Origin of the sequence: Pseudomonas sp. NFACC43, assembly GCF_900119645.1 — a bacterium.
Taxonomy (GTDB): Bacteria; Pseudomonadota; Gammaproteobacteria; order Pseudomonadales; family Pseudomonadaceae; genus Aquipseudomonas.
On sequence record NZ_FPKK01000004.1, the window covers coordinates 172,126 to 228,640 of the forward strand.

Genomic DNA, 56,515 nt, shown 5'->3' on the forward strand with positions numbered 1-56,515 from the left:
GAACTTAAAGCGACACCAAGAACAAACAGTCAAAATAGCGCGTCGTTAATCGAGGCAAATCCGGAGACATCCCGGCGATTGCTTTCGACTTTTTCAAACCAATTAATTGCAGCCGAGAACGCTCAAGGCGATGTACCTAAACCGCTCGTAACTCAGTCACTAGCCGCCCTAGCACAACGATTCCAATCTGAAGTTCCGATAGCCGTAAGTGAAGGAGCTAAGGGCACGGGTAAAACACTGGCCGCACGCTACTTTATTTCTCAACGCTACTGGAATAAAGCAGTGGAGGAATTAGTTAACAAAACCGGTGCTGTTAGCTCCCTTCTCGTACCTATCTGCGCGTCGATTCAGTCGAGTGCTAAATTTCAAGAGGAGGTCGATAGCGCTCGCGAAAATGCAGCTAGGGAACTTGGCTTTGGTACTCCGATGAACTCGTACCAAACCACATCCTGGCTTAAAAATGAATTCAACAAAGACCATAGCGAACAAGACTGGGTTGGAATTTGGTTAGATATTATTGCATGGAGCTCCGGCTACAAAGTAAATACGTTAGATATAGGAAATGATTTTTTAGAGCATTTACGCGCAACAGGAAAAACGTTTATCGCTGTTTTTGAGGGATTGGAAGAGCTCTACGCTTCCGCAAGCGATATAGGCGTAGATAAGGCAATGAGAGCAATTTTGGTCTCTCTCCCACAACGACTGAGATCTGAAGCAAGACGTCCCTTGGGCGCACTAATTTTCGCTCGAAGGGACACCGTAGAGGGAGCAGTAAAGCAAAATCTCGACCAGTTCCGACGAGAATACTCACCTTTCGCCTTAACATGGACAGAGGACGATGTACTTGAACTCGCAGCTTGGCTAGCGACACAATCTGGCGCACTTCCCGAACTTTGGTCGAATGACTTTAATCAGATCAGCTCACCTGAAAAAGCTAATCGACTAGAAAAACTCTGGGGTAGTAAACTCGGCCCCGACGATATTCCAGGCAAACGGACAAGAGAAGCATATACCGCCACTTGGATAATTGCAGTTTTGTCTGATTTAAGGGGCAGATTGGTCCCAAGAGATCTCGTCAGATTCCTTGCCAATGCCGCTAGCCAATCACCAGAAGATGATGAAATTTCGACATATGCTGGACGCCTTCTATCACCCCGGGTCCTAAAAAATGCTGTTGAACCTACAAGTAACGCTAAAGTTAAGGAAGCAGAAGAAGAAATATCGGAACTAAAGCCAATTTTCGGAAAGTTCCGCACCAAGGCTGATGAAATTGCCGCACCGCTTACCACCGAGTCTCTGGCAGAAATAGGCATTGGAGATGCCGAAATCCTAATTCTAACTCGCCACGGCATCGTATACGGAGATACGGCGCCATATGAAGTCCCAGAACTTTATAGACGAGGCTTAGGTCTTCGCCATACTGGCGCTCGTCGCAGTGTAGTGAACCTCTACAGAAAGGCGCGCAAAACTTAAGCAGAGCAAGGGAGACAAATTTATTTTCACTCAAAGAAATAGATTCGTCTCCTCTAACTCCTTCGGAAATCTCATCGACAGCCCCTTCCTGTTAGTAGATTAACAAAAAGCAAGGGGACGCATAGGTATGGTATGCCCAGTAGGAAGCCCCCGATCCTTGGGAGCCCAGAACAACTACATCTTAAACTCCACTACCTCGTTCAGACCGCTAACTAGCAATACTAGCGAAATGACCGGCACGTACTGAGAAGGACCATCCTTCAAAAGAAGGGAAATCTCTTTCGAAATATTTGCTTTCGCAGCACCAGCTTTATCGTAAAACACATCGAGATCGATAGTCCCTGTGAACGTCGTCTCAACATTCGCATGCTTTTTCCAAGCATTTTGGATATTGAGGATTTTGTCTCGAACATGATCCGCCCAATTTTTTGAACGATCATTTTCGTAGGAGGAATCCTTTTCCTTACGCGAAACCGTATAGCCAAGCATGAACAGCTTAGAAGTCATAGATAAATTATCAGATTATTTAATTAATTTCCCAGCGTGCTACGTTACGTTGTTCCTGCGCCCCATGCCCAATCGCCGCCAACTACAATGAAGATCTCAGAGGTCAAAAGCCGCGCTCGGAAAGCAGCTTGTACTGAATTGCGGACATCGTTTCTTACAGTAGCCGCGCTGGTACCATTAAAGAATCCCATCGTCGATGTCGTAGGAATGACCACATGCTGCCCCTCATCTGCCTTGACCACCTTTGCAAGGCCGATACGCTGCAGATCCATATATGCGTTCTCATAATCCTTCGCCGACGCGCTCTTCAAATCAAATGTGCAATAAACCAAATAGCTCATAGGACAAAACTCCTGGAAACTCACATTCAGTAAAAATGGGGGCCAGCCTATGAAGCAGCCGGCTCACCCAAGAGCCAGAAACTTGAGTTCTCGCCTCAACCTACTGGGTATGGCATACCGAGGAGCACGTCCGACAACCGTTCGACTGCGGATACGTGTTGCGAGCCAGGCGTACAGCAGTCACACAGGTGCTGTGCTGGCCAAGATCAAGGCGGTTTTGGGGGGACGGCAAGAAAATGCACGTACTGGTATGCACCTCATGGTCACCGTTGTGTTGTGCATTGCGGTTAACGAAATACTGAGCCATTTTCACGCCCCCCGCTCTTTGTTCGATTGGGCGAGTACCGAGGCCGCTAGGGTCTTGGTGGTAGCGCTGTACTTGTTGCTGTCCAAGACTTGGCTGGCCTTGGTCTCCATATCGGCCCCGGTTTGCTTACCAGTCGAGGCTTGAGCCATAGCTGACCCTGCCAGTTCCTTTTGAATGGTCGAGGAACTGTCATTACGGAGGATTTTGGAGGCCAGACTGGCCACTGAAGTCGACGTTTGTTTAGTATTTTTCGGCACGATTAGGTGCTCCTGTATCTACATGAGATTGAGTAGGCAGGAGCAACCCTTGAGCGAAAACCGAACTGGATGGTTGACACCAAAAGTCGGATTTTTCTCTAATGCGCTCCCCACCAATGTACGCATTGGTTCAGGGAAGGCGGGTATGCGTACTCGGCGACCAAACTTCGTACGCATATCCGCTGTCTTTTCTGAATTCGCTGCTAACCCGCAAAAACACAACATATTGTGTCGCTGACGAGATGAGATACAAGATAATGGGGGCGCTTTGACATTACAAGATGACAAAGCTGTGGATAACTTGTGCGTAAAGTATTGATTGGATCCATTTTCACCCTGTATGGATGGCCAGGCCTTCTAAACCGCGGGCGGGCACTCTACAGACTAGAAACAATTCGAAACACTTCCCCTTATAATGACCATATTTACCTTTGAAAGAGTCGCTCTCGGCATTTGAAATCGACGATTTTATGGCGCCATTTCTTTGCGTTTGCAGCTTTGACGTTGCTCGTTTTGGACCACTTTTCTGCGACTCACGCAGCAGCAAGAAAGCTTGCTTTTGCTTGCTCAACCAAGGGATATCCGACAACTGTTCCTTTGTCATATTCAAAGCTGATCTATGTCTGCGGTAATACGAGATGGGACATAGTAAGCATGCCACGGGGTGGCGGCCGAGCTGCTGTAACAGCTGCCGCACATAGCGGTCTCAACAATCCCATCTTGCCCTACCAACGGAGTCACTACTCGTTTACGCACCGGAGCCCCAAACGCAGCTTAAACGTGGTCAGCCCCCTACCCTTTTCTTGTAATAAATTCTTTTTTGCTCAGGACTCCGGCGACTTTTCTGGCGTGGAACCCATAGCGTTGGGTAACGTAGCTCTACCTCCCTCACCTCAAGGAAGACTCGTGTTCTGGAAAAGAGATAACAAAGTTCTAGTAGAGATTCTGAATCCAATCAGCATCAATTCTCCGTCTATCAGCCCTCAACAGATCGATGCTAAGGCCACATCAATCGTGAAAGAGATTGATAAGGATCTGGCGTTCAAGCTCCTTACCTACTTCGCGATAATCCTGCAGGCGGGTTTGCTTGCGTATGGCTATCTCGAACTGAGCGCCTACTACGAGCAGTTTGGTATCAGCACGACTGAGCTGGAGCTCGGCACCCCAACCATATTGACATATGGATACAGCTATGCCTTTTCCAGCATCATGGGATTGGTTTACCTGATCCCTTTCATTGGTGTGCTCATACTAGGATTGCTGTTTATATCCGTGGCGTTGACGTTCGTTTATTTACTGATGAATCGGGTCAGCAAGAAAGGAGAAATCCTTGAAAAAGGGACATGGGGAGGGATGCTTCTGCTCCTAGTATTTATAGCCCCGGTCCTCGGAGTCCATCACGGGGTAGAGAGAGCACGAGAAAATATCAAAGCGGACTCTGGTATCGACACTAGCAACGGCATCAGTAGGGTTCACAGCATAATCACAGACAAGGGTGAAAAAATCACCGGTCAACTCGTGGTTGCTGACACAAAGAGCTCATTCCTCCTCGTTAAAGACACTCTCTACAAAATTGATAACAAGTCCAACCGAGTGATGAGGCAAACTTTGCTAAAGGCTAAAGATAAAAAAGAGCCCACGGATGCGCGTTGATTCGGAGGTACTGCACCCGTCAAAGCGATTACACATCAGAATAAAAAACCTCTGAAGGCCTTGAGGATACTGGATCACTACAGGCTCCCTCGCTAAAAAGGTCTTGCTAGGCAAGACCCTTTTTTCATCTAGGTAGCGCGTGATATTGCTGCCTACCTCACCTCAACAATATCCAAAGCCCGATTCGCCAATAATTCACTCACCTCAATCACCTGCAAAATCCCCAACGCAACCCGCCGTCTCGAACCATCTAGATCAAACGCCAAATCACTGATCATGGCATTCGCCGAAGCCAGATTCTCACTGAGATTCGCAAGCAAACACTCAGAATCAACCCCCGGATCAATCCGAAAAATAGAGTCGGACTTGTCAGACGTTTCGCCCTTAGGCTTGGGTTTCAAGTAGTAATCCAACGCACGGGTAGCCGCGTCGTCGAGCTTTTTGTTGCGGGCAGACTGGGCACGGGATGTGGGTTCGTCTGAAGCTGTAACTGGAGGATTCGGTGTAACTTTGACCATGGTCTTAACTCTCTGGTTGAGGCCACGACCCGTTCGCTGCTAAACGAATTGGGAGGCAGCTGTACGCAGGTTAGCAGACCGACGAGTTAAGAAATCGGCGCGTCCGAGGACGCCCTGCGCACAGCCACCATCAAGTGCAGGAATGGGGATTCCTGTCTGATGGACGCGTTGTGCGACTTAACTCGGCGAGCTGCTAAACCCGATCACTGACCATCAGTGACAGGTCCAAAACTACCGACGCAACCCCAGACGCACAAGCCGGCGGATTCTGGCGTAGTTGTAGGCAAAGGCGCAAGGCGCTGTGGCTTGGCGGGCCTTCGTCGTTGGTGTCTGTCGGTCTTTACTGACAGATGCCATTCGACTGGTCCGGGCAGATGCTCGATGCCGTTCAATGAGGCTGTCGGAAGATTTGTGACGAGGCGTTCATAGGAAGAGGGCTGCTGCGCAGCCCAGCGGGAGCAAGCTCCCTCGCCACGGTGGTTTGCTTCCTGAATTGCGTTGTGAGTGGAGCCACTAGTCGCCCTCGCCCTTCTCCCCCGATTCATCGCTGTGCACCACCACCAACAACTGTGCCTGAACATCCCCCACCGAACGCAGGCGGTGGGGTTTCTGCGCATTGAAATGCAAGGCATCACCACGGTTCAGCAGCACGCGTTCGTTCATGAAATCCACCTCCACCTGGCCCTCATGCACGAACAGAAACTCCTCCCCCGTATGCTCCTTGAACGCGTGATGCGCCGTGAATTCAGCCGCCGGATAGAGGATGAAGGGCAGCAGGCTGCGCTCGGACACTTGATGGGCCAATACCGCGTATTCGGAGCTGCCGCTGCTCGCCGCCAGGGATTGGCGGTCTTCGCTGCGCACCAGGCTGTAGCTGTCGAGGGAGACGCTTTCTTCGGAGAACAGCTCCTCGACTTTCACGCTCAGGGCCTTGGCGAGCTTGAGCGCCGTGGCGATGGAGGGCGTGCTCAAGCCCCGCTCCACCTTGGACAGGTAGCTCTTGGTCATCCCGGTTTTTTCGGCCAGGACGTCCAGTGTCATGCCGAGTTTTTTCCTGAGCAATTTCAAGCGAATGGACATAGGTAACCAACATTTCCAGAGAAACGGACAATCTGCGATTGCAAATGACACTTTGTGTCATATAGTCTATTTAGTGTCATTAGCACCTTCCTTTCACAGCTTCCATGACGCGGATCAAGAACGGTCAAAGCACGAATCAGGAGAACGGATATGAGCAAGACACTGGCGACGCCCAAGGACCAGTTGGTCCAGCATGCTGTTAACCAGATGCAAAAAACACTGCCGGATAATACGTGGACTGTACGACAAAAGCTGGCCCTGACCTGCCGCATCCTGTTCGAGAACGGCCACGACTCAGGGCTGGCAGGGCAGATTACCGCGCGCGGGCCGCAACCTGGCACCTATTACACCCAGCAATTGGGCCTGGGCTTCGATGAAATCACCGCTGGCAACCTGTTGCTGGTCAATGAAGACCTCGAGGTGCTGGAGGGCCATGGAATGCCCAACCCGGCCAACCGCTTTCATACCTGGGTCTACCGCGCCCGCCCGGATGTGAATTGCATCATTCACACCCACCCGACCCACATCGCCGCGTTGTCGATGCTGGAGGTGCCGCTGCAGATTTCCCACATGGACCTCTGCCCGCTGTACGACGACTGCGCCTTCCTGGAGGGCTGGCCGGGGGTGCCGGTGGGCAACGAGGAAGGCGAATTGATCGCCGGTGCCCTGGGTGACAAGCGCGCCATCCTGCTTTCCCACCACGGCCAGTTGTCCACCGGTGCCACCGTGGAAGAAGCCTGCAACATCGCCCAACTGATCGAACGCGCCGCGAAGCTGCAATTGCTGGCCATGGCCGCCGGCGAGGTGAAACCGATCCTGCCTCACCTGGGCCGCGAAGCCCACGACTGGATCGCCCGCCCCAAGCGCCACGCGGCCGCCTTCAACTACTACGCCCGGCAGACCCTGCGTCAACACGCCGACTGCCTGAACTGAACCCACCAGGAGCGAAGCCATGTCTACCCCCAACATCCACGGCATCATCGGCTACACCATCACGCCCTTCTCCACCGACGGCCAGGGCTTGGACCTGGACGCACTGGGCCGGTCCATCGACCGTCTGATCGACAGCGGCGTGCATGCCATCGCGCCCCTGGGCAGCACCGGCGAAGGCGCCTACCTGAGCGACGCCGAGTGGGACCAGGTCAGCGAGTTCAGCATTGCCCGCGTCGCCGGCCGAGTGCCGACCGTGGTCAGCGTGTCTGACCTGACCACCGCCAAGGCGGTACGCCGCGCGCGGTTTGCCCAGGCGAAGGGCGCCGATGTGGTGATGGTGTTGCCGGCCTCGTACTGGAAACTGAGCGAGGCGGAAATCCTCGCGCACTACCAGGCCGTCGGCGCCAGCATCGACCTGCCCATCATGCTCTACAACAACCCCGCCACCAGCGGCATCGACATGTCGGTGGAGCTGATCCTGCGGATTTTCAACGCGGTGGATAACGTCACCATGGTCAAGGAAAGCACTGGCGACATTCAGCGCATGCACAAGCTGCAGTTGCTGGGCGAAGGCCAGGTGCCGTTCTACAACGGTTGCAACCCCTTGGCGCTGGAAGCCTTCGCGGCCGGGGCCAAGGGTTGGTGCACCGCCGCGCCGAACCTGATCCCGCAGCTCAATCTCGACCTGTACGACGCTGTTTTGACCAACGACCTGAGCCGGGCCCGGGCGTTGTTCTATCGTCAATTGCCACTGCTGGACTTCATCCTCAAGGGCGGGTTGCCCGCCACCATCAAGGCCGGTTTGCGAACTCTTGGCCTGGAGGTCGGCGATCCGCGTCTGCCGGTTTTTCCATTGGATGAGGCGCGTAACCAGCAACTGCAGGCGATGTTGAAACAACTGCTCTGATTCGCTCTGACTTCGCGACGGACAGGTGGCGCCCCAACCTGTCCGCTCGCTCCATTGGCTGTCACCGGGAGAACACCATGACCCTCAAAGTCTATGACACTCATGTACGCACCCAGGACGGGCGCTACCTGCATTTCGATGTGCTGATCGACCGTAACGACCAGGCATTCGCCCAAGCCTGCGCGCGACGTTTCCTCGCCGAACAGGGCATCGAAGACCAGGACATCATCTTGAACGACTGCCGCTTCTGCCATGTCGAGCCGGGCAACCCCGCGGTAGACGAGGCCATCGCCCGGCAAGGTTTCTTCGTCCTCAAGCTGCAAGGTTGCGAGGCCTGACATGAGCACCTATCGACCGCTGGACTGCGACCTGCATGACTACCTGGAAATTGCCTGCCTGTACGGCTACACGCTGGAGATCGAACTGACTGACGGCCAACGCCTGACAGCGCGTGCGATCACCACGCGTACCGCCCCCACGCGAGAGGAATTTCTCGAGGTGGAAACTGCCGATGGGCACCAGGAGATTCGCCTCGATCGGTTGCTGGCGATTACGCCGCAGGATCGCAGCGCTCGGTTTGGTCGGGTTGTGCTGGCGAGTGGGTGACGGGGCCACTCGCTGTACAGATGATGCAGGGAGCGGGCCTGGCGATGGTCAGCCGGCTCCGCCCTTCGATCAACACGCTCCCTTCCCGCAAAAAAATTTTCGAATCGTCCCTTCCCGCAAAGCTGCCATCCGCTCCAGCAAAGTCCTCCGCTTATTGCCGCCTCGATAATGCCTTCTTCACTCTCTGGCGTTACAACCGAGCACCGTGTACCTCCCATGAACCTACGCACCTTCGTTCGTCGCTACTGCCTCGACTCCAGGCTCGTCACGAATGCCCTGATCCGCCTGCACAAGGCACTGTCTGCCCTGGTGAGTTCTCTGGCGCAGCAGGGTTTCGATTCCCAGAGATGGCCAGCGACCCGTGATGAAGAGGCTCCGGACCGGCGCATTGGCTCCATCTGCCCGGAGCTGGCCGCGACGGTGTTCAGCCACGGGCGGGAGGGGGTCGCCCTTGTCGATCCGTACGGTCGGGTCATCGACGTGAACGAGGCTTTCACGCGCCTGACCGGCTACGGGCAAGACGAGGTCAGGGGCCGGGAGTTGAACGCTCATCGCATGGTGCGTCGGCTCGCGGCGTTTTATGCGCCGATGAAGAATGCGCTGGATTTCCATGGGCATTGGTCGGGTGAAATCCAAAGCAGCCATAAGGACGGTCGGGAGATGACGTCGCGCATCAGCATCAGTGCCGTGCATGACCGTCACGGGAATGTTCAGCACTATGTGGCGCTGCTCAGCGATATGACGCAGGTGAAGCAACGCCTTCAGTTACTGGAGCGCGATGCCCGTTATGACGCGCTCACGCAGTTGCCCAATCGGTTGCTGTTGGCCGAGCGGATGCGTCAGGCGTTGGGCAAGGCGCGGATTCACCAGCACCAGGTGGCCATCGCGTTCATTGATCTGGATGGGTTCAAGGCGCTCAACGACAGTTATGGGCATGACTGGGGTGATCGGGTATTGCAGATTGTCGCGGCGCGGATCAATGCGACGCTGCGGGAGGGCGATACGTTGGCGCGGCTCGGTGGCGATGAATTCGTGGCGGGGCTGGTGGGTTTGCAAGAGGTGGAGGACAGCGAGCCTTTGCTCAAACGGATGCTGGCGGCGGCCAATGCGCCCATCTTGATCGGTGCGCAAACAGTGGAGATTGCCGCGAGTATCGGCGTGGCGTTCTTTCCTGAGCATGGGCAGGAAGTCGATGCGTTGATCAGCAAGGCGGACCAGGCCATGTACCTGTCGAAAAAAGCCGGGGGCAATCGCCTGGCGTTTTGTCCGACCCGCTTCATTTCGGTCAATAGCGAAGCCTGACGGTGGTGCCCAGGGTTCGTTCGCTGCCGGTCATGGCGCCGTAGTCACCCGCGCCCAGCAGCGAGTACACGGCAGTGATGTAGTGGCGGTCGAACAGGTTGCGTGCCCAGCCTTCCACTTCCCAGGCACGGTCCTGGCTGCGCAGGCCCAGGCGCAGGTTGGTGAGGCCGTAGCTGGGCTGATAACTGCCTTCGCCCCCTTCGAGGGTGCCGTAGTAGCCGGTGCGAAAGCTGTAGTCGACGCCGCTGTAGACCTCCAGCCCGTACGGCAACGGATGGCGATGGTCCAGGCCGCTGCTGAGGTTCCATTCCGGCGCGTTGTAGAGGCGATCGCCGCTGAGGTCGCAAGTCCATTGGCCCGAGGCCGGCGGGCACGGGGCGTTGGGAAAACTGCGGTAGCGCGCATCGCTCCAGGCCAGGCCAAGGCGCCCGGTGAGCCAGGGAGCCAGTTGCCAGGCCGAATCCAGCTCGACACCGCGCAGGCGGACCTTGCCGACGTTGATCAGATTGTCCCTCAACGGTGGCGCGAGCACGGAGGTCGGCGGGCTGTAGGTGAGCGCCTGGTAGTTGTCGACATCGGTCTGGTAGAACGCCAGGTCGAGCATCGCCCGCTCATCCCACAAGCGTGTCTTGATGCCCAGTTCCAGGGACGTGGCGCGCTCCGGTTCGAAGGTGGGCTCGGCGAACGGGCCGACCACGTCGAAGTTGATGCCGCCGGCCTTGTAGCCGCGAGACCAGCTGACATAGCCCATCACCGCATCGCTGAAGCGATAGCTGGCGCTGAGCAGGCCGGAGAGGTTGTCCTCTTCGATCGAGTCCTCACGGTAGTAACTGCCCCCCAGGGCGATGTCGCGCAGCAACTGGCCGCCGGCCTGGAACGTCGGCGGCAAACCGTCCAGCGAAGCGAGGTTGCTGACGTCGCGGGACACCCAACCGTCCTTGCGCTCCTGGCTGTAGCGCAGGCCGCCGGTGAGCTCGAGAGGGTCGACGGGGCGCCAGGAAACCTGGCCGAAAATTGCCCGGCTGTCGCCCTTCTGCTCGCCGTCGTAATGCTGCCGGGCACCTTCCAGCAACTGCGCCGGCACCTGGCTCGGATCGGTGAAGATGATGCCATAGAGTTTCTGCAACAGCGCCAGTTGGTCGCCCACGAACCAGGGTGCGGCATCCTTGCCGAACGCCACGTCGATCTCGCGGTCGAGCTGCTGGCGCAAGTAATAGAGCCCAGCGACATAGTCGACGGACGAGCCGGCCGTGCCGGACAGTCGCCATTCCTGGCTGAACTGCCGATGCCCCAGCTGCGCCTTGGACTGCGCCACCGCCAACGCGGTGCTGTCGCCGTCCCGCGTGGCGCGGTAGTCCCAGTCACGATAAGCCGTGATGCTGGTCAAGCGCATCGCCTCGTCCAGGTCCCAGTTCAGCTCAAGGGAAACACCGTCCTGCAGGGTTTGCGGACGCCCCGGCGCGTCAATGCGCACCTCGCGCCGGTAAGGGTCGGGCTCCGCCAGCGGATAGCCGAGGAACCGGGCGCGCTTGCGGGTCTGTGGGCTGTAGTGATTGACCAGCAGCACGTTGCCGGCCTCGTTCTGCTCGGCATAGTCGGCGATCAGACGCGCGCTGAAGGCCTCGGTGGGCGTCCATAGCAATTGCCCGCGCAGGCCTTGGCTGTCGGCGTCGCCGAGGCGGGCGCCGTCTTCGAGGTTTTCCACCTGCCCATCCACCGAGCGTTCGAAGACGTTGAGCCGCCCGGCCAACACCTCGTCGCGCAGCGCTCCGGAAATCGTCCCGCGGTATTCGCCCAGGCCATGCTCGCCGTGGCTGGCTTCCAGGCTGGCCTCGGATTGGAACGTCGGTGGGCGGGTGACGATGTTCAGCGCCCCCGCCGTGGTGTTCTTGCCGAACAAAGTACCTTGGGGCCCACGCAGCACTTCGATGCGCTCGATGTCCATCAGCTCGGTGAAGGCCATGCCCTGGCGCGCCAGGTAGACGCCATCGACATAGGTGCCGACGCTGCCCTCCAGACCGTCGTTATAGGCGGTCGCGCCAAACCCGCGCAGGCCGAAGCCGGCATAACGCGCATCGTGCCCGGACACCACCAGCCCGGGCACCCGTTGCTGGATGTCCTGGAGGGTGTGCAGGCCGGCTTCGTCCAGTTGCTCGCCATAGAGGACATTAATGGGGATCGGCACGTCCTGCGGGTTTTCCTCTCGGCGCCGAGCGGTCACCGTGGTTTCGTCGAGCACCAGTGAGCTGGGCGACGCGGGGGTGGATGGCTGCGCTGGCCCGGCGTTGACCGATGCCCAGGGCAATGCCGCCAAGCTGCCGAGCAAGAGCAGCCTGCAACGCGGACCCGGCACGCTATCGCTCCCAGGCCATGGCGCGAGGCACCGTGTCCAAGCCCGCCAGTGTCTTGACCCACGCCAGCAACTCGCGGCTGTCGGCGGGCTTGAGCAGGACCGCATCGAAGACCAGATCCGGCGGATAGCCCTGCGGCCTGCGCGCAGGCACCGCCGAGTAGAGCATCACTGGCAGACCGCGCCAATGCTCACGTACCCGTTGCAGCAGTTCCCAGCCATCCATGCCAGGCATCATCTGGTCGCTGATCAACAGATCGACCGGCTGCTGCGCCAGGCAGGCCAAGGCGTCCTCGCCGTTGGCCGCGATGCTCACGTCGAAACCGTAGCCGGCCAGCAGGTCATACAGCCATTCGCTGTTCTGCTCGATATCGTCCACCAGCAGGACCTGCTTGCCCTGGCCATCCAGCGGCGCGGCATTGTTATCGACGATGCCGTTTTCAAGCTCGTCTTCCTGGGCGCATTTCAACTGCAAACGAAAGCTGAAGCGGCTGCCGCCCTGCCCCGTGGCCTGGGGTTGCAAACGGCTGCCCATGCGCTCCAGCAGTTGGGTGACGATGGACAGGCCCAGCCCGCTGCCTTCGAAGCGTTGCGCATTGCGGCCGCGGCGAAACGGTTGCAGCAGCTGTTCGAATTCCTGTGGATCGATGCCGATACCGCTGTCGATCACGCTGAACGTCAGCTCGACAGTCTCCGGGCCGGCTCCTGGACAAGCATTCACTTCAAAGCGGATCTGGCCGTCACGGGTGAATTTCGCCGCGTTCGCCAGCAGGTTCATGAGGATCTGCCGGAGGCGTTTGAAATCGGCCTCCACCAGCGCCGGCAGGTCATCCGCCAGGACGGCTTCAAAGGTATTGCCCTGCCGCGCGGCGAGGAAGGCCGCCTCATCGGCGACCTCCCTGAGGAACCCGTACAGATAGCCGGGCGCGAGAGTCAGTTGCATCTGCTCCAGCTCGCCGCGGGAGAACTCGAGCATCTCGTCGATCAGCTCCAGTTGCTGGCGGGCATTGCGCTCGATGCTGGCCGGGTATTCCCGGTTGGGCCCGCCGTGCAACAGCCGTGCGTAGTCGATGATGCGCACCAGCGGCGAACGCAGGTCGTGGCTGATGCGGGCCATCAACGCACTGCGGGCCGCCAGGGATTCGCGCAACTGGGCAGTGCGTAGCGCCACGGTGCTTTCCAGGCGCTCATGCTCGGCCTGGCGCTGTTGTTCGAGGCTCGACAGCGCATGCTTCTCCCGGTGACGGCTGCGGCTGACTTCCATGATCAGCGTGCACACCAGCAACGCCACGCCCGGCAGAGTCGAGGACAGGCTGTTCTTGCTTTGCGGCGATTGCCAGGGCAACTGTTCCTGGGGGAAGAAATACCGCATCAGCAATTGCGAAAACAGCAGTGCCGGAACCAGCCACGCCATCCAGCTGTAGCTGAGCCGCCTGCGCCAGGCCATGAACAACGTGGCCAGGAGCACGCCGTAGAAACTCAACAGGGAGGCCTGGATCATCTGCGCCCCCTGGATCGGATCGACCTTCAGCCACCAGACCCGGCCAAGGGCACATCCCAGCAGCGGTACCCAATAACTCCAGCCAATGAAGGCGGGCAGCCGGGCCACCTGCAGCAGCACGCGCATGTAGGCGAGGAACAGCACGAAGGAGATCACGCTGGCGCAGGTCAGCAGTTCCCGCGTCCAGCCCAGCGCCGAGGGCCAGTAGACGAGGTAGCCGTTCAAGATACAGGTCAGCAGGATATAGCTCAGGACCGCGCCCGCATTCACGCTCAGCAACCGGGAACGCAGGATCCAGCCCACGATGAGGCCGAACGGGACCACCAGCAGGACGATGCCCAGGGTGAGGCCGTCGCTCAGGTACGTCTGCTGCTGACTGCGCAGCAATGCCGGTTCGGACCATAGCTGCGGCTCCAGCAGCATCTGGAAGTGGCTGGTGACCCGGATCAACAACGTGGTGCCCTGCCCTGCCGCCAGCGACACCGCAAACGCCGGCTGACGCGCCGCTGGTTGGGGCCATTCGGCCAACGGATGGGCACTGCCGGCATGGGCTTCGCGCCAGCGCCCCTCTGAAGGCTGGTAGACACGGATGTCTTCCAGGCGCGGCGCTCCGATCACCAACAGGCGCGAACAGGCCGTATCGTTCGGATTGGTCAGTTGCACTTTGAGCCAGAACGCCGAGCGGCTATAGCCTTGCGCCGGCCAATCCGGAGTCGCGATGCTGAATCGCGTTTCGGGCAACCGGGCAATTTCATCCACGCTCAACCTGGCCTGCTCGTCCTCGAAAACCTGCATCAAGGGCATCAGGTCCAGGCGTTCACCCTGGCAGAAGCCCATGGGTGCCGCACGCAAACGGTCGGCGCACAACAACGCCAGCGCCAGCAGCACAAACCGTAGAAGCCGCATCAGGTGCGCCCGGCCGACTCTGTATCAGCGATGCCCAGGGTCTGCTGGCGAAACTGGCTGGGGGTCATGCCGATTCGCTGGCGGAAGGCCGTGGTGAAGTTGCAGGCATTGCGAAACCCCACCAGTTCGGCGACGTCTTGCACACTCATGGCGCTTTCGCCGAGCAACTCCTGGCCGCGACGCAGCCGCGCATCGCGAATATAGGCGAACACGGTCAGGCCCAGATGCTCGCGAAAAATCCGTGAAAGGCGTTTCTCATGGGTGCCGACCTTGTGCGCCAGTTGCACCAGGGAAGGGATGTCGTCGAGGTGATTTTCGATCAGCCGCATCGCCGCGCGCAGGACGATCTCGTCACCCTCGGGCTCCGGCTCCGCCGGGCTGTGCTGGTTGGTCGGCGGTGCGCGCCAGGTCAATTGCAGGTGGATCCTGATACGCGCCAGCACTTCCTCGGGGGCGCAGGATTTGGGAATGTAATCGACCCCGCCGACGGTCAGCCCCTCCAGGCGCTCGACGGTGCTGTTGGCCGAAGACAGGAAAAGAATGGGGGTCTGGCGGGTCGCCGGTGCCTCGCGCAACAGCCTGCACAGGCTGAAACCATCCATCTGCGGCATGTGCACATCCAGCACGATCAGGTCCGGACGCAACGCCAAGGCTCGCTGGTAGCCCTGGTGGGCGTCGCTGGCCAGGGATATGCGCCAGGGTTGCGCCTTGAGCAGGACGAGGGTTGCCCGGAGGTCCTCGGGCTCATCGTCGATAAGCAGGATATGCGGCAGCGGCCCGGATGACACAGCCGCATCCCCAGCCGCCCGCCTTTCATATCGTCCGTCGTCCATACGCTGCGTTCTCTTATCGTGCCTTTGCCAGGCCTGTGCCGAAAAAGCAGAGGCATCGCAAAGGCAATCGATGGATCGGTAAAAATCGTTATACCGATAGCGGCAGGTCAGGTGAAGACTTGAAGGCGTAGCGCAGGGACGACATTGTTTCCTCAAGGTCGTTTGCATGAAAAAAGGCCTTGCCGGGCAAGACCTTTTTTATGCAAACGACATCCGTGGCGAACATCGGACAGGACATGGCGGGAGGCGTCGAAGATTTGTTGTCGAAACGCAGCCCAGCAATATAGCATCGAGCCATCATTCGAAAGGACGCCTGGACCATGCACGGATCGCTACACGACTCCACAACCCCAACCGCTCCGGCGGTCCCATCGTGAGCGCCCTGGACTCCAGCACCATCGGGCAGTTGAGCACGTTCCTGATCATCTCGCTGTCCTTGCTCGCCCTCCTTGGAATCGCAAAGGCCTTGAGCAAAGCCAATCGGAAAACAAATCCCGACTCTCAGGTTTTCCTCTACGGCACCCTTGCGGTTTCATTGCTGATCATCGTCTCGGCAACGCTGATCTGGGACAAGAGTAATCTTCCCGCATGGCTCCAAGGTATCGGCAGTATCTACGCGATCATTGTGGCGATACTCGTCTCCCGGCACGAAAGTAGAAACTCCGAAGCGCGAAGCCGACAGGAGAGAGCCGACGACCACAGACGCGAAGCCCAGCGGCTGATCGAGGAGAAAGTAGAGGCCACCCGAGCCATCTACCAGATGGTGCTTCGGGCGTTCATGTGTTTTAGCTACGTACGTGAAAACGCCTATGACAAAAGCCTGACGTGCAAGGATATCGGCCCCCGCAAGGGGAAGCCGGAGCTCAAGATCAATGCCGGAAAAAAATGGATTTCGCTCGGGTTCAAGGCATCCGACATCCGGGTACAGCTCCGACAGCTTGAAGCGTTCACGCAGCAATTGGAAAAGATATCGCCCTTCGATCACAGAGACGCTGTCCTGGCCTTGCTGACGTCTGAGTTCTGTGCCTCGATCAAGGTATTGTTTGCCGATCTAGCGACGGGCTGGAACATCAAAAGCACGCTTGCGCCCCCCGATGCCAATGCCGATACAACGATCAAGTATCCACCTTGCGAAAGAAACGCCACCTACACCGAAACCGAGAAGCTCATTGGGCTGAGCGAGTTTCTCGCCCACGGCATATTCCACCTGTATTTGGACGAGCCGGAATGCAATCGCATCGAGGAGGTTTTTCTCCAGTGGGAGAAACGGGCAGATGAGATTTTTGCCAGCGGCGGTTCCACCACAGCCTGATGCAGAGGCCAATGAGCTATAGGCTCAACATCCCCCGGAACCCTCTCGCCGCGTAATACGACTGGACACCGTTGTGGTAGATGAACACCCGCCCATAACGGCAGTCCCCGAATATCGCCCCACCCAGCGCACGTACTTCGGGGGGCGTCGCCAGCCAACTGGAGGTTTTCAAATCAAACGCCTCCAGCGCCTGGAGTTCGCGGTACTGCTCCTCGGTCAATAGCGCCACGCCCATCTCGGTCGCCATGTCCAGGGCATTGCCCTGGGGCTTGTTTTCCTTGCGCGCATCCAGGGCCGCGCGATCGTAGCAGAGGCTTCGACGGCCGGTGGGAGTCTCCCTGGCGCAGTCGCAGAAGGTCACGCGCCCGGTGTGCGGGTCGTGGCCAATGACGTCGGGCTCGCCTCCGGTGGCTTCCATGGCGTGGAGGGTTTTCAACGCGGCGCGGTTGCCTTCGAGACGGGCCAGGACGTCGGACCATTGAAGGCCAGGGTGGCGCTGGGGATTGCGTTCGAAGCGGGTCTTCAGGGTGTCGAGAAGGTCATTGTGTTCTTGTTTTTTCATGAGGCTAAAGTCCCAGGCTCTGTATGAGAAGCCTAGTGCGATGTTTGAGAAGCACCACACTAGAACAAGGCGCCACTGAACACCGGGGCATTATGGAACCGCGTATGGCCTGCCACTGCGTTCGTATACTGCTCGACCAGGTCGTATTCCCCCAGGTCCACCATTTCGATCGAATTGGGCACGGTGACCGACTTGGTCATGGGCTGGATGACCAGGCCCTTGACCACGGGTGGGCCCGGATTGATCAAGGCGTCGAGAATTTTCCTGACCATGGTGGTCTTGGCGAACACATCCGTGGTGGACGTGCTGGCCAGATTCCCGTTTGTGCCCAGCAGGCCGATCAGGCAGTAGAAAACCCAGCAGGGCGACATCTGCCAGCCGTACTGGGCTTCGTTCAGGGATGCATCCACGCTGCCTTTGCACTCGACGATGATGTACTCCTCAACCACGCCGCTGAGCAGATTGCGCTTGACCCAGATCTGGTCGATGCCGTTATTGCGCCCCGATGAAGCCTTGCCGATCTTCATCTGGTACTCATTGCCGAGCACGGTGATCAGAAGCTTGGCGGCGGCATATTCGCCGCGGGTTTCACTGGCGAAATGGATGGCTTTGGAGTTTTCCAGGTTCTGGAAGTGGTTCTGGATCCGGTCGCCTGACTTGCGGTCATGCACCGAGAACTTATGGGAAATGCCTCCGTAGGCTTGCAACCAGTTGTACACCTTCGCCTGTGCGGCAGGATCCATGCCCAGCAGGTTCCAATAGTTCAGCGCGGTCGGGTCGGGCACAGGCTGGAACAGCGCGGCCCGGCGCTCGATGACCTGCTGGGCGGCAAAGGTCGAGACGGGATTGGTCGTTCCGAATACCTGCTCGACATCGGGGTGGTAATAACTGCTCTTGGTGAATTGCTTGTCCCGTGCGACCGCTTCCTTGATCTTCACGGCGTCCAGGGTGTCCAGCAGGACCAGCTGATCGGCCCTGTGGGGGTTGTTGTAGTCCGACGTGAGGCCATGCCGGTTGGTGATCTGGTTCAGTACGTGCCGCCACTCCTGGCCCAGGCTGTCCACTTTCGTGATACCCAGGCTGCCGATGGGCGTGAACGGATAGCTGCCTGTCGTCAGGGTCAGGGGCTTGGAATCGAACTCGGTATCGGAAGTGAAGAACAAGGTGGTTTTCTTGCCATCGCGCTTTTCCTTGGGCGCCAACTCCATGATCTTCACGTTCAATGGCTCGGTCAGGCTCGTGTAGTCATTCAATTGATTCATCGGTATCCCTCCCCGTCATCCCGGCGCGAATAATTCACTCTAGGCGGCGGAATTCGGGACGTCCAGGGATCGGAAAACAGTCCTTCAGGGGTGCGGCATTGCCTTGGAGGACCTATGTTGACGCGTGTCCCTTTGACAGGCCGCCCGTCATGATCCAATGCAAACGCGCCTATGATGCCCCGGCTCCCGAGGACGGCAAACGCGTGCTGGTGGACCGCCTGTGGCCACGCAACTGCCGCAAGGATGAACTGCACCTCGATGAGTGGCTTGCGGACGTCGCGCCCACCCATCAATTGCGCAGGGCGTTCAAGGCTGGGGACCTTTCCTTTGCCCAGTTCAAGGCGGCGTATCGCCAGGAACTGAATGCCCGGCCGCAGCATTGGTGGGCGCTGGTGGACATCGCCCGCAGCGGCAATCTCACGCTGGTCCATGCCGCCAGGTCCACAGTGGAAAACAACGCCGTGGTGCTGGCCGAATGGCTGGAGGATGAGTTGGAGAAACGGGCAGAAATGAGCTCGCCGGCCTGTTATCTATTGGAGTTTCCCGGAGACTGAGACGCCCAGGCAGGGCGGCTGGGCTGGCGTCTTCGCGGGCGAGCCCGCTCCCACCGGGACGGATCCGGGAGAGTAGTTTTTTCAGCCCAGGAGATGCTTGGAGATCAACCTGGATATCTCAACGATGCCGGTCTTGCCGGTGAATTCGAATTTCACCTTGCCCAGGGATGAAAAGTAGATCTCAAGCTCCGAGTCCAGGTCGAAGGTGCCGGACGTTTCGATCGAGTAGGCGACGATGTTCTTGTAAGGCAGGGAAGTGAAGTCTTTCTTGCTGCCGGTAATGCCTTGCACGTTCACCGCGATGATGCGTTTGTTGGTGAACACCACGCCGTCGCGCATGGACTTGTAGGCGTCGATGACCTGTTCGCCTTCCAGCAGCAGGGCCGTGACGCGTTCGGCGTATTCGTCGTTCTGCTTGAGCTTGAAGAAGCCTTTGTTATTGAAGTCGATCATGGGTTCGATCCTTGTGGGGTTGGAAAGCGTTCCAGGCTTCCTGGGCCGGTGCTGGCTGGATTCTGCTTCAGTCGACATCCGGATCACAAGGACATGCGTTTTTTCTCCTAGACTTGCCGTTGTCCCGGCTGCGGAATGAGCCCGGGCCGTCCATGAACGCAGAGGGAACCTGGCAATGCTCAATGTTTTTTGGAAAACACTCGTCTTTGGCCTGGCTGTCGGTCTGTTGGGCACGGCCATGGCGGCTGACCCCATTGTGATCAAGTTTTCCCATGTGGTGGCCGAGCAGACGCCCAAGGGCCAGGGCGCGCTGATGTTCAAGAAACTGGTGGAAGAACGCTTGCCGGGCAGGGTGAAAGTCGAGGTGTACCCCAATTCCACGCTGTACGGCGATGACAAGGAAATGGAGGCGTTGCTCCTGGGGGAGGTGCAGATCATCGCCCGGTCCCTGGCCAAGTTCGAGCAGTACACCAAGTCGGTGCAGCTGTTCGACTTGCCATTCCTGTTTGACGACATCGCCGCCGTGGACCGTTTCCAGCAGAGCCCTGAAGGCCAGAAGCTGCTCAAGTCCATGGAAAAGAAGAACGTTACCGGCCTGGCCTATTGGCACAACGGCATGAAGCAGTTGTCGGCCAACAGGCCCCTGCGGGTGCCCGAGGATGCACGGGGACTGACGTTCCGGATACAGACCTCCGCCGTACTGGACGAACAGTTCAAGGCGGTAGGCGCCAAGGCCCAGCCGATGATTTTTTCGGTGGTGTACCAGGGGTTGCGTACCGGTCTGGTCAACGGCACGGAAAACACCTATTCGAACTTCTACAACCAGAAGCTCAATGAAGTGCAGAAGTACGTCACCGAGTCCAACCATGGCATCCTCGACTACATGTTGATCACCACTTCGGACTTCTGGAACGGCCTGCCGCCGGATATCCGCAGCGAACTGGACAGGATCGTGGTGGAGTCCACCGCTCATGCGAACAAGGAAGCGGAACGGTTCAACCAGCAGGACAGGCAGCAGGTCCTGGATGCCAAGACCACCGAGATCATCACCCTCACCCCACAGGAGCGCAGCGCCTGGCGTGACAGGATGAAGCCGGTGTGGACGAAGTTCGAAAAAGAGATCGGAGCGGACTTGATCAAGGCGGCCGAGGCGTCCAACACCACTCAGTGACGCGACCGGGCCACGACAGCGTCCTTGGGCGAGCCATCTGAAGAGAGGTTCCGCGCTCGGCGTGGGCAGGCCTCCCATGAGGCTTGGCGGCACCTGCCGCAAGCGGAACGCGGAGCATACCTGGCAGTGGTCCCACGCGGCGCGTGGGCACGGTGGAGTCCGCGACATTTGCGCCAGGCTGGCCTCTCCCCAGTTTTGAGGCCCATTGCGTTATGATCCCCGCCTCCACCCGAACCTGAGCTCTACCCGCGAATGCTGCCGTCCAGTCCCGACACGTCCCCTGCCCTGCCTCCTGTCCTGGTCGGCCCGCTGCTGCGGCGGTTGGAACCCACGCGGCTGGTGATGTGGCTGGTGGGAACACGTCCGTTGGCATTGACGCTGCGTGTGGATGGCCTGGGCGACCTTGCGCTGGATGCATCGCGCTGCACGGTGGTGCCGGTGGGACAGCAAGCGTTCGTGCACCTGATCGATGTGCGCCTCCAAGCCCCCCTGCCCCAGGACGTGGCGATCGAATACGACCTGCTGGTGGATGGATCGCCCATCGCCGAATGGGCGCCGCATCTGCTGTACGGCCAGGCGCAATGCCCGAGTTTCGTGCTGCATTCGCGCATCGGGCAGCTGGTCCATGGCTCGTGCCGCAAACCGCATCATTACGCCAACGACGGCTTGCTGTGTGTCGACCGACTGTTGGAGCAGGCCCCGGAACAGCGGCCGGCGCTGTTGATGATGAGCGGCGACCAGGTCTACGCCGATGACGTCGCCGGGCCGATGTTGCGGGCCATTCATGCGCTGATCGAGCGCCTGGGACTGTTCGAGGAATGCCTGGACGGCGCGGTGGTGGAAGACAGCGCCAAGCTCTATCGACACCCGGCCAGCTATTATCATCGCGCCGATCTGCTGCCGGCGCTGGAGAGCAACGAAACCCTGCGCGAGCGCTTCTTCGGCGGCGCGCGCAAGCCGATCTTCACCAGCAGCAGCGCCGATAATCACCTGGTGACGTTCGCCGAAGTCATGGCGATGTATCTGCTGGTCTGGTCACCGGTGCCATGGACCCTGGTCGACCCGCAGCCACCGGAGCTGACCGCCGAACGGCGCCAGCGCTACGACCTGGAACAGCAACGCATCGATGGCTTCAAGGCCGGACTGGGCGGTGTGGCACGGGTGTTCGCACACCTGTCGTGCCTGATGATCTTCGACGATCACGACATCACCGACGACTGGAACCTGTCCGCACAATGGGAGGAAACGGCCTACGGCCATCCGTTCTCCAAGCGCATCATCGGCAACGCGCTGATCGCCTACCTGCTCTGCCAGGGCTGGGGCAACAACCCGGACGCGTTCGAGGAGGTGATCCGGCACACCGTGGCCCTGGGCGAGACCGCCCGGGACCGCTACCTCGACAGCGAGCCCCAGGACAAACTGATCGACAGGCTGCTGGGTTTCCAGCAGTGGCATTACGTGCTGCCCAGCAGCCCGGCCCTGGTGGTCCTCGACACCCGCACCCGCCGCTGGCGCAGCGAGCGCAACCTCAGGCACCCCTCGGGCTTGCTGGATTGGGAGGCCCTGAGCGAACTGCAGCAGGAGTTGCTGGACCATCCCTCGGCCATCATCGTCTCGCCGGCACCGATCTTCGGGGTGAAGCTGATCGAAACCGTGCAGCGGGTGTTCAGCTGGTGCGGCTATCCGCTGCTGGTGGACGCCGAGAACTGGATGGCCCATCGCGGGGCGGCCCAGGTGATCCTGAATATTTTCCGACACTCACGCACACCCGGTAACTACGTGGTGCTGTCGGGGGATGTGCATTATTCCTTCGTCTATGAAGTGCTGATTCCGCACCGCAAGGGCGGCCCGCGGATCTGGCAGGTCACCAGCAGCGGCATCAAGAATGAATTTCCGCCGAGGCTGCTGGAATGGTTCGACCGCCTGAACCGCTGGCTCTACTCGCCTCGCTCGCCCCTGAACTGGTTCACCCAGCGCCGACGCATGCGCATCATTCCCCACACCCCGGAACATGCCGAGGCCGGGGAGCGCTTGTGGAACTCGGCGGGGATTGGCCAGGTGTTCTTCAACGAACAGGGGCAACCGGCCCGGATCTACCAGCACAACGCCAACGGCGCACCGCCGACGCGGATGCTGACACCACAATCGCCTCCGGACTGAGGCTGGAAAGCGTCGCCTCCCGGTCCGCGTCGGCATCGGTGCCGTCGACAAATCCGCTTTCGCGGGCAAGACCGCGCCCACAGGTTGGGTGATGAGCACAGCTCGGGACCGGATGGAAACGAGGCCATGAAAAAAACGGGGGGCCATGTTTGCATGGCCCCCCGTTTTCATCCACTGCCGGCAATCAAGGGTATTGCTGGTAAGTCTGCCCCTGCTGTTGCGGAGCCTGGTACTGCTGGCCAGGGATCGCCTTGAGGTTCACCTCGACGCGACGGTTCTGGGCACGGCCGTTGACGTCGGCGTTGCTGGCGACCGGGTTGTCCGGGCCGGCGCCACGAGCACTCAGGTTGGCACTGCTCACCCCTTGGGAAGTGAGGTAGGTGGCGACGCTTTGCGCACGACGCTGGGACAGGTCCATGTTGTGCTGGCGGCTACCGGTGCTGTCGGTATAGCCCACGATCTCGATCTGGTTCTGGTTGAACTCCTTGAGGGAGTTGGCCAGGTTATTCAGCGGCTGGTAGAAGCTGGGCGCGATGTTGGCCGAATCGGTGGCGAAGGTGATGTTGCCCGGCATGATCAACTTGATCTGGTCACCCTGGCGCTGCACTTCCACGCCGGTATTGGCCATGCTGGCCCGCAGTTTCTTTTCCTGCTGGTCGGCGTAGTACCCGTAGCCGGCGGCGGAAGCACCCACGACTGCGGCGCCGATCAGCGCCCCTTTGCCACGGTTATCGTGACCGATGGCTGCACCGGCCAAGGCACCGGCCAGGGCGCCGAGGCCGCCGTACTTGGCCGTCTTGCTCATCCCTGAGGACTCAGTGGAAGCCTGGCCCTGGTTGTCATAAGGATTAGGCGACGCGCAGCCGGACAACAGGGCCACGGCGGTAGCGACAACGATCAAGCGACGCGAGGTGAACATGGGGACAAGCTCCTGGTTTTTCAGTCTGATGTGCCAGGGCATGGGCAATCGACTCTGGCTGGCGTTGGAACGCGGCAAAGGTTGAAAATTCCGTGCAGTGGCGAAGGTTTACCAAGAACTTACAAATCGAAACGGCCCCCCTTCAAGCCTTGGCCACGCGACGGCGATGGCAATCGCCCGCCTCGAGTTTCCTGCCATCGAGCGAACGAACCTCGAGCAACGCCACCGGCTCGTCCCGCTCATTGTCCAGCAGCACCGAGTACGTTTCCCCGGCCTTGAACAAATGTCGCTCACCCCACTGGCGCAGGGAAACCACGATGGGGAATACCTCGCGCCCCTTTTGCGTCAGTACATATTCCTTGTAGGCGCTGCCATCGGAGGCAGGCCTCGTCTCCAGCACCCCCACCTCCACCAGCGCCTTGAGGCGCGAAGCGAGGATGTTCTTCGCCAGCCCGAGGTTCTTCTGGAATTCACTGAACCTGCGCACGTCGTCGAATGCGTCGCGAACGATCAGCAGCGACCAGCGATCCCCAATGACCTCCAGCGCCCGGGCCACCGGACACTCATGGCTGCCTGACCCTGTCTGCTGCGTCATCTGAATCACTCCCGCCGGAAAAACTGGTTGCAGATTAAAACCTGAACAGTTAGAAATCAAACAAGTGGTTTCAAATCAAAACCTGAATCTGCCAAGGAAGCACCATGACGTCACATGATTCCACCTTCCCCCAGTCGGACCGGACAACCGCTCCCGGGCTCACCCGGGGGCTGACGCTGCTGTTCTCCCTGGCCTGCGCCCTGGCCGTGGCGAATGTCTACTTCGTCCAGCCGTTGCTCGACTCCATCACCCAGGACCTGCGGATCGCCCCTGGCTTGGCCGGCACCGTGGTGACCGCTACCCAGGCCGGCTACGCCGTGGGCCTGGTGTTCATCGTTGCCTTGGGGGACCGGGTCAACCGCAAGCACTTGATGGTCTGCCAGACGCTGCTATCGGCCGTGGCGCTCGCTGTCGCCGGCTGCGCCAGGCAATGGCCGGTGCTGTTGGGTGCGATGGTCATGGTGGGGATGCTGGCGGTGCTGGTCCAGGTCATCGTCGCCTATGTCGCCGCCCTTGCCTCGCCGCAACAGCGCGGCCGGGCCGTGGGGTCGGTCACCAGCGGCGTGGTGGTGGGCATTCTGCTGGCCCGTCTGGTGTCGGGGGGCATTGCCGACCTGGCGGGATGGCGCACGGCGTATTTCGTTTCGGCGGGACTGATGCTGACCCTGTGCGTCGTGCTCGCCAGGGCGGTCCCGGCGATCAGCACACCCAGGCCCGACATGTCCTATGTGAGGTTGATCGGCTCGTTGTTCGCACTGTTCGTCACGGAACGCACCCTGCGGACCCGGGGCCTGCTGGCCTTGTTGATCTTCGCCGCATTCAGTGTGTTATGGACCGCGATGGTGTTGCCTCTCAGCGCCGCGCCGCTGTCGTTGTCCCATACCCAGATCGGCCTGTTCGGCCTGGCCGGCGTGGCCGGTGCCCTGGCCGCCTCGAACGCCGGACGCTGGGCCGACCGGGGACTGAGCCGACGCACCACGGGCATTGCCCTGGCCTTGCTGACGCTGTCGTGGCTGCCCACGGCCTTCCTCCAGGTGTCATGGCTGGCATTGATTGCCGGGGTGATCATGCTGGATTTCGCCGTTCAGGCCGTGCACGTGACCAACCAGAGCCTCATCTTCGCCGCCCGCCCCGATGCACAGAGTCGCCTGGTGGGCGCGTACATGTGCTTCTACTCCCTCGGCAGCGCAGTGGGCGCCAGCGCCGCGACCCAGGTCTATGCCCGGTGGGGCTGGGGCGCGGTCTGCCTGTTGGGCGCGCTGATCAGTGCGGCGGCCCTCGCCTGGTGGGCCTGGACTGACCTCAGGCCTGCGCGAGCACCCGGCTCACGCCCCTGACGATCATTTCCACTTCCCGCTCGTCGACCGTCAACGGCGGCAGCAGGCGGATGACCTTGCCCCGGGTGACGTTGATCAGCAGGCCGTGGTCCCGGGCGGCGCAGAGGGCCAGGTCGCGGACCGGCTGCTTGAGTTCGATGCCGATCATCAGGCCCCGACCGCGAATCGCCAGCACGTTCGGGTTGTCCGCCAGTTCCGCCCGCAACCGGGTCAGCAACCGATCGCCCTGGACGCCGGCATTGTCCACCAGGCCTTGCTCTTCGATGATATCCAGCACCGTGCAACCAACCCGACAGGCCAGGGGGTTGCCACCAAAGGTACTGCCATGGCTGCCGGGGGTGAACAGTTCGGCCGCCTTGCCCCGGGCCAGGCAGGCTCCGATGGGCACTCCATTGCCCAGGCCCTTGGCGAGGGTCATGACGTCCGGCACGATGCCCTCGTGCTGGAACGCGAACCACTGGCCGGTACGGCCGATGCCCGTCTGGATCTCATCGAGCATCAACAACCAGGCCCGGCGGCTGCACAACTGCCGCAACGCCTTGAGGTAGCCCGGCGGCGCGAGCTGCACACCGCTTTCGCCCTGGATCGGCTCCACCAGTATCGCGACGATGCGTTCGCCGTGGGCTTGCTGGAGTGTTTCCAGGGCCTGTAGATCACCGAACGGCACCTTGATGAAATCCCCCGGCAAGCGGTTGAAACCCAACCGTACCGCCGGCCCATCGCTGGCGGACAGCGTGCCTAGCGTGCGCCCATGGAAAGCGTTCTCCATGACCACCACCAGCGGCTGCTCGATGCCTTTGTGCCAGCCATACAGGCGCGCCAGTTTCAACGCGGTTTCGTTGGCCTCGGCCCCCGAGTTGTTGAAAAACACCCGCTCCAGGCCGGAGAGCTGCGTGAGCCTGAGCGCCAGCCGCTGCTGCCAGTCGATGCTGTACAGGTTGGAGGTGTGCAGCAGCAGGCCGGCCTGCTCGCTGATGGCAGCCACCAGCCGGGGATGGGAGTGCCCGACATTGGTCACCGCCACGCCGGCCACGGCGTCGAGGTACTCGCGACCGTCCTGGTCCCACAGGCGCGTACCCAACCCGTGGGAAAAATTCAGCGCCAGGGGTTGGTAGGTGCTCATCAGGCAGTCGGCAGTCATGACATCGGGCTCCATCAGGGTGATTTTTTCCAGTATGGTTAGCCACCCTCGATGGATAAATGCCGCTTTACTTCATTCATTTAAAAGCAGGAATTGATAATGGACCTGTTCCAGGCCATGAACGTCTACGTCAAGGTGGTGGAGGCCGGCAGCCTGACCGCCGCGGCCCAGGCGTGCGAGATGTCCACTACCATGGTGGGCAATCACCTTCGCGCACTGGAGCAACGTCTCGGTGTGCGGCTGATCAATCGTACGACCCGTCGCCAGCGACTGACCGAATTCGGCTCGACCTACTATCAGCGTTGCCTGGAAGTGCTGGGGCTGGTGGCCGATTCCGAGCGCCTGGCCGAGCAGACCCAAGGCGAGCCCACCGGCACCCTGCGCATCACGGCGCCGCTGACCTTCGGCACCGAACGCCTCGCCCCGGCGCTGGCGCAGTTCAGCCAGCGCTGCCCCCAGGTCAAGCTGGACGTGGTACTGACCAACCAGCGCCTGGACCTGCTCGACCATGGCTTCGACGTCGCCATTCGCCTGGGCCTGCCGGATCCCAAGCTGATCGCCCGACCGTTGATGGACTACACCCTGACCATCTGCGCCTCCAGGGCCTACCTGGCACGCCGTGGCACCCCGCGACAACCGGCCGACCTGCAACAGCACGACTGCCTGTCCTTCGCCTACTCCGCCGGGGACGAGTGGCGCTTCGCCCAGGACCACTGGCCCATCAACGGTCCGGAGGGGGAAATCAAGGTGCCGGTCAACGGACCGATGCTGATCAACAGCTCCTCGGGCCTGCACCGCGCCGCCCTGGCCGGCATGGGCGTGGTGATGCTGCCCGATGCGCTGGTGGAACAGGACTTGAAGGACGGACATCTGGTGGCTCTGCTGCAGGACTACCAACTGCCCCATCGGCCGATGAACCTGATTTACGCCCAGGACCGCTACCGCTTGCCCAAGCTGCGCAGTTTCGTGGAGTTTGCGTTGGAGAAATGGGCAAGATCTGCTGACGAGACGAAAAGTAGCCTTTAAAGGCTACTATTGAAGAAGTAGCCTTTAAAGGCTACGTTACGGCATCCCATGACAGGATTAAGTGCAATGAAGCTAGAGGCGGTCTTGACCGGCGACCTGATCCACTCGCAAAGCGCAGGGGATACGCTCGCCTACATCTCTGGCTTGAAAGCCGTGCTCAAGCAATTGGAAAAACGCTACAAGGCAAAAGCGGAAACCTTTCGCGGCGACGGTTTCCAGCTTTCGCTGGATCGGCCCGAACAGGCTCTTCACTGCGCCATTGCTCTGCGGGCAGCCCTGGTTGCAGCCAGCCCCGAAGGAGAGCGCTGGGATGCGCGGATCGCCGTAGGCATCGGTTCCGCGCAGCAATCGCAGACCTACCGCGAAGCCTTCGTCTTGTCCGGCCAAGGACTCGACAATATGAAGAAAAACACCCTGGCGATATTCAGCAACCATCAGGCATTCCAGGAACGTACAGAACTGCTGACAGAGTTCGTCGCCGCCATCCTTGAGCAGTGGACGGCTGTCGAAGCTCAAACCTATGCCATTCACCTGATCGAAGCCACCGACCAACAGAGCATTGCCGACGCCCTGGGTAAATCCCGCATCACCGTCAACAAAGCGTTGCAACGTGCCCAGGCACGTTTGCTGGATAAATACCTGGCGTATATCAGCCGGCTGATCGGAGAGCTGTCCGATGGTTGATGCATCGGCCTTGCTGGTCATCCTGTTGTTGGTACACGTACTACTGGGTTTCTGGATACCGCGCTACAGCAGCTTCCAACCGCCCCACCGCTTTAGCCAAAAGGTCATCATCAACCTGTTGATTGCAGGCCTCTATTTCGTCGCGTTTACCTTGGTGATGATCCTGTTGCGCGATGATGACGCCTTCGCCTGGAAGGCCGGGCTGCTCATGGCGATTGCCAGATTCCTGACCCTTATCCTGACTCCGAATTCACCCAAATCACCGACCCTGGCTTTGCTGTCCAGGGAAGCCGTCCTGATAATCAGCCTGGTTGCGGTCTGGCTGGTTTGCGAGAACAACATTGCCAAGCTCCAGGTTTCCCTGGCCAAGCTGCTCACCCTGCCAGTGCTTGCTGTCGGACTTGCCTATGTCACCATGCTGCGTCCCGCTTCCGCCTTGATAAGCACGATACTCAGCCCGTGGATCAAGGAGATCGACAAAAGCGGCTCCCTGGCAAACGCCGGGACATTGATCGGTTATCTGGAACGGCTGCTGATTCTGACGTTTGTATTGCTCGAACAATGGGAGGCGGTCGGTTTCCTCCTGACGGCGAAAAGCATTCTGCGCTTCAATGAAATCCAGAACGCCAAGGTTCGTTCCCTGAGTGAGTACGTATTGCTGGGAACCCTGCTGAGCTTCAGCCTGAGCATCGCAGTGGGACTGCTCGTGACGTACATCCTGAAAACGCATTGAACATTTGTAGCCTTCTGAGGCTACTTTGGGCGATGTAGCCTCAGAAGGCTACATTGCAAAAGTTTGCAGCATTGAGGCAAGTGCAACGGTCATAGATTGACCCTTGCAACCCGAGGCTCCGCCCTTGCCGACTGCTTTTCCCTCTCGCTCATGCCTTTACCTGGGCTGCGCCGGCTGGTCGCTGCCCCGGGAGCAATGGCCAGAATTCCCCGAGGACGGTACGCATTTGCAGCGCTACAGCGCCCGCTTCCCGGCCGTGGAGATCAACAGTTCGTTCTACCGGCCGCACCGCCCCGCCACCTATGCCAAATGGGCGGACAGTGTCGCGGCGCACTTCCGGTTCTCGGTCAAGGTGCCCAAACAGATCACCCATGAACGGCGACTGCACGATTGCGAAGGGCTGCTGGATGAGTTTCTCGGGCAGTGTTCGCAGTTGGGAGAAAAGCTGGGCTGCCTGTTGATCCAGCTACCACCGTCCCTGGCATTCGAAGCTTCGGTGGCCCGCGCGTTCTTCACTGCCCTGCGCGACCGTTACCAGGGCTTGGCGGTGCTCGAACCCCGGCACCCGAGCTGGCTCGCGGCGCATGTCAGCACGCTGCTGTATGAGCAATGCATCGGCCGCGTCGCCGCCGACCCATCGCCTTTGCCCGATTGCGATCGGCCCGGTGGCTGGCCTGGCGTCCGCTATTACCGGCTGCATGGCTCGCCGCGAATCTATTACTCCGGTTATGAACAGACCTGGCTGGAGCAGCTTGCCCGGCAATTGAAGCACGAGCCCGACACACCGACCTGGTGCATTTTCGACAACACCGCCGCCGGCGCCGCGGTGCCCGATGCATTGCGACTGCAAGCGCTCATGGAGTGTTGAACTCCACCCGGGGTAACAAAAAACGACCTGCCGCCGGTTCAACCGTGACAACATCGCCCGCCTCCAATAGATTAGGCGGCCGAAAAAAGCCGTATGCCTTTCTCGCCTCATCCCGCTAACAGAAGTAGTGAAATTTCAATGTCCGATTCCAACACCGCTGAATCCGTAGTCACCCTGTCGTCCAAAGCGGAATACGAAAACTCCATCAATCTTTCACAGCATCTGCCCCAGGCCAAAAGCATCAGCGAGATGGTGCTGGACGCCTTCCAGTCGAATCGCGAAAGCGACCAGATCCGCGAACTGCGCAGCGCCATCCGCCAGGCTCACGATGCATTCGACGATGACAAGGCCTATGAACTGATGGGTCAGCTCAAGCAGCTCAAGGACGCCGAAGCCGCCGATTTCGCCGCCCTGGAAGACTTGAGCAGTCGCTTCCCCATCAGCCGCATCCTTTCCAGCTACAAGGACGATCCGGCCTTCCAGGAACTGGTCTACGGCCTGGCCCTGAAGGTGCTGAACCAGACTCACCAGGCCATCAGCAATCCGGGTGGCGGCAAAGGCAAGGCCTCGCGGGCCAAGAAGGAAGCGGAAGTGTTCGTCATCAGCAAGGACGGCATCAGCGTCACCCTGCCCTTGCGCACCCCACGCTCCAAGCCGAACGTCGACCGCGAAGCCTACGAGTTCCTGGGCTTCAGCTTCGTCGGCGAGGGCGACGACGCCGAGCTGGAAAACGAAACCTTCCTGGACAGCGACGGCACCGAACAACCGGCCACCCGCAAGAGCATCGTCACTGCCCTGCAGCAGCAAAAGGCATTCGACGGCTACAGCATCACCCAGCAATAAATCTCACTGTGGGAGCGAGCTTGCTCGCGATGAGGCCGTCACCTTCAACACTCATGAAAGCTGAGCCACCGCTATCGCGAGCGGCTCGCGCCCACAGGAACATCGACCGCCCGCAACGCCCATGAAAAAAGCCCCGCGCTTCTCTCGAAGGCGGGGCTTTTCGTATAGCGCCTGAAGCTTAAGGTGCGTAAGTGAGCAGCAGCTCGCTCGGCACTTTGAAGTCCAGGGACATCATGACGCTCAGGGCGGTGATGGTGAAGATCGAGAACACGAACAGCTTGCGTGCCCAGACCGTGTCATCCACCGCCTTGTAGCCGGTCCAGGCCATGTACAGCCAGTACATGCCCATGGCAGCGGCGACGGCGAGGTAGCTCATGCCGGCGTAGCCGCTGAAGGTCAGCATCAGGGTCGCCACCAGGAACGCCAGGATGTAGAGCAGGATATGCTTCTTGGCCACGCGGATGCCGCGCTTGACCGGCAGCACCGGAATCGACGCTGCCAGGTAGTCATTGAAGCGGAAGATCGCGATGGCATAGGAATGCGGCATCTGCCACAGGCTGAACATCACCAGCAGCGTCAGCGCAGCCATGTCGAAGCTGTTGCTGACCGCCACATAGCCGATCACCGGCGGCATCGCCCCCGACAGACTGCCCACCAGCGTGCCGTGCACCGACTTGCGCTTGAGGTACAGGCTGTAGAGGCCGACGTAGATGACGAAACCGATCACCGCGAACAGCGCCGCCAACGGGTTGGCCACCCAATACAGCAACGCCACCCCGGCCACGCCCAGCACCGTGGCGAACGCCTGGGCCAGTTGCACCGGGATCAGCCCCTGGACCAGGGCACGGTTCTTGGTGCGCTCCATCTTGATGTCGATGTCACGGTCGATGCAGTTGTTGAACACGCAACCGGACGCTACCACCAGGGAGGTGCCGATCATCGCCGCCAGGAAGATGGCCAGATCGACATGCCCCTTGGAGGCCAGGAAAAAACCGCCTGCCACAGAAAGCACGTTACCGAAAATGATCCCCGGCTTGGTGATTTGGATAAAGTGCTTCAGGGACATCCGGAATTTCCTCAGTGCGCCATCATGTTGGTGTGGATGCTGAACATGATCCACAACGACAGGCCAACCAGCAGGACGATCACCAGCGCGGCGAAGATGAACGCAATCACGTTGTTACGCTGGGCGGCGGAACGATCCAGATGGAGGAAGTACACCAGGTGCACCAGGACCTGGACCACGGCGAAGATCAGGATGATCCACAGGGTCAGGCTCTTGGGCAGCGACGGGTACATCACCAGGCCGAACGGGATGACGGTCAGGATCACCGACAGGATGAAACCGATGGCATAGGACTTGACGCTGCCGTGGCCGGCGTCGTGGCCATCATGGGAATGTGCGTTAGCCATTTACAGGGTCCCCATCAGATAAACAACGGTGAATACGCAGATCCACACCACGTCCAGGAAGTGCCAGAACAGGCTCAGGCAGCTCAGGCGGGTCTTGTTGGTGGCGGTCAGGCCATTCTTCTGGACCTGGTACATCATGATCGCCATCCAGATCAGACCGCTGGTCACGTGCAGGCCGTGGGTACCGACCAGGGTGAAGAACCCGGAGAGGAAGCCGCTGCGGCTAGGACCGAAGCCTTCGGAGATCAACACGTGGAACTCGTTGATCTCCATGCCGATAAAGCCCGCACCGAACAGGAAGGTCATGCCCAGCCAGCCCAGTACCTGGTTTTTCTTGCCCTTGTACAACGCCAGCATGGCGAAGCCGTAGGTAATCGAGCTGAACAGCAGCAGAGCGGTCTCGCCCAGTACGTAGGGCAGCTCGAAGATGTCGTGGCCCGACGGGCCACCGGCGACGTTGTTCACCAGCACCGCGTAGGCCGCGAAGATCGACGCGAACAGAATGCAGTCGGTCATCAGGTAGAGCCAGAAACCGAATACGGTCATCTCGCCCGAGTCATGGTGATGGTCATCATGCCCATGGTCATGACCATGGGCGTGTCCAACATTGGTCACTAAGTTCGACATGGTTTAAGCCTGTTCCAACGAGGTTTCAACACGGGTGGCGGTGGCTGGGACTTTCCCGGCCGCTACCAGACGTTTGTGCTGCTCGGCTTCGATGCGCTCGATGACATCCACCGGCACCATGTAGCCCTGATCGTCACGGGCGGCATGGATGGCGAAATACACCACGGTGCCGACCAGGCTGGCGATGGCCAGCCACCAGATGTGCCAGATCATCGCGAAACCGAACACGGTCAACAGGCCGCCCATGACCACGCCGGTGGCGGTGTTGTTCGGCATGTGGATCGGCGAGTACTTGGCCGGAACCTGGTACGCGGTACCGTTTTCCTTGGCTTCGGTGAACGGGTCGATGGTGTCGGCTTTCGGCAGCACGGCAAAGTTGTAGAACGGGGGTGGCGAAGAAGTCGACCACTCCAGGGTATGGGCATTCCACGGGTCGCCGTGTTCGCACATGTTTTCCGGCTTGTTGCGGTCACGCACGCTGACGTACAGCTGGATCAGCTGGCAGGCGATACCGACGGCGATCAACACCGCACCGAACATTGCGACGTACAGGTACGGCACCCACTCAGGGTTGGTGGTGGTGTTCAGGCGACGGGTCATGCCCATGAAGCCCAGTGCATAGAGCGGCATGAACGCGACGAAGAAGCCGGTGATCCAGAACCAGAACGCGCCCTTGCCCCAGCCTTCGTGCAGCTTGAAGCCGAACGCTTTCGGGAAGTAGAAGGCGAAGCCGGCGATGTAGCCGAACACCGCGCCGCCGATGATCACGTTGTGGAAGTGCGCGATCACGAACAGGCTGTTGTGCAGGACGAAGTCAGCACCCGGGATGGCCAGCAGTACGCCGGTCATGCCGCCGATGGCGAAGGTCACCATGAAGCCCAGGGTCCACATTACATGGCTGGTGAAACGCAGGCGGCCCTGATAGATGGTGAACAGCCAGTTGAACAGCTTCACCCCGGTCGGGATGGAGATCAGCATGGTCGCCAGGCCGAAGAAGGCGTTGACGCTGGCACCCGACCCCATGGTGAAGAAGTGGTGCAGCCAGACCATGAAGCCCAGTACCGAGATCGCGCCCGAAGCGTAGATCATCGAGTGGTGGCCGAACAGTTTCTTGCCGGAGAAGGTCGAGATGACTTCGGAGAAGATACCGAACGCCGGCAGGATCAGGATGTACACCTCAGGGTGACCCCAGGCCCAGAACAGGTTCACGTACATCATCGGATTTCCACCCAGTTCATTGGTGAAAATGTGGAAATCCATGTAACGGTCAAGCGTCAGCAGTGCCAGGGTAGCGGTCAGGATCGGGAAGGAAGCGACGATCAGGACGTTGGCCCAGGTGCAGGTCCAGGTGAAGATCGGCATGTCCATCAGCTTCATGCCTGGAGTACGCATCTTCAGCACGGTGGCCAGGAAGTTGACCCCCGTGAGCGTTGTCCCCAATCCGGATAGCTGTAGCGCCCAGATGTAGTAGTCCACCCCCACGCCCGGACTGTACTGCAGCCCCGACAACGGCGGATAGGCAACCCAACCGGTCTTGGCGAATTCGCCGACGCCCAGGGAAACGTTGATCAGCACAACGCCGGACACCAGCAGCCAGAAGCTCAGGGAGTTCAGGAACGGGAAGGCAACGTCGCGCGCGCCGATCTGCAGCGGCACGGCCAGGTTCATCAGGCCGGTGAAGAACGGCATCGCCATGAAGATGATCATGATCACACCGTGGGCGGTGAAGATCTGGTCATAGTGTTCAGGCGGCAGGTAGCCAGGCGAACCCTCGGTGGCCATGGCCAGCTGGGTACGCATCATGATGGCGTCGGCAAAGCCGCGCAGCAGCATGACCATGGCGACGATGATGTACATCACGCCGATTTTCTTGTGGTCGACCGAGGTCAGCCACTCGGTCCACAGGTAGGTCCACTTCTTGAAGTAAGTGATCCCGGCGAACAGCGCCAGACCACCGAGCGCGATGATGGCGAGGGTCACCATGACAATCGGCTCGTGGAATGGGATCGCTTCCCAACTTAATTTACCTAACATCGTTTACTCCTCTGCCCCGGCAGCTGAATGCGAACTCATGTCCATCCCTTCCATGTTGTGCGCCACTTCCTTCTCTTTCTTCTCGTGGTGCATTGGCTTGCCCGGGTTCATCCCTTCATATTTATCGATGATGGTCTGGAACAGGTTCGGCGTGACCGACGAGTAGAGTTCGACTGGGTTGTTCTGGCTCGGTTTGGAAAGGGCTTCGTATTCAGCTTTTTCAAGCTGTTTAGGTGCCTTCTTCACATCGTTGACCCAGGCGTCGAATTCTTCCTGGGTCGTGGCGATTGCTTTGAACTTCATGCCGGTGAAACCCGCGCCGCTGTAGTTGGCCGAGATACCTTCGAGTTCAGTGTTCTGGTTGGCGATCAGGTGCAGCTTGGTCTGCATGCCGGCCATCGCATAGATCTGGCCGCCCAGGCCCGGGATGAAGAACGAGTTCATCACGGTGTCGGAAGTGACCTTGAAGTTGATCGGCGTGTGGGCCGGGAAGACGATCTTGTTGACTGTGGCGATGCCCTGTTCCGGATAGATGAACAGCCACTTCCAGTCCATCGAAACCACTTCGATGGTGACCGGCTTGACGTCGGAATCCAGCGGACGATAAGGGTCCAGGGCATGGGTCGACTTGTAGGTGATGTAGCCCAGGGCAATGATGATCAGGACCGGAATGGTCCATACGGCCACTTCGATCTTGGTGGAGTGCGACCACTTCGGCGTGTACACGGCCTTGGTGTTGGAGGCGCGGTACTTCCAGGCGAACAGGAACGTCATGACGATGACCGGCACGACGACCAGCAACATCAGCAGCGTGGCGGTGATGATCAGGTTTCGTTCATCCAGGCCGACCTGGCCCTTGGGATCGAGCAGGGTCATGTTGCAGCCTCCCAGCAACAACGTGCCGAGCAGCGGCAACAAGCCTAGTAATCGGGGGTACCTGTTTTTACTCATCTCACGACCTCTAAAGCAGCTTGCGCAATGCAGTTGGGTTTTGATCGCCAACACTTCACCCTGCCAAGGGTTGGCATTTTCTTGGATTTGAATAAGGGCTGCCCGTCGAGCGTCAGACGCTGTTCGACACATCCTGGGTCAGCAGTGAGTTCTTATTCGAATTCGTCGGTAAAAGGCCTTGTTACAGCCCAATTCCATTTGGTGCGGGTAGTTGGAAGGCACCGACACCTGGGATCGCATGGGGCGCTGGCGCCCTTCGACCACCTCTCGCGCTCAAGCCTGAGCCGGGCCGGATATTCGGTGCGGGCGATTGTAGTGAGCTGAAGCGCTGTAGACCATGTCTCATCCCGAAATAATTTTTATCCGAACCGGCAACAATCTATGGCGGATTCTGCAACAGACACCCATGTTATCGAAAACAGTTCTCAACAAGAACCCCAAAAAACGTAGGTCTACTAAGCCCGATTTAGACAGGCCGCAAGGGGTTCACAGACTTTTCAGGCCACGCAAGCGCCCAGTTTTCGGGGCCTTTGCCCCATGGCGCGATATTGTTAAAAATGCCTGCCCTACACAGGGAAGCGATGGCGAAAGCAGGGCACTCGAGGCCTTTTTTTGTTACAGGACAAGGCGACTATTGGCGTCGTGGAAGACGTGTCAGAGGCAGGATGTGTGACAACGTGTCGCAGATTGTCGCAGAGCATTCTTGTCCGGGATCAAGGCCATCGCCGTGGACGACTGAAACGAAAAACGCCCCGGCTCTTCGGATGAAAAACCGGGGCGTTTGCGTCAGCCATTCAGCGAAGCGATTTGCGATTGCGCGACACCAGCAGCGGCACCAGCACCACGATCAGCACGAAGGCCACCAGGGCCCATTGCGCCAGGGACAAGCCCAGGATCGGCGGATAGGGCGTGGAGCAGAAACCGTCGACCTGGAACCCCAGCGGGAAGATCTTCGCCAGCGGCAGGTCGTCGACGATCGGCTGCAGCACATCGACTCCGCAGCTCACCGCCGGAAAGAACTGGGTATAGACGTGATGCCCCGCCACTCCCGCACCGGCCAGGGCGCAAAGCACCACGATGCCTTCAAGGATTGTCAGGCTGCGACGTGTGCGCATGGCCGCGCCGATGAAGGCGAAGATCGCGATCAGCAACAGCGCGTAGCGCTGCAGGATACACAGCGGGCACGGTGCTTCGCCGAGGGCCACCTGCATGTACAGCGCGCCGCCGATCAGCGCCAGGCAGATCAGGCCCAACAGCACCAGATAGCGCCGCTCGCGGCCCAACCGCATCATTTCCTCACTCATTGGGTTTCCCTTTGTCATACATGGATCGACGCACAGCCTTGCGAACTCGGCGCGCTGTCGGATGGCCGAAGTCTACACGCTGGCCATGACAGTGAACGAGCGGTTGTCGTCGACTTTCAAGGGAATAGACAGGAAGAACGTTAAGCGCCGATTAATTGCCTGGAAGCAGGCCTGCCGGTGGGCGTCGAGCTGATCGTCGTGATCGCAAGCAGGCTCGTCCCCACACGTTGGTTCGTGTTGTTCACGAAGTCGCGTCCAACACGAATCTTCCTGTGGGAACGAGCCTGTTCACAAAGCGCGCAACCCGGTTTCCCGGGCCGGCCGATGACTTATTCCAGGGCCGCAGCCGGTCCGAAGAACTCGTAACGGCTCTGTCCGGCCGGCACACCCAGGTTCTTGAGGTGGCGCTTGACCGCCGCCATGAAGCCCTTGGGTCCGAGGAAGTAGGCGTCCAGATCCCGCTGTTCCGGCAACCACCTGGCCAGTTGTTCCTGGCTCAACAAGCCCACGTTGTCAGCCGCCGGGCTCGAACCGTCGTCTTCGTCATAGCAATAGAACCGCTTGAGTTGCAGGTGCCGACGGGCAAGGTCGTCGATCCAGTCGCGGAAAGCATGGACACGACCGTTGCGCGCACAGTGGATGAAATGCACCGGCCGTTCGGTTTGCAGCGCCGCCTGCAGCATCGCCAGGGTCGGCGTGATGCCGACGCCGCCGCTGATCAGCACCAGGGGCTTGTCGCTGGCGGTCAGGTAGAAATCCCCGGACGGCGGGAACAGCTGGATGCGGCTGCCGACAGGGAAGTCGTCGTGCAGGTAGTTCGACACCCGCCCACCGGCCTCGCGCTTGACACTGATCCGATACTGGCCGTTGTCGGCCAGGGCCGACAGCGAATAGTTGCGCCGTACCTCTTCACCGTCCAGCACCAGCTTCATACCGATGTACTGGCCCGGCTCGGCCACCAGGATCGGCCCCTTGTCCACGGGCTCGAAGTAGAACGAGGTGATCTCATCACTCTCCTGCACCCTGGCCGCCAGTATGAATTCACGCTCGCCCCGCCAGCCGCCCGGTGCCGCGGCTTTCTGGTCGTACATGCCGGCTTCGGCACCGATCAGGATATCGGCCAGCTGGTTATAGGCCGCGCCCCACGCGGCAATCACCTCGGGAGTGGCGATTTCCTCGCCCAGCACCTCGGCAATGGCCCGCAACAGACAGGCGCCAACGATCGGGTAATGCTCTGGCAGGATCTGCAAGGCCACATGCTTGTTGACGATTTTCGCCACCAGGTCACCCAACTGGTCGAGCTGGTCGATGTGCCGCGCATACATCAATACGCCATTGGCCAGGGCGCGGGGCTGGTCGCCGCTGGCCTGGTGAGCCTGGTTGAACAGGGGACGCACCTGGGGATATTCGGACAGCATCATGCGGTAGAAATGGGTAATGAGCGCTTCACCACCGCTTTCCAGCAATGGAACAGTGGAACGGATGATGGCGCGTTCTTCTTGGCTGAGCATTGGGTGACTCCATGCAAGGACTTGATAACAACTGCCTTGTCCTATCAGATTTCATGCCATGATTAATTTCGTTATTTTTCAATAACTTAAAATCAGAATAGTCATAAAGACACAAGACTCGATATAGTCTTTGGGACTACATGGAGTCTTTATGACCGCAACCTCTCTGCTGACAGCCTTGTTGCCACTGGTGGCGGACCTGTCCCGGGAACTGCCTGAAGGCGAGCGCTATCGCCGCCTGCTGGGAGCCCTGCGCGCCTTGTTGCCCTGCGACGCAGCCGCACTGTTGCGCCTGGACGGAGACTGCCTGGTGCCCCTGGCGGTGGACGGCTTGAGCACCGACACCTTGGGCCGACGCTTCCGGGTCAGCGAGCACCCGCGCTTCGAAGCGCTGCTGGCCAATCCGCACCCGACCCGGTTCGCCACCGACAGTGACCTGCCCGATCCGTACGACGGGCTGGTCGAAGGCCTCGACGATCATCTGGAAGTCCACGATTGCATGGGCTGTCCGCTGTTCGTCGATGAACGACCGTGGGGACTGCTGACCCTCGACTCACTGGATCCGGGCCGCTTCGAGCCGATCGACCTGAGCGCCTTGCAGGCCTTCGCCAGCCTCGCCGCCGCCACGGTCAGCGCGGCCGAACGCATCGAGCGCCTGGCCTTGAAAGCCGAAGACGAACACCGCCGCGCCGAGGTCTATCGCCAGGCCAGCGGCCATCAGCACCGGGACATGGTCGGCCAGAGCAAGGCCCATAAACGCCTGGTGGAAGAAATCAACCTGGTGGGCAGCAGCGACCTGACGGTACTGATCACCGGCGAAACCGGCGTCGGCAAGGAACTGGTCGCCCAGGCCATCCATGCCGCCTCGAAGCGCGCCGAGCAGCCGATGATCAGCCTCAACTGCGCCGCCCTGCCGGACACCCTGGTGGAAAGCGAACTCTTCGGTCACGTGCGCGGCGCCTTCACCGGGGCCACCGGTGATCGGCGTGGCAAGTTCGAACTGGCCGACGGTGGCACGCTGTTCCTCGATGAAGTGGGCGAGCTGTCCCTCACCGTCCAGGCCAAGCTGCTGCGAGTGCTGCAGAGCGGCCAGTTGCAGCGCCTGGGCTCGGACAAGGAACACCGGGTCGATGTGCGCCTGATCGCCGCCACCAACCGTGACCTCGCCGAGGAGGTGCGCAACGGTCGCTATCGGGCCGACTTCTATCATCGCCTGAGCGTCTACCCCCTGCAGGTACCGGCCCTGCGCGATCGCGGTCGCGATGTGCTGTTGCTCAGCGGCTTTTTCCTGGAGCAGAACCGTTCGCGCATGGGCCTTGGCAGCCTGCGCCTGAGCAGCGACGCCCAAGCCGCGCTGTTGGCCTATGACTGGCCAGGTAACGTGCGCGAACTGGAACACCTGATCGGTCGCAGCGCCCTCAAAGCCCTGGGCCGCTGCCCGGTGCGGCCGAAAATCCTCAGCCTCGGCGCCCAGGACCTGGATTTGCCCCAGACCGGCGAACCGCTTTCAGCCTCGGCCACGGCCAGCCCGACGCCCGCCACGGAACCGGCCACCGGAGATCTGCGCGAAGCGGTGGACGATTTCCAGCGCCGGTTGATCACCGCCAGCCTGGAGCGCCACCGGCACAACTGGGCCAGCGCCGCCCGGGAACTGGGCCTGGACCGCGCGAACCTGGGGCGGATGGCCCGGCGACTGGGGCTCAAGTAGCTCCCCTTCCCCCTGCTCGGACCCAGAACAAGAGTGGGCACCTTGTGGCCAGGGGATTTATTCCCTGGCCACAGATCAATCCCGCGTCACAGGATAAGCGTGCGCAGGCCGCTGACTTGAAATTGGCTGACGACAGCTTTCGTCCTAAAGCCTGCCCCCAACAAGTCGATAACCCAATATCAAAAGCTGTTTTGGCGATCTTCATGCTCGCCCCACCTTTTTACACAGAAGGTTTTTATGTCTTCCAACAAAGCCCGCGCAGATTCACTTTCGCTTCTGCTGTTTACCTTGCGCAGCGGCAAGCTGATGGCAATCAACCTGCTCAAGGTCAGTGAAATCATCCCCTGCCCGCCACTGACCAAACTGCCGGAGTCGCACCCCCATGTAAAAGGCATCGCGACCCTGCGTGGCACATCGCTGTCGGTGATTGACCTGAGCCGCGCCATTGGCGAGCGCCCCCTGGAAGATCCCGATGGCGGCTGCCTGATCGTCACCGATGTCAGCCGGTCCAAGCAGGGCCTGCATGTGCAGGCAGTGAGCAAGATCGTGCATTGCCTGACCACCGATATCAAACCGCCGCCCTACGGCTCCGGCGGCGTGCGGGCGTTCATCACCGGCGTGACGTCGGTGGACGGCACACTGGTGCAAGTACTGGATATCGAAAAAGTCATCCATGGCATCGCCCCGGCGCAGATCGAGACGGCGCCCACCGAATTGAGCATGGAAGACGCCGAGGTATTGGGTAACGCGCGGATCCTGGTGGTGGATGACAGCCAGGTCGCCCTGCAACAATCGGTGCACACCCTGCGTAACCTGGGCCTGCAATGCCACACCGCCCGCAGCGCCAAGGAAGCCATCGAGTGCCTGTTGGAACTGCAGGGCACCGCACAGGAAATCAACCTGATCGTCTCGGACATCGAGATGTCGGAAATGGACGGCTACGCCCTCACCCGGACCTTGCGCGAAACCCCGGACTTCGCCCATCTCTACGTGCTGCTGCACACCTCCCTCGACAGCGCCATGAACAGCGAGAAAGCCCGGCTGGCCGGTGCCAACGGCGTGCTCACCAAGTTCTCTTCGCCGGAACTGACCAAGTGCCTGATCACGGCGGCCAAAGCCGTTGCCGAACAAGGACGCTGAGGACAAAGACGTCGTTACCCGCTGATGGGCACCGCCTGTGGCGTGCCCCCGGACGGCCCCCCAGTCACGCCTGGAATCACGTCGCCGTGTCACGCGCTCGCCGTTGTGGGCTTATAGTGCAGGCTCCCCTGGCGCTCTGGAGTCGAACATGAACAGCACCGCACGAACCGCTCTTTACCTGGTCGCCCTGACCTCCCTTGCCTTTCACGCCCACGCCTCGAGCCCCAGCGCCTGGGCAGCTCATGACAAAGAGGTGCTTGCCAGTTGCCTGAAAGCCAGCGGCCTGAAGGACGCGGCGCCCGTGGGCAGCGCCGCGCAATTCGATGACCGGGTGGGCTACACCGCGCTGTTGCTGCAAGGCCACTATCCGCAGAAACACATGAAAGGCGCGAACGGCACCGAACTGTGCCTCTACCACAAGCAAGCCAAGGTCGCCTACGTCACCGAATGGGATTCGATTCGTCCAGCCATGACCTCGCACTGAGTGGCGCATAATTTGCTTTGCAGGGCTTGGCACGGCGTATTTCTGTCGCCGCTTTCAGCCTCGCATCCGGGCAATCGATGAACACGACATTTTCCTGCGTAGGGTGTGGCAAATGCTGCACCGATCACCACGTCCCCCTGACACTCGACGAGGCCCGAATGTGGGCTGATGACGGCGGCCAGGTGATCGTCCTGGTGGAAGCCTTCCTGCCCAATGGCCTGGGCCTGCCGGCGGGGCAACGCGAGCATGCCGAACGGCGTTCGGCGGTGGTTCGCACCGGCAGCACCGAAGCGTTCGTGGCGATCACCTTCGCCGCCTACAACGCTGGCCGTTGCAGGAACCTCGACGAAGAAAACCTGTGCCGCATCTATGAGCGCCGGCCATTGGTTTGCCGCATCTATCCCATGGAAATCAACCCGCACATTCCCCTCGACATCGCCGTCAAGGAATGCCCGCCGCAATCGTGGGAAACCGGACCGCAGTTGATCCTGGGAGGCGAACTGGTGGACCAGGAACTGGCACGGCTGATCGAGCGTTCGCGCCAGGCCGATCGCGACGAGATCCGGATCAAGGAGCGGGTCTGCGCTCGCCTGGGCATCCATGTCACCGCGCTCAAGGGCGACGGGTTCACCGCCTACCTGCCGGACATGGCGGCGTTCGCCTCGGCGATCGACCAGGTGCGCTCCCAGCCCCTGGAGCAACAGGCCAACGAGTGGCAGCTTCACCTGTCCGGTGCCGATGTGGCCGACCAGGTCCAGGCCAGCGGTGCATGCGTCGCCACGGAAACGCCGGCCAACTACGCCTTTATTTCGCTGCGGGCGGCATAGCGGCAGATCGTGACGAACCCTCCCGTGGGAGCGGCCTGGTCCGCTCTCACACGGTGTCTTCATGGCTTGCGATCACTTCCCCTCTCGCCTAACCCTCGGCAAGAATGTTAGCGTGCTTGGTATTCTCTGCCAGACGAGCCTTGCACGATGAAAAAAACCGTACTTGCCTTCAGCCGTATCACGCCCCAGATGGTCGAGCGCCTGCGACAGGATTTCGACGTGATCGTGCCCAACCCGTCGAACGGCGACATCAATGCCCAGTTCAACGAAGCCCTGCCCCAGGCGCACGGACTGATCGGCGTGGGACGCAAGCTTGGCCGCGAACAACTGCAAGACGCCGCGAACCTGCAAGTGGTGTCCAGTGTGTCGGTGGGCTACGACAACTACGACCTGGCCTACTTCAATGAGCGCGGGATCATGCTTACCAACACGCCCGACGTGCTCACCGAAAGCACCGCCGACCTGGCGTTCGCCCTGCTGATGAGCAGCGCCCGGCGCGTCGCCGAACTGGACGCCTGGACCAAGGCCGGTCAATGGCAGGCCACCGTCGGCCCGCAACTGTTCGGCAGCGATGTGCACGGCAAGACGCTGGGCATCGTCGGCATGGGCAACATCGGCGCGGCCATCGCCCGGCGTGGCCGCCTGGGCTTCAACATGCCGATCCTCTACAGCGGCAACAGCCGCAAGACCGAACTGGAAAACCAGTTGGGCGCGCAATTTCGCGAACTCGATCAGTTGCTGGCCGAAGCGGACTTCGTCTGCCTCGTGGTGCCCTTGAGCGAGAAGACCCGTCATCTGATCGGCCAGCGCGAACTGTCGCTGATGAAGCCGAGCGCCATCCTCGTCAACATCTCCCGCGGCCCCGTGGTGGATGAACCGGCGCTGATCGAAGCCTTGCAGAACAACCGCATCCGCGGCGCCGGGCTGGATGTCTACGAAAAAGAGCCCCTGGCCGAGTCGCCGCTGTTCCAGCTGAAAAACGCCGTGACCTTGCCCCACATCGGTTCCGCCACCCATGAAACCCGTGAAGCCATGGCCAACCTTGCGGTGGAGAACCTGCGAAGCGCCTTGATGGGCGAACGGCCCAAGAACCTGGTCAACCCGCAAGTCTGGAAATAAGACTCGCCGGGTATCATGAGCCCTGTGGCGAGGGAGTTTGCGCCCTCGCCACGGGATATTCGCCAGCCACTGCGCCTCAGCGCGCACCCAGCGCGACTTTCGCGGCCACCGGCCGCGGTTTGCGGAACACCAGCACGTTCCCCAGCATCACCAGCACCAGCCCGACCAACGCCGGTGCCGTCCATTGGTAGCCCTCGGCGAACGCCGAGACATTCAGCGCCACCACCGGAAACAGGACCGTGCAATACGCTGCCCGCTCCGGCCCCATGCGCCCCACCAGCGTCAGGTACGCGGTGAAGCCGATCACCGATCCCGGGATCACCAGGTACATCAACGAGCCGATATAACGAGTATTCCATTCCACCTCGAAGGGGATGTCGTTGAACAGGCACCACACAGCCAGCATCGCCGCGCCATAGGCCATCCCCCAGGCATTGGTCGTCAGCGGCTTGAGCCCGGCTTTCTGTTGCAGGCTCGACAGCATGTTGCCGGCCGAGAAACATAAGGTCCCCAGCAGCGCCAGCGCCAACCCGAGCGACGTCTGTGGGCTGGCCTGGTGGCCGGCCAGTTCCGGCCAGAACAGCAGCCCCAACCCCGCCAGCCCGAGGGCACCGCCCAACAGCACGTTACGCGCGATACGCTGGCCGAAGAACACGCGTGCGTTCAAGGCATTCCACAGCGTGGCGGTGGAGAACACCACGGCCACCAGGCCGCTGGGAATCCACTGGGTGGCGGTGAGGAAGCACATGAAGTTGATGCAGAACAGACACAGGCCCTGGGCCAGGCAAATCAGATGGCCACGGCGATTCATGACCTGCAGGCGCCGGCTGAGCAAGAGCATTGCGAACAGGATCAAGGCCGCGAGGCCGAAGCGATAGACAATCGACACCGCAATGGCGACGACGCCCAGTTGAAGTTTCAACGCGATCCAGGTGGTGCCCCAGATCAGTACGGTGAGCAAGTACAGCGAGAGGTTCATGACGGCGTCTCCTGACATTGGCCACCAGTGTCACGCCATGGGCCGACGGCCAGTTGCGTAAACTTGCGGTTTTGTCGGTGGGCGGGCTGGCAGGGAGCGGCCTACGGAGTAGGATGCAGGCTGGAGAGAACGAACATGTCCACACTGCAAACCCTGCAAGTCTTTCAAGCCCTCAACAGCTCGCCCAACGCTCGCCTGGAATACAGCGCCGAGCTGGGGGATGGCATGGCGGCCGCCTTGTGGAGCAATCATCACGACGCGCGGGACTACGAGGCACCGACCCACCACACACTGTCGTGCTACATCGCCGGCGGTACCGGTACCTTTCGCCGCGAACGCCCCGACACCACCGGGGCTCCCGACAAGCTCTGCGTCCTGCCGGCCGGCCATGAATCGGCCTGGGTCATCAACGGCGACATCCGCCTCGCCCACCTGTATTTCAGCCCCGAGCAATTCGCCCTCGGTTGTGTCACGTTGCTGGACCGCGAACCCCGGCAACTCCAACTGCACGAAGCGACCTTTCTCGACGACCCGCAACAAGCCCAGCGTTTTCGCCAGTTGATCGGCCTGGACTGGAACGAACCTGCCGAACGCCTGCTTTGCACCAGCCTGGCCCATGACCTGCTCGGTCATTTGCTGCTGAGCCAGGTCAGCCCGCGCCAGGGGCTACGCCTCAAGGGCGGGCTGGCCGCTCACCAGCGACGCTTGCTGGTGGACTACATCGACAGCCACCTGGCCGATGGCATCAGCCTCGGGCAACTGGCGGCATTGTGTACGCTGTCCGAATACCACTTTGCCCGGATGTTTCGCGAGAGCTTCGGGCTGCCCCCCCATCAATACGTGCTTGCGCGGCGTCTTGCCCGGGCGCGTCACCTGCTACGCACCACCTCACACCCCTTGGGCGATGTCGCCCTGGCCTGTGGGTTCGCCAGCGCCAGTCATTTCACCCACCGTTTCCGCCAGGCCCTGGCCGCCACGCCTGGAGAGTATCGACAGGCCTTCCTGCGCCAAACGCCCACGTGACCCGGTTCAACGAAAGAACCCGATACTCATCCCGATTGCCGTAGCCCCCGTCGCGCCACTACAATGCGAACAATTCTTGTTCTCTAACGTAGTCGATCGCTGTCGGAGTGTCCCCGTTGCCGCCCGCCCCCACCGTCGAAGTGCTTTATACCGCCCATCACAACTGGCTCAACGGCTGGCTGCGACGCAGGCTCGGCTGCCCCGACAGCGCCGCCGACCTGGCACAGGATACGTTCATTCGGGTACTGACCGCTCGCGATCCACAGCCGATCCTCGAACCGCGGGCCTTTCTCACCACCATCGCCAAACGCGTGCTGTTCAACCATTACCGCCGCCAGGACCTGGAGCGCGCCTACCTCGAGGCCGTGGCTCAATTGCCCGAGCAGGTGGCGCCGTCGGAGGAGGATCGGGCGATCATTCTGCAAACCCTGCTGGAACTCGATCAGTTGCTCGACGGCCTGCCGCGTGCGGTCAAGCGTGCCTTTTTGCTGGCCCAGGTCGATGGACTGACCTACAACGAAATCGCCCGCGAACTGGGCATCTCCCTGGCAACGGTCAAACGCCATTTGAACAAGGCAGCGATGCGCTGCTATTTCGCGCTGTGACCCCATGAACACGCCCCCCAACGTGAGCACACGCGTCGCCGAGCAGGCGGTCCACTGGTTACTGGAAATGCAGCAGGGGCCACTCACCCCACGTCAGCAACAGGCCTGGGAACAATGGCTCGACGCCCACAGCGAACATCGCCGCGCCTGGGAGCACATACAACGCGTCAACCAACGACTGCGCAGCGTGTCGTCCCCCTTGGCCCACGCCGCCCTCAATGCCCCCAAGCGCAGCACCCGGCGCCAGGCGCTCAAGCTGCTATCGATACTGGGCGCCGGTTCGGCCCTGGCCTGGGGCCTGCGCGAACGCCAGGTGCTGCCCCCGCTGCTGGCAGACTATCGCAGCCCGGTGGGCGAGCGTCGTCGCCTGACCCTGGATGACGGCAGCCAGTTGCAGCTCAACACTGGCAGCGCCGTGGACGTTCGCTTCGACGCCCAACGCCGCGTGATCCGCCTTCTGGAAGGGGAACTGCAGTTGGCCAGCGCCCGGGACCCTCGTCCGCTGCACATCGTGACCGCCCATGGCCTGCTGGACAGTCATGGCGCGCGGTTCAACGTCCGTGAGTTTGCCGACCACACCCAGGTGGCGGTGTTCGAAGGGCAAATGCAAGTCCATGACCGGCATGGCGCCTCACTCTTGTTGACGGCCTCGCGGCAAGTGGGCCTGGGCGTCAACGGCCCCGGCCCGGTCACGGCACTGGACGCCAACAGTGGTGCCTGGACCGAGGGCATGCTGGTGGCGTCCCACATGCGCCTGGCGGATTTCCTCGACGAACTCAGCCGCTACCGGCGCGGCCAGTTGCACTGTGACGAAGCGGTCGCCAACCTGCTGATTTCCGGAAGCTACCCACTGGACAACAGCGAACGCATCCTCGATCTGCTGGAAGTCAGCCTGCCGGTGACCGTGCGACGGTTTACCCGCTACTGGGTCAGCGTCGAAGCTCGCAGCTGAAACATGAGCATGACGAGAGCCGGGCATCGCCCATCGAACAAACCCGATTGCGCCCTGTTTAAAAAAATAATGTTCCGGTGAGCCGTTTTCGACACCTCGGGTGACAGAGAAGTAAAGCCACTTTGACGCAACCTTCTCAGGACCCTCCTTCATGCAGCCATTGCCTACCCGTCTCACCCCGATCACTCGCATCCTGCGCCGACTGCTGCTGGGAGCAAGCCTGGGCCTCGTTGCGTTACCGCCGGCGCAGGCAGCCGAACCCAAGGCCTACCACATCGCGCCGTCCTCGCTGGAAGAGGCCCTCAATCAGTTCGGTCGGGAAGCGGGGGTCTTGATTTCCTTCGGCTCGCAAGTGACCAGCGGGTTGAAAAGCCGCGGCCTGGAAGGCAGCTACAACCCCGAACAGGCCCTGGATGCGTTGCTTGAAGGTACGGGCCTGCAAGCCCGTCCCGAAGGCGACAACGCCTTCAGCCTGCAACCGGTCAGCGACGCGGCGCTGGACCTGGGGACCACCACCGTGGTGGGCGACTGGCTCGGCGATGCCGCGCAGGCCAACGTGTTCGAGCATCCCGGCGCCCGTGACGTCATCCGTCGCGAAACCTTCGAGCGGCAGGGCGCGACCCAGGCCCGCGATGTGCTCAATCGTATTCCCGGGGTCAACGCCCCCGAGAACAACGGCACTGGCAGCCACGATATGGCGCTGAACTTCGGCATCCGGGGCCTCAATCCACGCCTGGCCTCACGTTCCACGGTGCTGATGGACGGTATCCCGGTGCCCTTCGCCCCGTACGGCCAGCCGCAACTGTCGTTCGCCCCGGTCAGCATGGGAAACATGGACGCCGTGGATGTGGTGCGCGGTGGCGGTGCGGTGCGCTATGGCCCACAGAACGTCGGCGGCGTGGTCAACTTCGTGACTCGGGCCATTCCCGATGCACCGACGGTCAAGGGTGGCTTGCAGACCGAGACGAGCCCGTCCTCCAGCCACGACGGCTTCAAGACATCTTCCAACCTGTTGGCCGGCGGCACCGCCGCCAATGGCCTGGGCGGTGCGCTGCTGTATTCCGGAACCCGTGGTGGCGACTGGCGCGAACACAGCGACACGCAGATCGACGACCTGATCCTCAAAGGCAACTACCAGCTGGACGAAGCCAACAGTTTCAACGCCATGGCCCAGTACTACGAGGGTGAAGCCAATATGCCCGGCGGTCTGAATGTCGCCGACTACGATGCCGATCCGTACCAGTCCACTCGGCCGAACGACCGGTTCTGGGGCCGCCGAACATTGGTCAACTTCGGCTATCGCTACCAGCAAGACCGCCGGGAATTCACCGCCAGCACATTCTTCACCAAGACCTTGCGCAGCGGTTACCTGGATCAAGGCTCGTTCCTCTCCCTGTCGCCTCGCGAATATTGGGTGCGCGGCCTGGAAACCCGCTTCGCCCAGGGCTTCGACCTCGGCCCGACCCGCCACGAAGTCGGGGTCGGCTACCGTTACATCAATGAAGCCGGCCACGAGTTGCGCTATCGCACCCCTATCGCCAGCAACGAGTTGCCGACGACCGACAGCCGAAACGACCGAGACACCCGTGGCGGCACGCAAGCCAACGCGTTTTTCATCGATGACCGGATCGACATCGGCAAGTGGACCATCACGCCGGGTATTCGCTACGAGATGATCGAATCGCAGCAAACCAACAACCTGACGAACGTGAAGTACAAAGGCGACTACAACACCGCCCTCCCGGCGCTGAACGTGCTCTATCACCTGACCGACGATTGGAACCTGTACGCCAACACCGAAGGCTCCTTCGGCAGCGTGCAGTACAGCCAGATGCCCAACCGCGTCAGCAGCGGCGAAGTGAAGCCGGAGAAAGCCCGCACCTGGGAGATCGGCACACGCTATGACAATGGCAATCTGAAGGCAGAGATCGGCGCATTCCTGATCAACTTCGATAACCAGTATGAAAGCAACCAGACCAACGACTCGGTGATCGCCCGCGGCGAAACCCGTCACCAGGGCGTGGAAACCAGCATCAACTATGCCCTCGATGGCCTGAGCCCGGTGCTGGCCGGTTTCGATGTCTACGCCACCTACGCCTTCGTCGACGCCACGATCCGCGAAGACGGGCCGAACAAGGGCAACCGCGTGCCGTTTTCCTCGAAACACAAGGGCACCCTGGGGATCGGTTACACCGAAGGCCCATGGAAGCTCAACCTGGACAGTACCTACCAGAGTGCGCAGTTCGCCGACAACGCCAACACCCGCGCCGAAAGCGCTGATGGCAGCACCGGCAATATTCCCGGCTACATGCTCTTGAGCAGCCGTGCCGCCTACGACTTCGGCCCGCAGTTGTCGGACCTGAATGTCGCCGTGGGGGTGAAGAATATTTTCAATACCCAGTACTTCACCCGCTCCTTCGACGACAACAACCGGGGCAAGTACGTAGGGGAACCGCGCACGTTGTATGTGCAGACCTCCGTGGCATTCTGATCGGCACGCAACCCGCGTCCTGTCCATGACACCACAGAAAACGAAACGGGCCTGCAATTGCAGGCCCGTTTAGCAGGTCAGTGGGTTTGAATCAGGCTCAGCCGTTCAGGGCAGCCCGCTCGTTTTCCAGGAATTCTTCCTCCAGCATCGCGTCGGCCAGTGCCACGGACTCGGTCTTGACTGCCGCGGCGCGCTTGCCGCGCAGCTTGCCGAACAGATGTTCCAGGGCATTTTCAAGTTTGGTGGCCGCGCCTTCGATCGCCGCATCCAGCGAACCGGCCTTGTGCGTCACGGAGATCGGCTGATGGCCCTTTGGCCGAGCTTCGATCTGGCAGCGCATGTCATGGGGACCAGGCTTGTCGCCGTTCTCATCCCCCAGGTGGACCTCGACCCGAGTCAGGTCTTCTTCGTAACGTTCGAGCGTGCTTTCAATGGTTGTACGTACCCACTCCTCCAGTCGGATGCTGCTTTGAATATGGTTATCGCTGTTGACTTGGATTTGCATAGTTCATCCCTTATTTCGGCTAGCTCGCCAGGGGCCTGTCGACGTTGGCGTAACGGCCCCTTGAATACAGAGTCGGGCTGTGGGAGGAACAATTCAACCCCTGGAGAAAGATAAATATTCATTTGCAAATAAAGGCGGACAACACGCAAAAGCGCTGTTAAGGTCGGGAATTGCCCTGCCTCGCCTCCTCTGGCAAACCCTCTCCTTCCTGCACCTTCAACGACCATTGCGCCCCGAAACGGGCAGCCGTTGCAGCGCCGTTCCAGAGCGCTGTGGATCGATACGCCTGGAACCATTGTCCGAAGGTTTTTCCGGCATGTCCCTTGCTACCTCTCAACCAGGCACCGCAGGGGAATGACTGTCAAATGGCCACCTGCCGACGCCTTGCAACATAGGATGAAATACGAACATGGAATGGCCGATGGTCCGGTATTGCGAACTAATCCTGATCACGGCCGGTCAACAACTGCACGTTCAATCAGGCGGTGACGCATCATGGACAACCCTTTTCAGATCATTACCGACGCTTTTGCGCCGCACTATCAAATCAATCTGAGCATCCAGGGACTGGACGGCAGCATCATGCTGACCTTATCCAAGGCCGGTCGGATCGTCGCCAAGCGCATGATCAGCGCCCAGCAACGCAACGATCCGGAACGCCTGAAACGCCTGGTGCAAAGCATCCAGTTCGGCATCGCCATCGAGCAGGGCCACAGTGCCGTGGCGATCCTCGAAGCCATGACCGGCGGTGACAACGTCAAGCTGCCACCGCGGCAGGCACAAAGCCTGGGCGCCCCTGCCGCCAGCCTCTGAGACGGCGCGAGGGGCCCGCGGCGACTTCTCGTTGAGCCCCTAGATCTCGCCTTTCTCCACTTCGGCATGCTCGCTGGAACCCGCACCGACCTTACGGTGCGGGTGTTCGATCTTCACCGAAGGAAATTGCGAGGAAGCGTAGCGCACCACCAGGATAGAGAACGCCAGCAGCAGGATGCCGCCACACAGGTAGATGATCCCGAGGTCCGGCGGGCTGTGATGGGAAACGTTGGAAATCAGCAGGCGGGTCAGCGCGGTAATGGCCACGTAGATCAGAAACCGTACCGGCATGTGGTTGGTCTTGAAATAGATCCCCACCATCGCCCCCAATTCCAGGTAGATGAACAGCAGCAGGATGTCATCGATCTTGATGTGCCCCTCTTCGATCATCTGCAAAAATTCCATCACCGCCGCCCAAGCGGTCACCGCTCCGATGGCGAACAACGCCAGGTAATGAAACGTCTCGACGAACAGGTTGCCCAGGGATTCGGCCAGTTGATGCACGTTCTGCCGCAGGTTCTCGGCCCAGTTGATTTTCACGGTGTGGTTTCCTTAGGTCGTTTCGACCGGATGATGCGGATTGGACGTGACGGTTGTTCTGCATGCAGAAAAAAGGCCAGCGACTGTGGGTGAGATGGCAATGGGCCGTGCTTCGACACTTTTGCGCGGCTGGCGAAGACGGGATCTCTGCCACCAGGCTCAGCCCGCCAGGACAAATACCGAAACCGGTCTACATTAAAAAGCCACTATCCAAGGGAAAGGGTTTTCGCTTATCCTCTTGGCTGTATATAAATACAGTAGTCAGAAAGACTAACCAATGTGAAGGCATGTGAGGTGGTGAATGGCCGTCGAAGTGGTATACCGCAGCAGCCGAGATCTGGAGCGCTTGTTCATGGATAAAGCCGAAGCTGACCGTCATGACAAAATGCTGGAGCTCGCCGAATTGCTGGCCGAAGTGTTGCAAAAAGCCGTTCCATCGCTGAGCGAGCAACAGGTAGAGGAAGCCGGCATCTACATGGCGAAGAATCGCGAAGTATTTGCAAGGGCATTCAAGAGCCAGCCGGACGCGCTGTCCGAACTGCTCAATCCTTCCGCCGAATGAACAAAAAAGATCGCAGCCTTCCGGCCGCACCGCATGGCATTGAATGCATGCAGGTGCGGCCGGAAGGCTGCGATCTTTTTTATCGGTTCACTTGTACAGCAAGCGCTCCGCCAGTTCGTCCGCCACCCGCGCCGGCGAGCGCTTTTCGGCCTGGGCATGGGCGAAGATCTCGGTAAGCCGGGCGCCGATCTTCGACAGGTGAGCCGTAATGGTCGGCAACTCTTCACCGTGGTGTTTCAGGGCGACGTAGATCAGGCCGCCGGAGTTGATCACATAGTCCGGCGCATAAAGAATCCCGCGCCTTTCCAACTGATCGGCCACTTGCAGGTTGCTCAACTGGTTGTGGGCCGAGCCGGCGACGGCCGAGCAGCGCAGTTGCGCCACGCTGTGGCTGTTGAGTACACCGCCCAGGCCACAGGGCGCGAGAATGTCGCAAGGGGTACTGAGCAGCGCGTCGTTGGCGATAGGATGGGCACCCAGTTGCTCCATTGCCAGTTGCACCTTGCCGGGGTCGATGTCGCTGACCAGCAGTTCGGCGCCCGCCGCGTGCAGTTGTTCGGCCAGGGCATATCCCACGTTGCCCAGGCCCTGGATGGCCACCCGCAGGCTTTCCAGGTTATCGCTGCCCAGGCGCGCCATGGCCGTGGCGCGGATGCCGGCGAACACACCCATCGCCGCATGGGGTGCGGGGTCTCCCGAGGCCGTGGTGCTGGTGACATGGCGAGTCTGCTGGGCGATGCAATCCATGTCGGCCACCGACGTGCCGCTGTCGATGGCGGTGATGTAGCGACCATCCAGTTGCTCGATGCAGCGGCCGAAGGCTTCGAACAATGCGGCCCGGCTTTCGACATGGGCCGGGCGCATGATCACCGCCACCCCGCCGCCCACCGGAAGTCCGGCCAGGGCAGCCTTGTAGCTCATGCCCTGGGCCAGGCGTACCGCGTCGACCACGGCACTTTCGTCGTCGGGGTAGGACAGATAACGACACCCTCCCAGGGCCGGCCCAGGACGGCTGCAGTGGATGGCAATGACCGCCTTCAACCCGGTCGTCGGGTCTACGCTCAAGTGCAGCGATTCAAGGCGGGAGCTTTGCATGAGAGCAAACATCGAAAGGCTCCCGAATCACTTTTGTTTGTTTCGCCAGTATAGGCGTGTAGTCGAAAATTGCTGGAGCACGCCGGAATAAGCCGCAGCCGTTGTCAGTCTTTTCGGACATAACCATTACGACGACTGTCCGAGACTGGACGAAACCCCATGGCGGGGCTAAAACGAGGCAAAGCCCGGAGACTGTGATGAAACCGCGCCAAGCTTTTTTTGAATGCCTGCACCGCTCGCCACCGGCCCTGTTCGAAGCGGCGCTGTGGATTGCCGCCGAACATGACCGTGACGTGGACGTGCCGGCCCTGCTCAGTGATTTCAAGGACCTGCAACGGCGTGTCAGCCAGAACCTGCCGATGCTCCCTGTCGCGGAGCTGGGCCAGCCCCTGCTGCGCTGCCTCAATGACCTGGGTTTTGCCCAGGATGACTTCACCCCGCTGCGCCCGCGCGCCGCGTTGCTCGACAAGGTACTGGCGCGCAAGCGCGGGCAACCCCTGGCCCTGGCCTTGATTGCCCTGGAGTTGGCGCGAGGCCTGGAAATTCCGATGGTCGGCGTCAACTTCCCTGGCCATTTCCTGTTGCGCGTGCCCGGCGCCGACCATTTGCTCGACCCCTGCGGCGGCCGCCGGCTCTACCCCAATGACTGTCGGGAACTGCTGCAACGCCAATACGGTGCAAACATGCCGCTCAAGGCCGAGCACCTGGTCACCGCCGAACCGATGCAGATGCTCCAGCGCCTGTCGCGCAACCTCCGGCAATTGCACCTGACGAACGACGAATACATCGATGCCTTGATCGACGCCGAACGGGTACTGGAAATGGGGAATGCCAGCGCCGCCGACTACCTGGCCCGCGCCAGCCTGTACCAGCGGCTCGATTGCCCCAACGCCGAACGCTTCGACCTGGAACACGCGTTGATGCTCAGCGACGATCCGATCCAACGGATCCGGTTGACCGAACGGCTGGGGCATTTACCGCCGAATTCGATTGTGCATTGAACCGGTGGACGGCATTCGGCAGGGATGATGGCCCTGTGGCGAGAGAGCTTGCTCCTCGCCACAGCAATCACCTGGTTTTCAGAACAGCAAGCCTTCAGGGTGTATCCGGCTGGTTCGCCGGATGCGCCTGCCGGAAGGCCGGATGGGCAGCCGCCAACGCGGCAACGCGGCGGATCCGTGGGTACGCGTCCAGGGTCACGTTGAACCGCTCGGCCGCATACAGCTGCGGTATCAGGTAAACGTCCGCCAGCCCCGGTAACGGGCCGAAACAATAGCCCTCATCGCCGATCAACTGCTCCACCGCCGCCAGCCCTTGGCCGATCCAGTGAGCGATCCACTCCGTCACCTGCGTTTCATCGTGTTCCCACTGCCGCAGCTTATTAAGCACGCTGACGTTGTGCAATGGATGGATGTCGCAACCGATCAGTGCCGCGACGCCCCGTTCATGGGCACGAACCGTCAGGTCCGGATTGAGCAGTGGCACCTGTGGATAACGTTCCTCCAGGTACTCGATGATGGCAGGCGACTGCACCAGCAGCCCGCCCTCGTCGGTACGCAGCGCCGGCACGCGCCCCTGCGGGTTGATCGAAAGATAGGCCGGCTGGCGATGCTCACCGCCCGGTGGGGCGATCAGGTTGACCGGCAGGGCCTGGTAATCCAGGCCCTTGAGCGCCAGGGCAATACGCACCCGGTACGACGAGGTGGAGCGGTAGTAGGTGTAGAGTTCCATGCCCCGGTTCCTCAACGCGCCGGCAGGATCTTGCCACGGCACTCGCCGAAACCGATGGACGCGACGCCCTCACGGCTGCAACGGGCCCGCAAGATGATCTCGTCGCCGTCCTCGAGGAATTTGCGCACTTCGCCGCTAGCCAGTTCGACCGGCTTCTTGCCACCCTCGGTGATCTCCAGGAGGCTGCCGAACTGTCCGTTTTCAGGACCCGACAAGGTGCCCGATCCGAACAGGTCGCCGGCCTGCAACTGGCAGCCGTTGACGCTGTGGTGGGCAATCATCTGCGCCACGGTCCAGTACATGTACCGGGTGTTGCTCAGGGTCAGGCGATGGGCCGGCAGGTTCTGCTCGCGCATGGTTTCGGTCAGCAGCAGCACTTCCAGTTCGATATCGAAGGCGCCACCGGCCTGATCGCGCTTGTCCAGCAGATACGGCAACGGTTGCGGATCGCCTTCCGGGCGCGCCGGTTGTGGCCGGCGGAACGGCTCGAGGGCTTCGGCCGTCACGACCCAGGGTGACACGCTGGTGAGGAAACTCTTCGACAGGAACGGTCCCAATGGCTGGTATTCCCAGGCCTGGATATCCCGCGCCGACCAGTCGTTGAGCAGACAGAAACCGCCGATATGCTCGGCAGCGTCACCGATGGCGATAGGCTCGCCCAAGGCGTTGCCCTTGCCGATCCAGATGCCCAGCTCCAGTTCGTAGTCCAGCCGCGCACAGGGGCCGAAGGTCGGCTCGGTCTGGCCGGCGGGCAGGGTCTGGCCCCTGGGACGTCGCACATCGGTGCCGGAAGGGCGGATGGTGGAGGCACGACCGTGATAGCCGATGGGGACGTACTTGTAGTTGGGCAGCAAGGGATTGTCGGGGCGGAACAGCTTGCCGACATTTTGCGCATGCTCGATGCCGACATAGAAATCGGTGTAATCGTTGATCCTGGCCGGCAAGTGCATCTGGCAATCCGCCGCCTGGGGCAGCAGTCTGGCGCCCTGGGCCAGGATCTGGTCGCG

Annotated in this window: 56 protein-coding genes (2 of these 56 running past the window's edge); 29 read left to right on the plus strand and 27 right to left on the minus strand. The window is 60.5% G+C overall.

The genetic code is table 11. From position 1 onward, the window contains the following. Positions 1–1,473, plus strand: the 3' portion of a protein-coding gene (locus BT179_RS26475; RefSeq protein WP_143148690.1) for a KGGVGR-motif variant AAA ATPase. Its footprint begins 1,272 nt before the window's first position; only the last 1,473 of its 2,745 coding nucleotides appear in the window; its start codon lies beyond the left edge, outside the window; the stop codon is at positions 1,471–1,473. A 174-nt stretch (positions 1,474–1,647) separates the two neighbouring features. Here BT179_RS26475 and BT179_RS09435 read toward each other — a convergent pair whose 3' ends face one another. The 3 genes from BT179_RS09435 to BT179_RS26975 all read right to left on the minus strand — a co-directional run bounded on the left by BT179_RS09435 (position 1,648) and on the right by BT179_RS26975 (position 2,885). Further along, entirely contained in the window at positions 1,648–1,980 is a 333-nt protein-coding gene (locus BT179_RS09435) for a hypothetical protein (RefSeq protein ID WP_072430808.1), read from the minus strand. 44 nt (positions 1,981–2,024) lie between these two features. Then, entirely contained in the window at positions 2,025–2,321 is a 297-nt protein-coding gene (locus BT179_RS09440; RefSeq protein ID WP_072430807.1) for a hypothetical protein, read from the minus strand. 309 nt (positions 2,322–2,630) lie between these two features. After that, positions 2,631–2,885, minus strand: a complete 255-nt coding sequence (locus BT179_RS26975) for a hypothetical protein (RefSeq protein ID WP_072430805.1) — start codon at positions 2,883–2,885, stop codon at positions 2,631–2,633. A 906-nt stretch (positions 2,886–3,791) separates the two neighbouring features. On the opposite strand from BT179_RS26975, the gene BT179_RS26740 reads away from it, so the two are divergent. Continuing rightward, a complete protein-coding gene (locus tag BT179_RS26740) occupies positions 3,792–4,538 on the plus strand; it encodes a hypothetical protein (RefSeq protein WP_072430804.1) in 747 nt (248 codons plus the stop codon). Positions 4,539–4,690: 152 nt separating this feature from the next. Here the strand turns inward: BT179_RS26740 and BT179_RS09460 are convergent, their stop codons facing one another. After that, positions 4,691–5,056 carry a DUF6124 family protein gene (locus tag BT179_RS09460; protein WP_072430803.1) on the minus strand — a complete coding sequence of 122 codons (366 nt, stop codon included), beginning with the start codon at positions 5,054–5,056 and terminating at the stop codon, positions 4,691–4,693. 513 nt (positions 5,057–5,569) lie between these two features. Next, a complete protein-coding gene (locus BT179_RS09465) occupies positions 5,570–6,136 on the minus strand; it encodes a helix-turn-helix domain-containing protein (RefSeq protein ID WP_072430802.1) in 567 nt (188 codons plus the stop codon). A gap of 150 nt (positions 6,137–6,286) precedes the next feature. Here BT179_RS09465 and BT179_RS09470 point away from each other — a divergent pair, with 150 nt between their 5' ends. The 5 genes from BT179_RS09470 to BT179_RS09490 all read left to right on the plus strand — a co-directional run bounded on the left by BT179_RS09470 (position 6,287) and on the right by BT179_RS09490 (position 9,884). Then, positions 6,287–7,069, plus strand: coding sequence for an aldolase (locus tag BT179_RS09470; RefSeq protein WP_053152480.1), 783 nt, complete (start codon positions 6,287–6,289; stop codon positions 7,067–7,069). A gap of 19 nt (positions 7,070–7,088) precedes the next feature. Further along, the gene (locus BT179_RS09475; protein WP_072430801.1) at positions 7,089–7,976 is read left to right on the plus strand and encodes a dihydrodipicolinate synthase family protein; all 888 of its coding nucleotides are present in this window, start codon (positions 7,089–7,091) and stop codon (positions 7,974–7,976) included. A gap of 77 nt (positions 7,977–8,053) precedes the next feature. Further along, positions 8,054–8,314: a DUF2024 family protein gene (locus BT179_RS09480; protein WP_072430800.1), complete on the plus strand. Its 261-nt coding sequence runs from the start codon at positions 8,054–8,056 to the stop codon at positions 8,312–8,314. Position 8,315: 1 nt separating this feature from the next. Continuing rightward, a complete protein-coding gene (locus BT179_RS09485) occupies positions 8,316–8,582 on the plus strand; it encodes a Rho-binding antiterminator (RefSeq protein WP_072388215.1) in 267 nt (88 codons plus the stop codon). 216 nt (positions 8,583–8,798) lie between these two features. Then, positions 8,799–9,884 (plus strand): sensor domain-containing diguanylate cyclase, encoded by a 1,086-nt coding sequence (locus BT179_RS09490; protein WP_072430799.1) that lies wholly within the window; start codon positions 8,799–8,801, stop codon positions 9,882–9,884. Here the strand turns inward: BT179_RS09490 and BT179_RS09495 are convergent. From BT179_RS09495 to BT179_RS09505, 3 genes are read right to left on the minus strand one after another with little or no spacing between them, the layout of a single operon-like run. Continuing rightward, the gene (locus BT179_RS09495) at positions 9,868–12,237 is read right to left on the minus strand and encodes a TonB-dependent receptor (RefSeq protein WP_072430798.1); all 2,370 of its coding nucleotides are present in this window, start codon (positions 12,235–12,237) and stop codon (positions 9,868–9,870) included. The two genes, BT179_RS09490 and BT179_RS09495, sit on opposite strands and share 17 nt — an antisense overlap. Before the next feature lies 1 nt (position 12,238). Then, positions 12,239–14,641 (minus strand): hybrid sensor histidine kinase/response regulator, encoded by a 2,403-nt coding sequence (locus BT179_RS09500; protein WP_083568878.1) that lies wholly within the window; start codon positions 14,639–14,641, stop codon positions 12,239–12,241. Further along, on the minus strand, positions 14,641–15,474 hold the full coding sequence (locus tag BT179_RS09505) for a response regulator transcription factor (RefSeq protein ID WP_207956456.1): 834 nt from the start codon (positions 15,472–15,474) through the stop codon (positions 14,641–14,643). The genes BT179_RS09500 and BT179_RS09505 overlap by 1 nt, the downstream gene beginning before the upstream one ends. A gap of 166 nt (positions 15,475–15,640) precedes the next feature. On the opposite strand from BT179_RS09505, the gene BT179_RS09515 reads away from it, so the two are divergent. Further along, positions 15,641–16,786, plus strand: coding sequence for a hypothetical protein (locus BT179_RS09515; RefSeq protein ID WP_143148691.1), 1,146 nt, complete (start codon positions 15,641–15,643; stop codon positions 16,784–16,786). A gap of 16 nt (positions 16,787–16,802) precedes the next feature. Here BT179_RS09515 and BT179_RS09520 read toward each other — a convergent pair whose 3' ends face one another. Together BT179_RS09520 and BT179_RS09525 are read right to left on the minus strand one after the other, a co-directional pair. Further along, positions 16,803–17,348: a DUF4256 domain-containing protein gene (locus BT179_RS09520; protein WP_072388222.1), complete on the minus strand. Its 546-nt coding sequence runs from the start codon at positions 17,346–17,348 to the stop codon at positions 16,803–16,805. Positions 17,349–17,407: 59 nt separating this feature from the next. Next, a complete protein-coding gene (locus BT179_RS09525; protein WP_072430795.1) occupies positions 17,408–18,610 on the minus strand; it encodes a hypothetical protein in 1,203 nt (400 codons plus the stop codon). Positions 18,611–18,759: 149 nt separating this feature from the next. On the opposite strand from BT179_RS09525, the gene BT179_RS09530 reads away from it, so the two are divergent. Next, positions 18,760–19,164, plus strand: coding sequence for a DUF488 domain-containing protein (locus tag BT179_RS09530; protein ID WP_072430794.1), 405 nt, complete (start codon positions 18,760–18,762; stop codon positions 19,162–19,164). A gap of 81 nt (positions 19,165–19,245) precedes the next feature. On the opposite strand, the gene BT179_RS09535 is transcribed toward BT179_RS09530, so the two are convergent. Further along, entirely contained in the window at positions 19,246–19,617 is a 372-nt protein-coding gene (locus BT179_RS09535; protein WP_072388228.1) for a PH domain-containing protein, read from the minus strand. 175 nt (positions 19,618–19,792) lie between these two features. Between BT179_RS09535 and BT179_RS09540 the strand changes: the two genes are divergently transcribed. Together BT179_RS09540 and BT179_RS09545 are read left to right on the plus strand one after the other, a co-directional pair. Further along, a complete protein-coding gene (locus BT179_RS09540; protein WP_072430793.1) occupies positions 19,793–20,788 on the plus strand; it encodes a TRAP transporter substrate-binding protein in 996 nt (331 codons plus the stop codon). A 252-nt stretch (positions 20,789–21,040) separates the two neighbouring features. After that, the gene (locus BT179_RS09545; RefSeq protein ID WP_072388232.1) at positions 21,041–22,948 is read left to right on the plus strand and encodes an alkaline phosphatase D family protein; all 1,908 of its coding nucleotides are present in this window, start codon (positions 21,041–21,043) and stop codon (positions 22,946–22,948) included. 184 nt (positions 22,949–23,132) lie between these two features. Here BT179_RS09545 and BT179_RS09550 read toward each other — a convergent pair whose 3' ends face one another. Both BT179_RS09550 and BT179_RS09555 read right to left on the minus strand, forming a co-directional pair. Further along, complete coding sequence (locus tag BT179_RS09550) at positions 23,133–23,867, minus strand: YiaD family glycine zipper/OmpA-like lipoprotein (protein ID WP_072388234.1); 735 nt, start codon at positions 23,865–23,867, stop codon at positions 23,133–23,135. Positions 23,868–24,009: 142 nt separating this feature from the next. Then, a complete protein-coding gene (locus tag BT179_RS09555) occupies positions 24,010–24,462 on the minus strand; it encodes a winged helix-turn-helix transcriptional regulator (RefSeq protein WP_072388236.1) in 453 nt (150 codons plus the stop codon). A 104-nt stretch (positions 24,463–24,566) separates the two neighbouring features. Between BT179_RS09555 and BT179_RS09560 the strand changes: the two genes are divergently transcribed. Beyond that, positions 24,567–25,799, plus strand: coding sequence for an MFS transporter (locus tag BT179_RS09560; protein ID WP_072430792.1), 1,233 nt, complete (start codon positions 24,567–24,569; stop codon positions 25,797–25,799). Here BT179_RS09560 and BT179_RS09565 read toward each other — a convergent pair. Next, complete coding sequence (locus BT179_RS09565) at positions 25,765–26,940, minus strand: aspartate aminotransferase family protein (RefSeq protein ID WP_072388743.1); 1,176 nt, start codon at positions 26,938–26,940, stop codon at positions 25,765–25,767. The two genes, BT179_RS09560 and BT179_RS09565, sit on opposite strands and share 35 nt — an antisense overlap. Before the next feature lie 99 nt (positions 26,941–27,039). On the opposite strand from BT179_RS09565, the gene BT179_RS09570 reads away from it, so the two are divergent. From BT179_RS09570 to BT179_RS09590, 5 genes are all read left to right on the plus strand, one after another. After that, entirely contained in the window at positions 27,040–27,966 is a 927-nt protein-coding gene (locus BT179_RS09570) for a LysR family transcriptional regulator (RefSeq protein ID WP_072388240.1), read from the plus strand. 66 nt (positions 27,967–28,032) lie between these two features. After that, positions 28,033–28,650, plus strand: coding sequence for a hypothetical protein (locus BT179_RS09575; protein WP_072388242.1), 618 nt, complete (start codon positions 28,033–28,035; stop codon positions 28,648–28,650). 10 nt (positions 28,651–28,660) lie between these two features. Then, positions 28,661–29,383 carry a hypothetical protein gene (locus BT179_RS09580; RefSeq protein WP_143148692.1) on the plus strand — a complete coding sequence of 241 codons (723 nt, stop codon included), beginning with the start codon at positions 28,661–28,663 and terminating at the stop codon, positions 29,381–29,383. 124 nt (positions 29,384–29,507) lie between these two features. Then, complete coding sequence (locus BT179_RS09585) at positions 29,508–30,251, plus strand: DUF72 domain-containing protein (protein ID WP_072430851.1); 744 nt, start codon at positions 29,508–29,510, stop codon at positions 30,249–30,251. 138 nt (positions 30,252–30,389) lie between these two features. Further along, the gene (locus BT179_RS09590; RefSeq protein ID WP_072388246.1) at positions 30,390–31,094 is read left to right on the plus strand and encodes a hypothetical protein; all 705 of its coding nucleotides are present in this window, start codon (positions 30,390–30,392) and stop codon (positions 31,092–31,094) included. 178 nt (positions 31,095–31,272) lie between these two features. Here BT179_RS09590 and cyoE read toward each other — a convergent pair whose 3' ends face one another. From cyoE to hmpA, 7 genes are all read right to left on the minus strand, one after another. Continuing rightward, positions 31,273–32,160 carry a heme o synthase gene (cyoE, locus tag BT179_RS09595; protein ID WP_072430790.1) on the minus strand — a complete coding sequence of 296 codons (888 nt, stop codon included), beginning with the start codon at positions 32,158–32,160 and terminating at the stop codon, positions 31,273–31,275. Positions 32,161–32,171: 11 nt separating this feature from the next. Continuing rightward, positions 32,172–32,507: a cytochrome o ubiquinol oxidase subunit IV gene (gene cyoD / locus BT179_RS09600; protein ID WP_072388248.1), complete on the minus strand. Its 336-nt coding sequence runs from the start codon at positions 32,505–32,507 to the stop codon at positions 32,172–32,174. Further along, on the minus strand, positions 32,508–33,134 hold the full coding sequence (locus BT179_RS09605) for a cytochrome o ubiquinol oxidase subunit III (RefSeq protein ID WP_072388250.1): 627 nt from the start codon (positions 33,132–33,134) through the stop codon (positions 32,508–32,510). Positions 33,135–33,137: 3 nt separating this feature from the next. Beyond that, on the minus strand, positions 33,138–35,168 hold the full coding sequence (cyoB, locus tag BT179_RS09610) for a cytochrome o ubiquinol oxidase subunit I (protein ID WP_072388252.1): 2,031 nt from the start codon (positions 35,166–35,168) through the stop codon (positions 33,138–33,140). A 3-nt stretch (positions 35,169–35,171) separates the two neighbouring features. Beyond that, the gene (cyoA, locus tag BT179_RS09615; RefSeq protein WP_072388254.1) at positions 35,172–36,119 is read right to left on the minus strand and encodes a ubiquinol oxidase subunit II; all 948 of its coding nucleotides are present in this window, start codon (positions 36,117–36,119) and stop codon (positions 35,172–35,174) included. 794 nt (positions 36,120–36,913) lie between these two features. After that, complete coding sequence (locus BT179_RS09625; protein WP_072430789.1) at positions 36,914–37,423, minus strand: disulfide bond formation protein B; 510 nt, start codon at positions 37,421–37,423, stop codon at positions 36,914–36,916. 329 nt (positions 37,424–37,752) lie between these two features. Further along, a complete protein-coding gene (gene hmpA / locus BT179_RS09630; protein ID WP_072430788.1) occupies positions 37,753–38,934 on the minus strand; it encodes an NO-inducible flavohemoprotein in 1,182 nt (393 codons plus the stop codon). A 151-nt stretch (positions 38,935–39,085) separates the two neighbouring features. Between hmpA and norR the strand changes: the two genes are divergently transcribed. From norR to BT179_RS09655, 5 genes are all read left to right on the plus strand, one after another. Further along, the gene (gene norR, locus BT179_RS09635; protein WP_072430787.1) at positions 39,086–40,642 is read left to right on the plus strand and encodes a nitric oxide reductase transcriptional regulator NorR; all 1,557 of its coding nucleotides are present in this window, start codon (positions 39,086–39,088) and stop codon (positions 40,640–40,642) included. Positions 40,643–40,879: 237 nt separating this feature from the next. After that, positions 40,880–41,782 carry a chemotaxis protein CheV gene (locus BT179_RS09640; protein ID WP_072388262.1) on the plus strand — a complete coding sequence of 301 codons (903 nt, stop codon included), beginning with the start codon at positions 40,880–40,882 and terminating at the stop codon, positions 41,780–41,782. Between the two features lie 148 nt (positions 41,783–41,930). Next, entirely contained in the window at positions 41,931–42,266 is a 336-nt protein-coding gene (locus BT179_RS09645; protein ID WP_072430786.1) for a hypothetical protein, read from the plus strand. A 77-nt stretch (positions 42,267–42,343) separates the two neighbouring features. Continuing rightward, the gene (locus tag BT179_RS09650) at positions 42,344–43,093 is read left to right on the plus strand and encodes a YkgJ family cysteine cluster protein (RefSeq protein ID WP_072388747.1); all 750 of its coding nucleotides are present in this window, start codon (positions 42,344–42,346) and stop codon (positions 43,091–43,093) included. A gap of 147 nt (positions 43,094–43,240) precedes the next feature. Next, a complete protein-coding gene (locus BT179_RS09655; protein WP_072388266.1) occupies positions 43,241–44,212 on the plus strand; it encodes a 2-hydroxyacid dehydrogenase in 972 nt (323 codons plus the stop codon). Positions 44,213–44,288: 76 nt separating this feature from the next. Here the strand turns inward: BT179_RS09655 and BT179_RS09660 are convergent, their stop codons facing one another. After that, positions 44,289–45,191 (minus strand): DMT family transporter, encoded by a 903-nt coding sequence (locus BT179_RS09660; protein WP_072430785.1) that lies wholly within the window; start codon positions 45,189–45,191, stop codon positions 44,289–44,291. Positions 45,192–45,326: 135 nt separating this feature from the next. Between BT179_RS09660 and BT179_RS09665 the strand changes: the two genes are divergently transcribed. From BT179_RS09665 to fecA, 4 genes are all read left to right on the plus strand, one after another. Then, the gene (locus BT179_RS09665; protein ID WP_072388270.1) at positions 45,327–46,214 is read left to right on the plus strand and encodes an AraC family transcriptional regulator; all 888 of its coding nucleotides are present in this window, start codon (positions 45,327–45,329) and stop codon (positions 46,212–46,214) included. A gap of 116 nt (positions 46,215–46,330) precedes the next feature. Continuing rightward, entirely contained in the window at positions 46,331–46,819 is a 489-nt protein-coding gene (locus tag BT179_RS09670) for a sigma-70 family RNA polymerase sigma factor (RefSeq protein ID WP_072388272.1), read from the plus strand. Positions 46,820–46,823: 4 nt separating this feature from the next. Continuing rightward, positions 46,824–47,771, plus strand: coding sequence for a FecR domain-containing protein (locus BT179_RS09675; protein ID WP_072388274.1), 948 nt, complete (start codon positions 46,824–46,826; stop codon positions 47,769–47,771). A gap of 151 nt (positions 47,772–47,922) precedes the next feature. After that, positions 47,923–50,262, plus strand: a complete 2,340-nt coding sequence (gene fecA / locus BT179_RS09680; protein WP_072430784.1) for a TonB-dependent Fe(3+) dicitrate receptor FecA — start codon at positions 47,923–47,925, stop codon at positions 50,260–50,262. A 97-nt stretch (positions 50,263–50,359) separates the two neighbouring features. On the opposite strand, the gene BT179_RS09685 is transcribed toward fecA, so the two are convergent. Next, complete coding sequence (locus tag BT179_RS09685; protein ID WP_072388278.1) at positions 50,360–50,767, minus strand: HPF/RaiA family ribosome-associated protein; 408 nt, start codon at positions 50,765–50,767, stop codon at positions 50,360–50,362. 495 nt (positions 50,768–51,262) lie between these two features. Here BT179_RS09685 and BT179_RS09690 point away from each other — a divergent pair, with 495 nt between their 5' ends. Beyond that, entirely contained in the window at positions 51,263–51,580 is a 318-nt protein-coding gene (locus BT179_RS09690; RefSeq protein WP_072388280.1) for a DUF3509 domain-containing protein, read from the plus strand. Between the two features lie 39 nt (positions 51,581–51,619). On the opposite strand, the gene BT179_RS09695 is transcribed toward BT179_RS09690, so the two are convergent. After that, complete coding sequence (locus tag BT179_RS09695; protein WP_072388282.1) at positions 51,620–52,120, minus strand: phosphate-starvation-inducible protein PsiE; 501 nt, start codon at positions 52,118–52,120, stop codon at positions 51,620–51,622. Between the two features lie 301 nt (positions 52,121–52,421). On the opposite strand from BT179_RS09695, the gene BT179_RS09700 reads away from it, so the two are divergent. Further along, the gene (locus BT179_RS09700; protein ID WP_072388283.1) at positions 52,422–52,682 is read left to right on the plus strand and encodes a YebG family protein; all 261 of its coding nucleotides are present in this window, start codon (positions 52,422–52,424) and stop codon (positions 52,680–52,682) included. Between the two features lie 87 nt (positions 52,683–52,769). Here BT179_RS09700 and BT179_RS09705 read toward each other — a convergent pair whose 3' ends face one another. Continuing rightward, entirely contained in the window at positions 52,770–53,789 is a 1,020-nt protein-coding gene (locus BT179_RS09705; protein WP_072388284.1) for a Glu/Leu/Phe/Val dehydrogenase family protein, read from the minus strand. 185 nt (positions 53,790–53,974) lie between these two features. On the opposite strand from BT179_RS09705, the gene BT179_RS09710 reads away from it, so the two are divergent. Then, positions 53,975–54,778, plus strand: coding sequence for a SirB1 family protein (locus tag BT179_RS09710; RefSeq protein WP_072388285.1), 804 nt, complete (start codon positions 53,975–53,977; stop codon positions 54,776–54,778). Between the two features lie 94 nt (positions 54,779–54,872). Here the strand turns inward: BT179_RS09710 and maiA are convergent, their stop codons facing one another. Next, the gene (maiA, locus tag BT179_RS09715) at positions 54,873–55,508 is read right to left on the minus strand and encodes a maleylacetoacetate isomerase (protein WP_072430783.1); all 636 of its coding nucleotides are present in this window, start codon (positions 55,506–55,508) and stop codon (positions 54,873–54,875) included. A gap of 11 nt (positions 55,509–55,519) precedes the next feature. Further along, positions 55,520–56,515: the 3' portion of a fumarylacetoacetase gene (fahA, locus tag BT179_RS09720; RefSeq protein WP_072430782.1), read on the minus strand. 309 nt of this gene lie beyond the right edge of the window; only the last 996 of its 1,305 coding nucleotides appear in the window; its start codon lies beyond the right edge, outside the window; its stop codon occupies positions 55,520–55,522.

What these genes read in the sequence shown, in the direction of transcription:
- BT179_RS09435 (WP_072430808.1), bottom strand. Translation starts at nt 1,980, where the DNA reads ATGACTTCTAAGCTGTTCATGCTTGGCTATACGGTTTCGCGTAAGGAA.
- BT179_RS09440 (WP_072430807.1), bottom strand. Translation starts at nt 2,321, where the DNA reads ATGAGCTATTTGGTTTATTGCACATTTGATTTGAAGAGCGCGTCGGCG.
- BT179_RS09460 (WP_072430803.1), bottom strand. Translation starts at nt 5,056, where the DNA reads ATGGTCAAAGTTACACCGAATCCTCCAGTTACAGCTTCAGACGAACCC.
- BT179_RS09465 (WP_072430802.1), bottom strand. Translation starts at nt 6,136, where the DNA reads ATGTCCATTCGCTTGAAATTGCTCAGGAAAAAACTCGGCATGACACTG.
- BT179_RS09470 (WP_053152480.1), top strand. Translation starts at nt 6,287, where the DNA reads ATGAGCAAGACACTGGCGACGCCCAAGGACCAGTTGGTCCAGCATGCT.
- BT179_RS09475 (WP_072430801.1), top strand. Translation starts at nt 7,089, where the DNA reads ATGTCTACCCCCAACATCCACGGCATCATCGGCTACACCATCACGCCC.
- BT179_RS09480 (WP_072430800.1), top strand. Translation starts at nt 8,054, where the DNA reads ATGACCCTCAAAGTCTATGACACTCATGTACGCACCCAGGACGGGCGC.
- BT179_RS09485 (WP_072388215.1), top strand. Translation starts at nt 8,316, where the DNA reads ATGAGCACCTATCGACCGCTGGACTGCGACCTGCATGACTACCTGGAA.
- BT179_RS09490 (WP_072430799.1), top strand. Translation starts at nt 8,799, where the DNA reads ATGAACCTACGCACCTTCGTTCGTCGCTACTGCCTCGACTCCAGGCTC.
- BT179_RS09500 (WP_083568878.1), bottom strand. Translation starts at nt 14,641, where the DNA reads ATGCGGCTTCTACGGTTTGTGCTGCTGGCGCTGGCGTTGTTGTGCGCC.
- BT179_RS09505 (WP_207956456.1), bottom strand. Translation starts at nt 15,474, where the DNA reads ATGGACGACGGACGATATGAAAGGCGGGCGGCTGGGGATGCGGCTGTG.
- BT179_RS09515 (WP_143148691.1), top strand. Translation starts at nt 15,641, where the DNA reads ATGAAAAAAGGCCTTGCCGGGCAAGACCTTTTTTATGCAAACGACATC.
- BT179_RS09520 (WP_072388222.1), bottom strand. Translation starts at nt 17,348, where the DNA reads ATGAAAAAACAAGAACACAATGACCTTCTCGACACCCTGAAGACCCGC.
- BT179_RS09525 (WP_072430795.1), bottom strand. Translation starts at nt 18,610, where the DNA reads ATGAATCAATTGAATGACTACACGAGCCTGACCGAGCCATTGAACGTG.
- BT179_RS09530 (WP_072430794.1), top strand. Translation starts at nt 18,760, where the DNA reads ATGATCCAATGCAAACGCGCCTATGATGCCCCGGCTCCCGAGGACGGC.
- BT179_RS09535 (WP_072388228.1), bottom strand. Translation starts at nt 19,617, where the DNA reads ATGATCGACTTCAATAACAAAGGCTTCTTCAAGCTCAAGCAGAACGAC.
- BT179_RS09540 (WP_072430793.1), top strand. Translation starts at nt 19,793, where the DNA reads ATGCTCAATGTTTTTTGGAAAACACTCGTCTTTGGCCTGGCTGTCGGT.
- BT179_RS09545 (WP_072388232.1), top strand. Translation starts at nt 21,041, where the DNA reads ATGCTGCCGTCCAGTCCCGACACGTCCCCTGCCCTGCCTCCTGTCCTG.
- BT179_RS09550 (WP_072388234.1), bottom strand. Translation starts at nt 23,867, where the DNA reads ATGTTCACCTCGCGTCGCTTGATCGTTGTCGCTACCGCCGTGGCCCTG.
- BT179_RS09555 (WP_072388236.1), bottom strand. Translation starts at nt 24,462, where the DNA reads ATGACGCAGCAGACAGGGTCAGGCAGCCATGAGTGTCCGGTGGCCCGG.
- BT179_RS09560 (WP_072430792.1), top strand. Translation starts at nt 24,567, where the DNA reads ATGACGTCACATGATTCCACCTTCCCCCAGTCGGACCGGACAACCGCT.
- BT179_RS09565 (WP_072388743.1), bottom strand. Translation starts at nt 26,940, where the DNA reads ATGACTGCCGACTGCCTGATGAGCACCTACCAACCCCTGGCGCTGAAT.
- BT179_RS09570 (WP_072388240.1), top strand. Translation starts at nt 27,040, where the DNA reads ATGGACCTGTTCCAGGCCATGAACGTCTACGTCAAGGTGGTGGAGGCC.
- BT179_RS09575 (WP_072388242.1), top strand. Translation starts at nt 28,033, where the DNA reads ATGAAGCTAGAGGCGGTCTTGACCGGCGACCTGATCCACTCGCAAAGC.
- BT179_RS09590 (WP_072388246.1), top strand. Translation starts at nt 30,390, where the DNA reads ATGTCCGATTCCAACACCGCTGAATCCGTAGTCACCCTGTCGTCCAAA.
- cyoE (WP_072430790.1), bottom strand. Translation starts at nt 32,160, where the DNA reads ATGTCCCTGAAGCACTTTATCCAAATCACCAAGCCGGGGATCATTTTC.
- cyoD (WP_072388248.1), bottom strand. Translation starts at nt 32,507, where the DNA reads ATGGCTAACGCACATTCCCATGATGGCCACGACGCCGGCCACGGCAGC.
- BT179_RS09605 (WP_072388250.1), bottom strand. Translation starts at nt 33,134, where the DNA reads ATGTCGAACTTAGTGACCAATGTTGGACACGCCCATGGTCATGACCAT.
- cyoB (WP_072388252.1), bottom strand. Translation starts at nt 35,168, where the DNA reads ATGTTAGGTAAATTAAGTTGGGAAGCGATCCCATTCCACGAGCCGATT.
- cyoA (WP_072388254.1), bottom strand. Translation starts at nt 36,119, where the DNA reads ATGAGTAAAAACAGGTACCCCCGATTACTAGGCTTGTTGCCGCTGCTC.
- BT179_RS09625 (WP_072430789.1), bottom strand. Translation starts at nt 37,423, where the DNA reads ATGAGTGAGGAAATGATGCGGTTGGGCCGCGAGCGGCGCTATCTGGTG.
- hmpA (WP_072430788.1), bottom strand. Translation starts at nt 38,934, where the DNA reads ATGCTCAGCCAAGAAGAACGCGCCATCATCCGTTCCACTGTTCCATTG.
- norR (WP_072430787.1), top strand. Translation starts at nt 39,086, where the DNA reads ATGACCGCAACCTCTCTGCTGACAGCCTTGTTGCCACTGGTGGCGGAC.
- BT179_RS09640 (WP_072388262.1), top strand. Translation starts at nt 40,880, where the DNA reads ATGTCTTCCAACAAAGCCCGCGCAGATTCACTTTCGCTTCTGCTGTTT.
- BT179_RS09645 (WP_072430786.1), top strand. Translation starts at nt 41,931, where the DNA reads ATGAACAGCACCGCACGAACCGCTCTTTACCTGGTCGCCCTGACCTCC.
- BT179_RS09650 (WP_072388747.1), top strand. Translation starts at nt 42,344, where the DNA reads ATGAACACGACATTTTCCTGCGTAGGGTGTGGCAAATGCTGCACCGAT.
- BT179_RS09655 (WP_072388266.1), top strand. Translation starts at nt 43,241, where the DNA reads ATGAAAAAAACCGTACTTGCCTTCAGCCGTATCACGCCCCAGATGGTC.
- BT179_RS09660 (WP_072430785.1), bottom strand. Translation starts at nt 45,191, where the DNA reads ATGAACCTCTCGCTGTACTTGCTCACCGTACTGATCTGGGGCACCACC.
- BT179_RS09665 (WP_072388270.1), top strand. Translation starts at nt 45,327, where the DNA reads ATGTCCACACTGCAAACCCTGCAAGTCTTTCAAGCCCTCAACAGCTCG.
- BT179_RS09675 (WP_072388274.1), top strand. Translation starts at nt 46,824, where the DNA reads ATGAACACGCCCCCCAACGTGAGCACACGCGTCGCCGAGCAGGCGGTC.
- fecA (WP_072430784.1), top strand. Translation starts at nt 47,923, where the DNA reads ATGCAGCCATTGCCTACCCGTCTCACCCCGATCACTCGCATCCTGCGC.
- BT179_RS09685 (WP_072388278.1), bottom strand. Translation starts at nt 50,767, where the DNA reads ATGCAAATCCAAGTCAACAGCGATAACCATATTCAAAGCAGCATCCGA.
- BT179_RS09690 (WP_072388280.1), top strand. Translation starts at nt 51,263, where the DNA reads ATGGACAACCCTTTTCAGATCATTACCGACGCTTTTGCGCCGCACTAT.
- BT179_RS09700 (WP_072388283.1), top strand. Translation starts at nt 52,422, where the DNA reads ATGGCCGTCGAAGTGGTATACCGCAGCAGCCGAGATCTGGAGCGCTTG.
- BT179_RS09705 (WP_072388284.1), bottom strand. Translation starts at nt 53,789, where the DNA reads ATGTTTGCTCTCATGCAAAGCTCCCGCCTTGAATCGCTGCACTTGAGC.
- BT179_RS09710 (WP_072388285.1), top strand. Translation starts at nt 53,975, where the DNA reads ATGAAACCGCGCCAAGCTTTTTTTGAATGCCTGCACCGCTCGCCACCG.
- maiA (WP_072430783.1), bottom strand. Translation starts at nt 55,508, where the DNA reads ATGGAACTCTACACCTACTACCGCTCCACCTCGTCGTACCGGGTGCGT.